Source organism: Bacillus sp. sid0103, assembly GCF_019219025.1.
Genome location: NZ_JAHUWN010000008.1, coordinates 115,344 through 173,014 on the forward strand (window position 1 = coordinate 115,344; position 57,671 = coordinate 173,014).

The window sequence follows — 57,671 nt, forward strand, 5'->3', positions numbered from 1 at the left end:
CCGCCAATAAACAATCAGATTGTGTCCTGTCCATTGATGCTGATTTACAGGATGATATAAGTGTGATTCGAACGTTTGTTGAGAAGTACTGGGAAGGGATTGATATCGTTTATGGTGTGAGGGGTAGCCGGGATACGGATACCTACTTCAAACGGACCACTGCTTTGGCATTTTACCGATTCATGGAGAAAATAGGAATTAAACTCGTTCCAAACCATGCTGATTTTCGGCTTATGAGTAAGCGGGCATTGGACGAAATGTTAAAATATAAGGAAAGAAATTTATTTTTACGGGGACTTGTTCCACTTGTCGGATTCGCTGCCACAAAAGTCTACTATGACCGGAAAGAACGGCTCGCGGGTGAATCAAAATATCCTTTGAAAAAAATGCTTGCCTTTGCTTTTGATGGGATAACTTCCTTTAGTGTTGCACCAATAAGGTTTGTTACATTTTTAGGTTTTCTTGCAGTGATATTAAGTGCATTGGCTGGCGGATATGCCTTAATCCAAGAGGCTTTAGGACATACGGAAACTGGCTGGACTTCGTTAATCATCTCCATCTGGTTTGTAGGCGGACTGCAATTAATGGGCATTGGGATCATCGGCGAGTATATTGGTAAAATATATTTTGAAGTTAAGCAGCGTCCTAGATATGCGATTGAAACTGATCTCTTTACTGTAAAGGTCATAGAAAAGCTGCAGGAGGAACCTGTTTTAAGCAGGGGAAGAATATGAAATTTACATTTGTCCGCTTTATTATGGTAGGGATGGTTAATACTATGGTTGGATTATCAGTGATGTATCTCCTGTTGCATGGTCCTGGCCTCTCCTATTGGATGTCTACCTTTCTTGGGAATTCTGTTGGCGCATGTGTAAGCTTCTTTTTGAACCGTCGTTTTACCTTTAGAAGTGATGTTTCAGTCTTAAATGGATTGCTTCGGTTTGTTATGGTCATTCTAATCTGCTATTTCATCTCCTATACTATGGGGGAGAATTTAGTTCAATGGCTCCTCGTCAATAATGATACGATCACATCGAGGGTAAAAACCGACCTGGCTGTTTTAATAAGTACCTTTTTATATACAATGCTAAATTATTTATCTCAAAAACTGATAGTTTTTCACAAAAGAGGGACTTTACTTTAAAATAGAGGGATGTGTTAAGGGGTACTGTTGATTTTAAGCAAGTTGATTGGAGCGGAAATCACCAGTCAAGTATAACACAGCCAAATAGAAAATAAATAAGTTCAAAATAAGAGAAAGGAAGAGCCGATACGGTTCTTCTTTTTTGTCATAATTCAGCGAATCAAACATAAAATCTAAAAGTTATTTGCTGCTTAAAAGAGTGTAGGGAGGGGAATTCATGTTCTATGCTATGTGGCTTGAAGGTCAATTGTTGTGGAATATGCCATTACTAGCCTGCCTAATCTGTCTTGTTGCCATTTATGTCTATGTGGTAGTAATCTATACCAACATCAAGCTTTATCAAAAACAACCCCTGCTATATTTCCTCAGTTTAGTTATCATGTACGTAACCTTTGGCAGTCCGTTTGAAACCATCAGTCATCTGTCGTTTAGCTTGCACATGCTTCAAATGAGTATTTTATATTTTATTATCTCACCACTTTTTGTACTAGGCATTCCATATCCGTTAATCGAAACCATTCGAAAGCAATCCCTTTCGAAGCAAGTCAATAAGTTCGTCTTACCTTCGAAAGTTGCATTATTTGCGTTCGGGGCCTTGTTCTTAATATACCATTTCCCAATAGTATTAACTTTCCTTTCTCAAACCGCCTTTGTCCATAATGGGTACTTATTTGTGCTGTTGGTCCTTTCTTTTAGGATGTGGCAGCCGATAACCGTCCCTGACCCGAAGAACGATCATACACAAGAGCAAAAGAAACGGTATTTATTTCTAAGCGGGCTCGTCATTATGCCAGCCTGTCTGCTATTTATTGTTACTGCTTTGATAGGTGGAATGAATAATCCTCTTCTTTCACAACTCACCGCAAATCTTTGTATCTCACCTTCACAACTAAGTCAATTAAGTTCCCTCGATCTTCTACCTTCTCCCTTTAATACAAGACTTGACCAAATGTTTGCGGGCATCCTTATGTTAGGCATGCATAAATTTGGATTGATCCTGACTGTTCGTCTTGAAAAAAACCTGAAAAGCGGGGCTGTGGCGGGCGTTGTGGACTGACCAACATAGCCCTCATTTTATTGTGACCAGGCGGAAGATACATTCATCAGTTGTTCACTATATTCTGCAATAAATTTGGGAATGTTATCTAAGAGATATATATGATATGGATTTAGCTAAGTAATCAGGGGGGATTTTTATTTACAAAAAACAAGAACGGAAGCTCATTTGGCTGGCCTTTATTGTGGCATCCATTATGGGGCTGTCAATCATTGGACGGCTGTTTTCAGGATAAGAAGGGTGGTAAGTGAAATGGGTAATGAAGAAGCCGTATTTTATAGCCGTGTGCTGACAGAATTGACCTTGTCCTTTCATATCATTTACGCAACCATTGGCGTCGGAATTCCGCTGATGATTATGATTGCTCAATGGGTTGGAATCAAGAAACAGGACGAACATTATATTTTATTAGCTCGGAGATGGACGAGGGGATTTGTGATTACGGTAGCAGTTGGTGTTGTAACTGGGACCGCCATCGGGTTGCAACTCTCACTCCTATGGCCGAACTTTATGCAGTTAGCAGGGAATGTGATAGCCCTGCCGTTATTTATGGAGACATTTGCATTTTTCTTTGAAGCGATATTTTTAGGGATATACATATATACTTGGGACCGGTTTGAAAATCAGAAAAAGCATTTACTCCTGCTGATTCCAGTTGCTTTAGGGGCCTCATTTTCAGCCGTCTTTATAACAATCGTTAATGCATTTATGAATGCGCCACAGGGCTTTGATGTAGTCAATGGCCAGCTCGTAGATGTGAGTCCCATTTTAGCGATGTTTAATCCCGCGATGCCTACAAAAGTTGCACATGTGGTTGTCACGGCCTATATGACTTCCGCCTTTGTCCTAGCTGCCATTGGTGCCTTTCGGCTGTTAAAAGGGTCAAATCATACATACCATAAAAAGGCCTTGTTTTTAACCATGAAACTTGGATTCGTCTTTTCAGTAGCCACTGCCCTATTAGGAGACTTCTCAGGAAAGTATTTAGCCGAATACCAGCCAGAAAAATTAGCTGCGGCGGAGTGGCATTTTGAAACAGGGAAAGGTGTTCCGCTCATCCTTTACGGTGTTCTTGATGATGGGGAAGTGAAATATGCCCTCAAAATTCCTTTTGCCCTCAGCATTTTAGCTCATGAGGTTCCAAATGCCGAAGTGATCGGATTGGATCAATTTCCGAAAGATGAAGTGCCGCCGCTTTATATACACTATCTATTTGATACGATGGTCACCATCGGGATGTGGATGACTGTTCTTTCGTTGGTGTATGTAGTAGGTAGTTGGCGTAAATGGCGTTTTGTTTTATCCAAATGGTTTCGATGGCTGGTTGTTCTAGGCGGTCCTCTTTCAATCCTGGCGATTGAGGCAGGGTGGTGGCTGGACGAGGTCGGCCGTCAGCCTTGGATCTTACGGGGGATTTTGCGGACCAAAAAGGCAGCAACTACCAGTGATCAAGTGGATCTGATGTTGATATTATTTGCGGGGCTTTATTTGGTCCTCGGGATCGGGAGTGTTGTTGTACTGTGGAGGATGTTCCGGAAGAATCCAGTCGAGCAGGAACTGGCCGACCGGGCTTCTGAGAAAGCAGGTGATATATTATGACACTTGAAATCATCGGTATTTCAGCATTAGGGCTGTTTCTTTTTGGATACATTATCATTGCTTCCATTGATTTCGGAGCAGGATTTTTTAACGCATTTAGTTCTGTAACGGGCAAACAGCATATTTTGACAAAGATTATTCAACGCTATTTATCGCCCGTATGGGAAGTCACGAATGTGTTCTTGGTGTTTTTCTTCGTTGGAATGGTAGGTTTTTTCCCTAAAACAGCCTATTACTTCGGGACTACACTCCTTGTGCCAGCAAGTATTGCAATTATTCTGCTGGCGATTCGGGGGGCATATTATGCGTTTACCACGTACGGAGGACTCCGGCACAAGCGGTACACGATTTTATACGGGTTAACGGGATTATTTATTCCCGCATCACTGTCGAGCGTTTTGTCGATTTCGGAGGGCGGTTTCGTGAAAATCGAAAATGCAGCCCCTGCTCTTGATTATTGGGCATTGTTTACCAGCCCGTTATCATGGAGTATAGTGGTCCTTAGTTTGACGGCGGTGTTATATATCTCAGCAGTATTTTTGACTTGGTATGCCCACCATGCAAAGGATGAGGCAGCAACAAACCTATTGCGTAAATATGCACTCATCTGGGCCGGCCCGGCGATTGTCACGGCTGGGGGGATTATTATTGAAATGAGGACGCACAATCCGGAACATTACCGGCGCTTGCTAGACCTTTGGTGGTTATTTGGGCTGTCGGTCGTGTTCTTTGCAGGAACCGTTTATTTGATCTGGAAGCGGCGTGCCTATGGTCTGGCCTTCTGGCTGTTGGTTGGGCAATTTGCACTTGCCTTTCTGGCCTACGGTGTATCTCATTATCCTTATTTACTTTATCCGTATCTCACTCTATACGACAGCTTTACCAATCAATCAATGGCGATTGCCTTGATTGTGGCTTTTATTGCAGGACTTGGGCTGCTCCTCCCATCTTTGTATCTGTTGTTAAAATTGTTTTTGTTCAACAAAGAATATGTCCAGGGGAATCGAAATGATGAACATGCATAGGGGGAATGGGACTTGTTAGATAATTTCTTGCTTTTTTATGCTCCATTTCTTGTGCTGATTGCGTCGATTGCCGCAGCGTTTTGGGTCGCTCTGAAAGATGATTCTATAACCAAGTAATTTTTTTATCTAGTAAAAAGGAGAAGAGCCAATAAGGTTCTTCTTTTTATATAGAAGTTAAAAAATTGTTAAATTTTGAGTTCGGGTGTTCCTGAAAGTTGTATAATTATCATGATGAAAATTGCCCCTTCGTAGATAATTGGAGGAATAGTGTTGTGTCTCAAAACTATGGTAAGTCACTGATTGAAATATTGTTAGTCTCGACTAAACTTGGTTTAACATCATTTGGCGGACCAGTCGCACATCTAGGTTACTTTTATGAAGAATATGTTCAAAACAGAAAATGGATCGATGAAAAAGGTTATGCGGATTTAGTTGCTTTGTGCCAATTTTTGCCGGGCCCTGCTAGCAGTCAGGTTGGAATTGGAATCGGAGTGATAAGAGGTGGCTTCCTGGGCGGGATTTTAGCGTTTATTGGTTTTACCACTCCCTCTGTCATTGCCTTGATTCTATTTGCAATGATTCTACATGGCTTGGAAATAAATGATAGCGGCTGGATCCATGGGTTGAAAATCGTTGCGGTAGCAGTCGTGGCCCATGCTGTTTTAGGCATGGCACAAAAACTAACCCCTGATATCGAGAGAAAAGCGATTGCTTTATTCACGTTGGTAGGTACGCTGTTATGTCAGACAGCCTACACTCAGGTCGGTCTGATTTTATTAGCGGGAGCGGCCGGTTTGCTTATTTATAAAAAACACGAGGTAGATAGGGATGCTACCACGATTGATTTTCCCATTTCTAAACGTTTTGCTGTCGTTTGTTTGATATTGTTTTTCGGGCTTCTAGTTCTTTTGCCTCTTTTAAGAGAAGTAACTTCAATTAAGTGGATTGCTTTGTTTGATAGCTTTTATCGGTCGGGCTCATTGGTTTTTGGCGGAGGTCACGTAGTGCTTCCATTACTTGAACGTGAATTTGTCCCATCTGGGTGGTTAAGTAAAGAAGAGTTCATTAGTGGATATGGCGTGGCTCAAGCCGTACCAGGACCGCTATTTACTTTTGCTGCTTATATTGGGACCGTCATAAATGGTTGGAAGGGGGGAATCCTAGCAACAATTGCTATTTTCTTACCAGCATTCCTGCTTGTTTTAGGAACACTGCCTTTTTGGAACCTGCTGCGACAGAATCCTAATATAAAAGGAGCATTGATGGGAGTAAATGCAGCTGTTGTGGGAATATTGATTGCAGCCTTCTATCATCCGATCTGGATGAGTTCCATTTTAGCCCCTATTGATTTTGCTTTTGCTGCGATCTTATTTGGTATGTTGGTATTTTGGAAACTTCCGCCGTGGGTTATTGTGTTTACTGGAGCTGTAGGTGGTGTAGTTATCTCCTTAATATAAACCAATCCCTCTTATTAAAGAGGGATTGGTTTAAGAATAATACTTTTTAAATAGTTTTCCCTTTTTTGGGGGAACGGGTTCTAAATCATTTTAAACTGCGTTTCAAGAAAGCCTTCGTGCGTTCATTCTGAGGATTCGTAAACAGCTCCTCAGGCGAACCGGATTCAACAATTTCCCCGTTATCCATGAAGATAACTCTATTTGCTACTTCCTTGGCAAAGCCCATCTCGTGTGTTACCACAATCATGGTCATGTGTTCTTCCGCCAGATCCTTCATAACTTGCAACACCTCGCCAGTTAATTCCGGATCCAAAGCAGATGTTGGCTCATCAAAGAGCAAAATTTCTGGATTTAACATAAGCGCCCGGGCGATAGCTACTCGTTGTTTCTGCCCGCCTGACAGTTTTGCAGGATAGGCTGCGGCCCGGTCAGCTAGCCCTATTTTCTCAAGAAGCTCACTGCTTCTTTGTTGAATTTTAGCAGCCGATTCCTTTTTCAACAATTTTGGAGCGATCTCCAAATTTTCTTTAACGGTCAGATGTGGAAAAAGGTTAAAATGCTGAAAAACCATCCCCATTTTAGCATTGATCTCTTTGATTTCCTGCGGCTTCGCATAGACGCCGTCCTTTACTAAATGATTACCGGAGACACAAATCGTGCCATCGTCTATTTTTTCTAGATGGACCAAACTCCGTAGCATCGTACTTTTTCCAGAGCCGGACGGACCAATGACAGCTACCACATCGTTTTTATTTACATCAAAGGTAATCCGTTTTAAGACTTCTAAATTACCGTACGATTTTTTGAGATTAGATATTTCAATGACAGCCATTTTCACCACTCCTTCCTATTCAAATTTGAACCGTTTTTCGAACCCTTTAAAGACCAGGGTTAACAGGAGCGTCATGATCAAGTAAATGATCCCTGCTACGAAGAAAGGCACAATGGTAAAGTCTCGATTGACCGCTGTTTGCGCAAAATGAAGCAATTCAGGCACAGCAACGGCATAAAGGAGTGCAGTATCTTTCACTAATGTTACGGATTCGTTCGCGACAGCCGGGAGGGCAATCCGGAACATTTGCGGCAGGATGACCCTTGTCAATGTCTGCCATCTATTCAGACCAAGGACTTGTGATGCCTCATATTGACCTTTATCAATCGCAAGAAGTCCACCGCGAAAGATTTCAGCAAAATAGGCGGCATAGTTTAAGATGAAACCGATACAGGCCGCAACAAAGCGGTCCAAGACTAAATATTCACCAATGACAGGCAGCATCGGCAGCCCGAAACAAATAAATAACAGTTGAAGTAAGAGCGGTGTGCCGCGCATCACGTAAATATATCCCTCGGCAAGCATGGAGAGAGGTTTAAAACGGCTGCCGACAGCTAGTGTTAAAACAAACCCGAGGGGAATGGATACGACAATTGCAATCAAAAACAAGAGGATGGTCATCTGAGCCCCTTCGAGCATGGGTTTTAGTATGGTAATAAGATAATCAAAAGACATGAAAGGTTTCCTCCAAAAACAAAACAGGGTTCCCAGAGGAAACCTGTTTTATCTTATATTCGGTATTACTTTAGTACTTTATTTTCGCCAAACCACTTTTTCGAAATTCCTTCGGCTGTGCCATCTTCGTTCATTTCATCAAGTGCTTTTTGCAGATTTTTAAGTAATTGATCATTTCCCTTTTTAACGCCAATTCCGTATTCTTCAGGGGCCAGTGATTCATCAAGGATTTTGAAGGCTTCTTTTTCTTTCGTCATGTAGTAATCAATGACAATCTCATCAATAACAACCGCATCTAACCGGCCGCTCTTTAAGTCAGTCAATGCTTGGACATTGTCAGCAAACTCGGTAACTGTCTTAATTTTTGCCTTAATTGGTGAAGCCTCTAATGCATCAGCTGCTGAAGATAGTGTTTGCAAGCCGACAACCTTACCAGTTAAATCATCTAATTTAGAAAGCTTTGAATCTGCCATCGTAACAACTACTTGAGCATTTTTTAAATATGGTTTCGTGAAAAGAACTTTCTTTTTACGTTCGTCGGTAATAGTGTATCCGTTCCAAATAAGGTCAATCCGTCCACTGCTAAGTTCCGCTTCCTTTGTGCTCCAATCGATTGGTTGAAACTTAACCTTTTTCCCCATTTTTTCGGCTGCTGCGCTGGCGTAGTCAATGTCAAAACCAACAATCTTGTTATTCTCATCGCGGAAGCCCATTGGTGCAAATTTATCATCGATTCCAATCACCAATGTGTTGTCCTTTGCTTCAGATGACTTAGAAGAGCATCCTGTAATAATGGTGAATGCCGCTGCTATTACTAAAAACATAGTAACCAACCGTTTCATATTCAATCTACCATCCTATCTATTCATTATTTTACTTTAGTACGTTACCGTATTATTACTCTAACATATTATAACGCTATAATATTAATTAAGACAATAGTCAAGCTAATAGTGGGAATATTGAAAATTTTAAGCAGGTACAGTTTTCATTAAACCACAAAAAAAGAGCGACTCTACTCAAAAAATCCTGTCACACAATAGGAACCATTTGAATGTTCTATAAAATAGGAAATACATCAATATTTTTAAGTAAAAAAAGTTCAATAATCATTGACATTCAAACCGTCATTTGAATATTATATATTCAAATGAACATTTGAATGAAGGTGATCAGGATGAAAGAGCGTGATATTTGCGAGGTTACCTGTGTGGATAATGAGAAAACCACTCGGGTCCAACAGCAGCTTGAAAAGGATACGAGTATCACTGAAGTGACCAAGCTATTTAAAGCATTGTCCGATGAGACACGCTTGAAAATCGCTTATTCCCTTACACTTGAAGAGGAGTTATGCGTCTGTGATGTCGCCAATATAGTTGGAGCGACCACAGCTACGGCTTCTCATCATTTGCGTCATTTAAAAAACCTGAGGCTCACGAAATATCGGAAAGAGGGTAAGCTTGTTTATTATTCCCTAGACGACGATCATGTTAAACAATTACTTCATATTGCAATTGCCCATCAGGAGGAGGTGGCCAGTCGTGAGTGAGACAGTTGAAAAACAAGTCTATCGAGTTCAAGGCCATTCTTGAACAGGTTGTGCGGCAAAGTTCGAAAAGAACGTACAACACCTGGATGGTGTCGTTGACGCAAAAGTTAATTTTGGAGCAGCAAAGCTCACAGTCTATGGAACTACTACCTTAAAAGAAATATTACATTATCATTAGTTGTTAATTTTTTAGCCCTTTTTCTGAGCTGGCTAACATTATGGATTGCTATTTTTGCCGATATGGGCGTGACGTTATTCGTTCCCTTTACTGGTTTACGGCTTTTAAGAGTAAAAGACTAGGCAAATCGGACGTGTGCTTAAGTGGCGTGTATCGAATAATAAAGATTAGAAAACACTAGCCTTAATCGTAATATTTTCGGTTTAGAAAGAGATAAATAAAAAAGCCGTTTGGAATTGGCTTTTGGGGGGATAAACATGGGTCATCACCATCACGGACATTCACATGGACATTCACATGGACATTCACATGGACATTCACATGGACATTCACATGGACATTCACATGGACATTCACATACGAGTAATAAAAAAGCATTATTGAGTTCCTTCCTATTAATATCGGCGTTTATGGTCGTCGAGGTAATCGGTGGTATCTTAACAAACAGTTTGGCGCTTTTGTCAGATGCAGGGCATATGCTGAGTGACGCGGCCGCATTAGGACTAAGCTTTTTTGCGATTAAGCTCGGTGAGAAACAGGTGTCGAAAGAAAAAACATATGGCTACAAACGGTTCGAAATTATCACTGCAGCCTTGAATGGAATTACACTAGTTGTTATTTCTATCTTTATCTTTTTTGAAGCTTTTCAACGCTTTTTCAATCCACCAGAGGTGCAAAGTACCGGAATGCTGATGATATCAATCACAGGCCTGCTGGTGAACATCGTTGCTGCTTGGATATTAATGAAGGGTGATAAGGAAGATAACCTAAATGTCAGGAGTGCCTTTTTACATGTTCTTGGTGATATGCTGGGATCGGTTGGCGCGATAGTTGCCGCCCTGTTGATTATGTTTTTCGGCTGGGGGATTGCTGACCCTATCGCAAGTGTTATTGTTGCCATCCTAATTCTCTTAAGTGGATACAGGGTCACAAAGGACACGTTCCATATCTTGATGGAGGGTGCACCAGCGCAGATTGATATCAATCATGTGAAAGACGAACTTAAAAAGATTCCATTGGTGAAGGAAGTCCATGACCTGCACATATGGACCATCACCTCGGGTTATTCTGTATTAAGCTGCCATATTACCATATTAGATAACGGAATTCACGATGACATCCTCTCACAATCCCAGCGGATCCTTCACGACGAATTCCACATCGAACACAGCACCATCCAAGTAGAAAAAGAAGCAAACGGCTGCCCTAGCCCGCATGGAACATGTAACTAAATGCTTGTATCTGTATTGGGGTACTGTTGGAGTAGTTATTGGAGCGGTTGTTGGTGCCTGACACCATTCGTGGACACTTGTCTGTTTTGGGAGGACGATAGTAGTGGGAGATATAGTGGCCACCAGAGGCGGACGAATCCCTAAATGTGTCTTTCTTTGGTGCCTGACACCATAATCACTAAACCTATCCGTGAAGAGGATAGGTTTTTTCTTTGCGCGTTTTTTCTTTTTCCGCTAGGATTAAATTGGTTATTTTTTCTTGAATGGTTAAAAATAACATGAATATGTTGGAGTGAGTTTGCACCTAGGAGGAGTACAATGAAGAATAGTCATTATCCGCGGGACAAGCGGTTCAAAATTGCGCATAGAGAAGCCGTGATTGGCATTATCCTTGTTTTGATTAATTTTATTTGGTGGTACGGCTTTGCCTATGGGCTCGGATCTGCCAAAGTAGATCATTACACCTACATATTAGGTTTACCCGCTTGGTTCTTTTACAGCTGTATTTTAGGATCGATTGTCATAATTATTCTTGTTATTTTTACGGTAAAGTTTTTATTCAAAGATGTTCCGTTTGAAGAGGAAGAGGGTGAGCGCAAGTGAATTGGGCGGTCATTACTCCTCTCTTGATTTTCTTAGTCATTATTTTTGCTGTGGGCATGTGGTCAAACAAATTCGTCATTAAATCTCATTCTTTCTTAGAGGAGTATTTTTTAGGGGAGCGTCAAATGGGCGGGTTTATTCTTGCCATGACAATGGTGGCAACGTATGGCAGTGCCAGCAGCTTTATCGGCGGACCCGGGATCGCATATACCCAAGGGTTGGGATGGGTCCTGCTTGCCGCGGCCCAGTTAGCCACCGGTTATTTCACCTTAATGGTGCTAGGGAAGAAATTTGCGATCATTTCCCGTCAGTATAAGGCTATTACCCTAATTGACTTTTTAAAAGAGCGATATAAAAGTAAAGCAGTCGTATTAATCTCAGCTGCAAGTATCATTATTTTTCTGTTTTCGTCCATGACCGCGCAATGGATTGGGGGAGCGCGTTTAGTAGAAAGTTTAACAGGCCTGCCCTATACAACAGCACTATTAATCTTTGCCTTTTCCGTCCTTATCTTTGTGATTGTCGGCGGCTTTCGTGCGGTTGCAATCACAGATACGATTCAAGGGGTGGTAATGTTTGGGGGGACCTTAATCCTATTAATCGCTACCATTAAAGCGGGTGGAGGAGTCCCAAAAATTATTTCAGATTTAGCAGCAGAAAATCCTAACTTAATCAGTCCCTTCGGTGCCGATCGTAGTTTAACGCCCGCATTTGTATCTTCTTTTTGGATTTTAGTAGGAATTGGTGTCGTTGGTCTGCCGCAAATTGCAGTCCGAGCAATGTCTTATAAAAATTCCAAGGCGATGCATAATGCAATCATCATAGGTACAATTGTGGTTGGGTTTATTATGCTGGGTATGCACCTTATTGGTGTATTTGCAAGACCTGTACTCCCAGGTGTGAAAATTGGGGATACTGTAATGCCGCTCTTATCAATGAAAGTACTCCCTCCCTATGCCGCGGGCATTGTTCTCGCTGCACCGATGGCAGCGATCATGTCGACAGTAGATGCCTTATTAATTTTAGTCAGTTCAGCATTGGTCAAGGATGTATATTTAAATTACATCAAGCCGGATGCAGAGAACGACCATATCAAAAAGGTTAGTTTTACAGTGACTGCGGTGATTGGGATTGTAGTGATTCTTCTTTCCTTGAGTCCACCAGATTTAATCGTATGGCTGAACCTGTTCTCATTTGGGGGATTAGAGTCCGTCTTTATCTGGCCGGTTATTTTAGGATTGTACTGGAGTAAGGGGAATAAGTATGGTGCTATCACTTCAATGATTTTAGGGCTGGGTTCCTATATTTTATTGGATCAATTTTATCCGAATCCATTTGGTTTACATACAGTAGTCATGCCCATTATCCTTTCCTTCTTAGGATTTGTGCTAGTAAGTGCAGTTACTCAACCCAAGGAAGGGATTATGAGTGTTAGGGCGGACAAATAAGGTGAGACATATGATAGGCAATTTTTCTATTATTTTTGTTGCAATTTGGTGAATTAATTTTTAGAATAAATTAACAGAAATTAATTGAATGAGGTGTACTTATTGGAAACCGTAATTCGATATATGTCAGCACTTATTCTTCCAGGGCTGCTCGTCTTGCTTTTTACACGGGTTACATACAACCGAGTCATCGGGCTTATCTTAACTGTAGCCCTGATTGCCACGTCCGTATATAAAGGATATACCAACTCTTTTATGGTTATTGTGGTCGATGCTTTCTCGTTAACTGCAGGTTTTTGGATTGCTGATAAAATGAAGCAAAGGGTATTGAAGAAGACCTAGACAATGAAACAATTATGTGAGTCTGTCAGAAAAATGGCAGGCTTTTTTGTTTTATTTCGCTAAAGTCGAATATTCGTTCGCATATTATTGGTTTGTTTTTAGGGGAATGTGGTAGAATGTTAATATGAATTTTAGAGGATACACTTTCCAGCAACCATCCCGGTCTATTATTGAAGTACATATGCTGAAAAGTGATTGATTTTACGGGAGGGAAAAATCGTGAAAGATCAATTTGAATTAGTGTCAAAGTACTCGCCCCAAGGGGATCAGCCTGAGGCGATTAGACAATTAGTTGAGGGGATTAGGAACAATAAAAAACAACAGACACTGCTTGGTGCCACAGGTACGGGTAAAACATTTACGATTTCCAATGTGATTAAAGAAGTAAATAAACCAACGCTTGTCATTGCACACAACAAGACCCTAGCAGGTCAACTCTACAGTGAGTTCAAAGAATTTTTTCCAAACAATGCCGTTGAGTATTTTGTCAGTTACTATGATTACTTTCAGCCGGAAGCTTACGTTCCACAGACAGATACCTTCATTGAAAAAGATTCAAGTATCAACGATGAGATAGATAAATTGCGTCACTCTGCGACTTCTTCGTTATTCGAACGCAAAGATGTGATTGTTATTGCTTCGGTTTCCTGTATTTATGGTTTGGGTTCTCCTGAAGAATATCGGGAAATGGTGTTATCCCTTAGAACAGGAATGGAAGTAGAGCGCAATCAGCTGCTGCGCCGTTTAGTCGATATCCAATATGACCGGAATGATATTGATTTCAAACGGGGAACTTTCCGGGTCCGTGGAGATGTTGTTGAGATTTTCCCTGTTTCTCGAGATGAGCATTGTCTTCGTGTCGAGTTTTTTGGCGATGAAATTGATCGGATCCGTGAGGTCGATGCGCTCACAGGAGAGATCATTGGCGAACGAGAACATGTGGCAATTTTTCCAGCCTCCCACTTCGTAACAAGGGAAGAAAAGCTGAGAATAGCAATTGCGAATATTGAAAAGGAACTAGAAGAACGCTTAGAAGAATTACGAGCGGACGATAAATTGCTCCAAGCACAAAGGCTAGAACAACGGACTCGCTATGATCTTGAAATGATGCGTGAAATGGGATTTTGCTCAGGAATTGAAAATTACTCACGCCATTTAACATTAAGAGAAGCTGGGTCAACGCCTTATACACTGCTTGATTATTTTCCAGAGGACTTTTTGATGGTAATTGACGAGTCGCATGTAACCTTGCCACAAGTAAGAGGAATGTTCAATGGGGATAAAGCACGGAAACAGGTGCTTGTCGATCATGGCTTTCGTCTGCCATCAGCGCTTGATAACCGGCCATTAATGTTTGATGAGTTTGAAAAGCATATTCACAATATCATCTATGTTTCGGCCACACCTGGTCCCTATGAACTCGAGCATACACCAGAAATGGTTTCGCAGATTATCCGCCCCACAGGACTCTTGGATCCAACCATTGAAGTCCGTCCAATTGAAGGGCAAATTGATGACTTGATTGGTGAAATTCACGAACGGGTTAGGAAAAATGAACGGGTGCTTGTGACTACGCTGACGAAAAAAATGTCTGAGGACTTAACAGATTATCTGAAGGAAATCGGCATTAAAGTTCAATATTTGCATTCAGAGGTTAAGACGCTCGAACGAATCGAAATTATTCGTGAACTTCGCCTAGGAAAATATGACGTTCTTATCGGAATTAACCTGCTACGGGAAGGGCTTGATATCCCAGAGGTTTCGCTGATTGCAATCCTTGATGCAGATAAAGAAGGCTTCCTCCGTTCTGAACGATCGTTAATCCAAACGATCGGGCGTGCCGCCCGGAATGCCCAAGGACATGTCATCATGTATGCAGACAAAATTACGAATTCAATGGAATTAGCGATAAGTGAAACGAAACGCCGTCGTTCCATCCAGGAAGAGTATAATCGCAAGCATGGCATCACACCAATGACGATTCAAAAGGATATCCGCGACATCATCCGTGCCACCCATGCAGCTGAAGAGCAGGAAGCGTATAAGCCAACTGCATCCTTCAGTAAAATGTCGAAGAAGGATAAAGAAAAACTGATTGCAACAATGGAAAAAGAAATGAAGGTCGAAGCCAAAGCGCTAAATTTCGAACGTGCGGCCGAACTTCGTGATTTAATTTTGGAACTAAAAGCGGAAGGATGACGGAACAATGGCAATGGAAAAACTGATTGTGAAAGGCGCCAGAGCCCACAATTTGAAAAATATAGATGTCACCATTCCGAGAGATAAGCTTGTTGTCTTAACGGGACTTTCCGGGTCTGGAAAGTCGTCGCTCGCCTTTGATACGATTTATGCCGAGGGACAAAGACGTTATGTTGAATCCCTTTCTGCCTACGCACGGCAATTCCTTGGCCAGATGGATAAACCGGATGTTGATGCCATTGAGGGTCTTTCCCCGGCCATCTCCATCGATCAAAAAACAACAAGCCGTAACCCCCGTTCGACGGTTGGTACGGTGACAGAGATTTATGATTATTTACGTTTATTATTTGCAAGGGTTGGGCATCCAACCTGTCCGATTCATGGAATTGAAATCTCCTCACAAACGATTGAGCAGATGGTCGACCGGATTTTGGAATTTCCAGAGCGGACAAAAATGCAAATCCTTGCCCCGGTGGTATCAGGCCGGAAGGGAACACACGTGAAGGTGCTTGAAGATATTAAAAAACAAGGATTTGTCCGTGTCCGTGTGGACGGGGAAATGCTCGACCTTGGTGATGAGATTGAGTTGGAAAAAAATAAAAAGCATTCCATTGAAGTAATTATTGACCGGATTGTCGTCAAGGAAGGGGTTGCAGCAAGGATTGCCGATTCCCTCGAGACAGCCTTAAAGCTAGGCGAAGGGAAGGTCATTGTTGATGTAATTGGCCAGGAGGAGTTGCTGTTCAGTGAAAATCATGCCTGTCCGCAATGTGGTTTTTCAATTGGAGAACTGGAACCACGGATGTTTTCTTTCAACAGTCCTTTTGGCGCTTGCCCAGAATGTGACGGTCTTGGTTCTAAGCTTGAGGTTGATGTTGACCTTGTCATCCCAAATCGCAATCTGACACTAAAGGAGCACGCAATAGCCCCGTGGGAACCAACAAGCTCACAGTACTACCCACAACTCCTTGAGGCAGTATGTGATCATTTCGGCGTCGATATGAATATACCAGTCAAGGATATCCCTGAACACTTGTTGGAAAAAGTACTCTATGGTGGGGGCCGTGAAAAAATCTATTTCCGCTATGAAAATGATTTTGGTCAGGTTCGTGAGGGCAATATTGAATTTGAAGGCGTCATCCGCAATGTCGAGCGCCGTTACAAAGAGACAAGTTCGGATTACATCCGTGAGCAAATGGAAAAATATATGGGTCAGAAGCCATGTCCAACCTGTAAAGGCTATCGGTTAAAAAAAGAAACCTTGGCCGTGTTAATTAATGGCCGCCATATTGCCCATGTCACCGACCTTTCGATTGAAGAAGCGCATCAATTTTTTGCAGAATTAAACCTGTCTGAAAAAGAGATGCAAATTGCCAAATTAATTTTCCGTGAAATTAGTGAAAGGCTTGGCTTTTTAATTAATGTCGGTCTCGATTATTTAACACTGAGCCGGACGGCTGGCACCCTTTCCGGTGGTGAGGCCCAACGGATCCGCTTAGCCACGCAAATCGGTTCGCGGTTAACCGGTGTTCTCTATATTTTGGATGAACCGTCCATTGGGTTACATCAGCGCGATAATGACCGCTTAATTGGGACGCTGCAAAACATGCGTGATATCGGCAACACCTTAATTGTCGTCGAGCATGATGAAGATACCATGATTGCTGCCGATTACTTGATTGATATTGGTCCGGGTGCTGGGGTTCATGGCGGGGAGGTTGTTTCAGCAGGAACACCTGCAGAAGTGATGGCTGACCCCAATTCTTTAACAGGCCAATACTTATCCGGGAAAAAGTTTATCCCTCTGCCGCTTGAACGGCGTAAACCGGATGGCCGCTTTATTGAAATTAAAGGAGCAACGGAAAACAATTTAAAAAATGTCAATGTGAAGCTGCCGCTTGGGATGTTTATTGCTATTACGGGTGTGTCTGGATCAGGGAAAAGTACCCTTATTAACGAAATCCTACATAAATCCTTGGCACAAAAGCTTCATCATGCAAAAACTAAGCCCGGTGAACATAAGAGTATTAAAGGTATCGATTATTTAGAGAAAGTCATCGATATCGATCAATCGCCAATTGGCAGAACACCGCGTTCGAATCCCGCTACGTATACAGGGGTTTTCGATGACGTTCGTGATGTGTTTGCGAACACAAACGAGGCGAAGGTCCGCGGTTATAAAAAGGGACGCTTCAGCTTTAATGTGAAAGGCGGACGCTGTGAGGCATGCCGTGGCGATGGGATTATTAAAATTGAAATGCACTTCTTACCGGATGTATATGTGCCATGCGAAATTTGTCATGGCAAGCGCTATAACCGTGAAACCCTTGAAGTAAAGTATAAAGGTAAAAACATTTCTGACATTCTGGATATGACTGTGGAAGCCGCTGTTGAATTTTTCGAAAACATACCAAAAATCAGCCGCAAGCTGCAAACCATCCTCGATGTCGGTCTTGGTTATATCACACTTGGCCAGCCGGCAACAACTCTATCTGGAGGGGAAGCCCAACGTGTCAAACTTGCTTCGGAACTGCACCGCCGTTCACAAGGGAAATCTTTCTATATACTAGATGAGCCAACAACAGGTCTTCATGTAGACGATATTTCGCGTTTGCTTGTTGTGTTGCAGCGCTTAGTTGAAAATGGCGACACGGTTCTGGTGATTGAGCATAACCTTGATGTCATAAAGGCAGCTGATTATCTTGTTGATCTAGGCCCTGAAGGCGGCGACAAAGGCGGAACAATCGTCGCAACCGGAACACCAGAAAAAGTGGCGGAAGTCCCTGAATCCTACACAGGAAAATACTTAAAGCCAATCCTTGATCGTGATCGACTCCGGATGAAAAAGCAAATTGAAGATAAGAGTGCCATAAAAGCATAAGAAGTATGGAAGAGCTGAAATTCATGAGAATTTCGGCTCTTTTTTTATGGAGTCTTTAGATTCGTAACTCCGTTGATTGTGGTGATTGGCGGAATAATTGGGTGAAACGGCGGAATAAATTCAGAGTTTGACGGAATAAAATCTAAGATTGGCGGAATTCCGTTTCATGTTGGCGGAATTCCGGCTCCAAATGGCGGATTCCGTATTACATGTGGGTATTTACGGCAGTGACCAACGGAGTGCATTTTTATTTATCAAAAATACGAAACTTTCTAGATTCGTTTTTCGTAAATAAGGGAATAAAGGAGTTGAGCGCAGAAATGGAGGCAAGAAAAGTTTTGTCAAGTTTGTGCTATTTTAGTATTTTTTTCGCAGGCTTTCTATTTCCACTAATCGTCTATTTTGTTTCGGGCGATGAAGTGACAAAAGCACATGCAAAAAAATCACTACTATCACATTTAATTCCATTAATCCCTACAGCATTAATGGTTTTTACAATTTTAAATGATATTTTTACAATGCCCGATAGAATCTCTGTAAGTACGATTATAAGTCTGGTCCTATTATTGCTCACGTGGTGTATTGTTGTCATTTGGAACATAATCAAAGGCGTAAAGGTATTAATTTCTGAATAAGCTTGAATGAGACAAATTTATGATTCTGAGGTGAGTAATGATGAAAGAGGAAAAAAAGCGGATTTTAAAAATGGTGGAAGAAGGAAAGTTAACCGTCGACGAAGCTGTCACATTGCTGGATGAATTAGAAAAGGCAAAACAAACGATGGAAGAGAAGCAAGCGGAGATTGTTCATGAGCTCTCCACAGCAGTAAATTTTGAAGAGGCCAAGAAGGAAGATCCTTTCCAGGCGAAATTCCAAACGACAAAGGAGAAGATTTTTGATTTTGTCGATTCAGCATTGAAAAAAATCAAAGATTTTGATTTTGATTTGAACTTTGGTCATTCCGTCGAGATCTCCCATATTTTCCACCAAGGTGATGTAGACCTGAAAGAGGTCGATATTGACGTGGCGAATGGTTCCGTTAAAATTGCCGCATGGGAGCAATCGGATGTAAGGATTGAGTGCCAAGCAAAGGTATTTCGGGTTGAAAACTCGGACCAAGCAAGACAGAACTTTTTAAGAGATACTATTTTTTCAGTTGATCAACAAAAATTACGTTTTATGACGCAGCAAAAATGGATGAAAGTAGATTCAACCATTTATGTGCCGAAAGCTCAATATGATCGGATGCGGATCAGAATATTTAACGGGGCTGTCACCGGAGAAGAAATGAATGTCGATGACCTAAGAGTAAAAACGGCGAATGGGAAAATAAATCTTGACCGTGTTTATGGAAAAAAAGCAGAGGTTGAAACGGCAAATGGAAAAATTAATATAACTAACAGTGTGATTGATGATCTCGAGGCAGAGACTATTAACGGGGCAATTAAACTCGATGGTGATTTCAAACGGGTTGAAACCCAGTCTTTTAATGGGAATATCAGCTATCATCTCAGCGGAAAGCGAACGGAGTCGATCCAAGTCAAAGCGACAACTGGTGGGATCGACCTCTTCATCCCAGATGGCCTGCCAGTAAATGGGGAATTGAAAACAAATCTTGGCGGATTTAATGTGGAACTCGTGGGTGTTCAAGTGCTTGAGGAGAAAAGTGAAATGATTCAAAAATCGCTTCGCTTTAAATCCATTAATCATCCTGATAAAATGATGAAGATTTATGTAGACACCAAAACGGGATCCGTTGCAATTCATAAATCACAAGAAAATTAACTAGGAGATGCCGAAAATGAGATGGCTGATTGGATGTTTGATTAATGCGGTGTTGTTTATGGCACTAGCGGGTTATTTTCACGAAAGTTTTCAACTAACAGGATTCATGGCCGCACTTCAGGCAAGCATTTTATTGTCCATCTTAAATCTTTTGGTACGCCCGCTCCTGATTCTGTTCACTTTGCCAGTGACAGTGTTAACGTTGGGGCTGTTCCTATTAGTAATAAATGCGATTACACTAGAGCTAACAGATTATTTGATGGGCGAAGCCTTTGAGATTTCTGGTTTTGGGATGGCCATCTTCTTTGCCATTCTGATGTCGCTCGTAAACTTGATTATTCAAAAAACACTGCTCCAGCCATCACGGAAATCAAAAGATTAATATTTTTAAGGAAGGGTGTTCACTTAAAAGAGTGTACACCCTTTTTTGTTGGTAAAAACACCCACGTGCAGCCTATCTAATTTTTTAGACATGAAAGTATGGTTATTCATTAAAAAATGCTAAAATAAGTGGAAATGGAATTAAACTATGTTTTTAAATTTTATTACTGTCTAGCTCCAGGCGCCATCGGCTCGATGGTCTACAGCCAATCCGTCATGAAGGTTAAAGGTCAACCTTCCTGCCGGCTCGTCTTATGCTTGTCGCCGATAAGCAGGCGCCTCACGCTTTTCTAGTTAAGGAGGATATTTCCTTGCCAAAAGTACGTACCAAAGATATAGTCGAGAAATTTAATCTTGAATTAGTTAGTGGTGAAGAGGGAATTAACCGTCCCATCACCATGAGTGATATCTCACGTCCTGGAATTGAAATGGCCGGATATTTTGAATTTTACCCAGCGGAACGAATTCAGTTATTAGGTAAAACAGAACTCTCTTTTTTTGAAATGCTGTCCGATGCTGAACGAGCATCTAGAATGGACCGTTTATGCACCGATATCACTCCAGCAATCATTGTCACTCGGGATATCGAGGTACCCATTGAGTTGATTGAAGCTTCCGAACGGGAATCAGTCCCAGTTCTACGAGTGGGCATGAAGACAACACGTTTTTCCAGCCGCCTTACGAATTACCTAGAAAGTAAGCTCGCACCAACGACTGCTGTCCATGGCGTATTGGTGGACGTGTATGGTATCGGGGTGTTGATTACCGGAAAAAGTGGTGTCGGTAAAAGTGAAACTGCTTTGGAATTGGTCAAGCGCGGCCACAGGCTCGTGGCAGACGATTGCGTTGAAATTCGCCAGGAAGATCAGGATACATTAGTCGGAACTTCTCCGGATTTAATCGAGCATTTACTTGAAATTCGCGGCTTAGGGATTATCAATGTAATGACCTTGTTCGGAGCTGGGGCAGTTCGCAGTAATAAACGCATTACCCTTGTTATGAATTTAGAAATTTGGGACTCGAAAAAACAATATGACCGTCTTGGTTTAGATGAAGAAACAATGAGAATCATTGACACGGATGTACCAAAACTGACCATCCCCGTTCGTCCAGGACGAAATCTCGCTGTTATTATAGAAGTAGCATCTATGAATTTCCGTCTGAAACGAATGGGTGTAAATGCAGCCCAGCAATTTACGGAACGCCTGTCTGATGTCATTGAAGACGGGGATCATGACGAGATTTAAAAGGAAGAGGAGATAGAGAGATGAACGAAACGATACAACCGCTGAATCCAATCGCCTTTACACTTGGACCGATCTCTGTGCATTGGTATGGAATAATTATTGGCTCAGGTCTGGCCCTTGCCTTGTACCTTGCTATAAGGGAAGGGAATCGAAGAGGATTAGAGAAAGACACCTTTGCAGATTTAATGCTATGGGCAATCCCGATTGCGATTATTTCTGCCCGGATTTATTACGTGATTTTTGAATGGAAATATTATGTCAATCATCCCGCGGATATCCCGCAAATATGGAATGGCGGCATTGCAATCCATGGCGCCCTGATTGGCTCCGTCCTCACCACCTATGTATTTGCCAAAAAGCGTGGACTCTCTTTCTGGAAAATTGCTGACATTGCGGCCCCGAGTATTATTCTTGGGCAAGCGATTGGCCGGTGGGGAAATTTCATGAACCAGGAAGCGCATGGTGGGGAAGTAACAAGAGCTTTCCTAGAAAACTTACATTTGCCAGAATTTATCATCAATCAAATGTATATTAATGGAGCGTATTATCATCCAACGTTCCTTTATGAATCGCTCTGGGACTTTGCTGGCTTTTTCCTATTACTTTTCCTTCGCCGGGTTAATTTCCGCCGTGGGGAATTGTTCCTTACGTATGTGATTTGGTATTCAGTAGGACGCTTTTTCATCGAAGGCTTACGAACCGATAGTTTAATGCTTGGCAGCCTTCGGATGGCGCAAACCATTTCAATTGCATTAGTGGTGGCTGCACTGATGATTCTGCTCTATCGTCGGACTAAACAGCTGACAGACAGGCGTTATTTAGATCAAGAAAACAGTTAATTGTCAGGTTTATTAAGAGGGTCTTGGTGCAATAGCCCTTTCGCTCATTCTACACCTAAAATTTTTCCTGACCCATTTGGAAACACTCGGGGCTCATTATGAAAGGAAGCTACCTATGTCTAATAAAATAACGACCATTCTTTTTGATTTAGATGGGACATTAATTGATACAAATGAATTAATTATTACAACCTATTTGCATACGCTAGAAAAGTATTTTCCAAGCAAGTACAAGCGTGAGGATGTCCTGCCGTTTCTCGGACCGACGCTGCACGAAGCGTTTGGCAGCATCGACCCTGATCTTGTTGAGGAACTGATTTTAGAATATCGAACCTTTAACATTGCCAACCATGATAAATTGGTACGGGAATTTGTTGGGGTCATTGAAACCGTACAGACCTTAAAAGAAAAGGGCTATAAGCTTGGTGTTGTCACTACCAAACGTCATGATGTGACTCTGAAGGGTCTACGCCTCATGAACCTTGAGGCATTTTTTGAAGTAGTTGTGACCTATGATCATGTCAGCAAGACAAAGCCAGATCCTGAGCCAATTTTTAAGGCGTTGGAACAACTGGACTCCACTCCTGAAGAGACGATGATGGTCGGCGATAATTACCACGATATTTTAGCAGGCAAGAATGCAGGGACGGTAACAGCCGGTTGTGCCTGGTCAATTAAAGGAAGAGACTATATTGCAAAATATGAACCAGATTATATTCTTGAGAATATGGCTGATTTATTAACTATCCTCGGAGAGTGAGAAAATGAGGAATACGACCCGCTACCCAGTTGAAGGAGCGAATTCTTTATGGCATGTCTACAAGACCGTGCCTTTTTGGAAGGTTGTCAAAAATTTTATAGTGATTCAATTGGCCCGCTACACGCCATTTTTGGGGTTGAAAAATTGGCTGTATCGGGTGTTCTTGGGGCTTAAGGTTGGCGACCAAACCTCCTTCGCATTAATGGTCATGCTGGATGTGATGTTTCCAGAAAAAATCAGTGTTGGCCGCAATACGGTGATTGGATATAACACGACCATCCTTGCCCACGAATATTTAATAAAAGAATACAGGCTCGGTCCTGTTGTGATTGGCAGTGAAGTGATGATTGGTGCAAACTCTACCATCCTTCCAGGGGTTACAATCGGGGATGGGGCCATCGTCTCTGCTGGGACTCTTGTCCATAAGGATGTTCCTCCAGGGGCGTTCGTTGGGGGCAATCCAATGCGGGTCATATATACAAAAGAAGAATTGGCTGAGCGCTGGGCCGATGATTCCATTTATGGTCGTAAAAAATAAAATATTGAAATTTTTTAAGTCTGGTTTTCGCAACCAGGCTTTTTTTATAGTAAACTAACTATTAAAATTGTCGTTTCGCGGAAAAATTCAGAAACTTGGCGGAATTCCTAACGTTGTTGGCGGATATACGCAGAGATTTGGCGGAATCTTCCCACAGTTTGGCGGAATTCCATCTTAATCTGGCGGAACCCACCCCGTGGTGGTTTGGTGAATCCATCCCGAGTTAGGCACAATCCCCTTAAATTTGAAGGAAAGCCATCTCAAAAGTTTTTCATTGACGAATACTATCACTAGGGGTAAACTAAAATTACTTTAATTCATTATCACATTAGCAGACTAAAGGATTTGAAAAATTTAAACTTAATAATAAAGTAATCTAACTATAAAGGATGAGCTTGATGAGTCGCTTGTTTATGTTTGAAAAGCCTCTGGGCATGAGAGACACGCTTCCGGAGTTATATGAGAAAAAACACCGTGTCCGCACTTTAATGGAAGACACCATCAAATTATGGGGGTGCCAATTTATTGAAACACCCACACTTGAATATTACGAAACAGTCGGATCGGCATCGGCCATTCAAGATGCCCAGCTGTTTCGATTGCTTGATAAACAAGGACATACATTGGTACTAAGGCCTGACATGACCGCGCCAATCGCCAGAGTAGCAGCCTCGAAACTTTTACAAGACGATATGCCGCTTCGGTTAGCCTACTCTGCCAATGTTTTCCGTGCACAGCAGCGTGAAGGAGGCCGGCCAGCTGAATTTGAACAAATCGGCGTGGAATGCTTAAATGACGAAACGGTTTCGTGCGATGGTGAGGCCATTGCCATGCTCATTTCTTCATTGAAAAAAACAGGACTGTCTGAGTTCCAAGTATCGATCGGACATATTGGCTTTGCCCAAGAATTATTTTTACAAATCCTTGGAACCGATGAGCGAGCTGATTCTTTAAGAAGATTTTTATATGAAAAAAATTATGTTGGCTACCGTGAGAATGTGAACTCTTTATCACTATCATCGATTGATAAACAAAGACTTCTTCAATTCCTTGATTTAAGGGGAGGGATTGAAGTCATCGGCAAGGCATTTGATTTGATTGAAAATGAGCAAGGAAAGCTGGCTCTTTTACAGCTTAAGGAATTATGGGAATGCCTTAACGACTATGGTGTTGAGGATGAGGTGAAGTTTGATTTTACAATCGTCAGTCATATGAGCTACTATTCAGGGATTTTATTTGAAGTATATGCAGGGAATGTCGGCTTTCCAATCGGAAATGGCGGACGGTACAGCTTATTAGAGAAGTTTGGAAAAAAAGCAAGTGCCACTGGGTTCGCGGTGCATCTCGATCGGCTTCTAGAGGCGCTAGGAAACGACGAAGTGGAAAATGCTGTAACCTGTATTATTTTCAGCCAGGAGCGCCGCAAGGAAGCCTTTCAACTAGCTGAAAAGCTGCATGAGGAAGGAAAGCGGACCGCGCTTCAGGATATCAACGGCGTCAAAAATATCGATGCGTATACAAAGAAATTTGCGGATACTACCTACTTACTCGGAGGGCGTGCCGATGAATAATATACTAACAATTGCCATGCCAAAGGGGCGGATTTTTGAAGAAGCGGCTGACCTGCTCAGGAAAGCCGGTTATCAACTTCCGCCGGAATTTGATGATTCACGAAAGTTAATTATTGAGGTTGAAAACGAGGGTCTTCGGTTTATTTTAGCAAAGCCGACAGATGTTCCTACCTATGTGGAGCATGGTGTTGCCGACATTGGCATTGCCGGCAAGGATGTCTTGCTAGAGGAGGAACGTGATGTTTACGAGCTCCTCGACTTACGAATCAGCGCTTGTTATTTAGCGGTAGCTGGTCTTCCTGGGACCAAGATGAATGATGTAGCCCCTAGAGTTGCAACGAAATATCCGAATGTGGCGGAAGCCTATTTTCGTGAACAGGGAGAACAGGTTGAAATTATTAAATTAAACGGTTCGATCGAACTTGCTCCGATTATCGGCTTATCGGACCGTATCGTCGATATTGTTTCCACGGGCCGGACGATGAGAGAAAATGGTCTTGTTGAGTATGAGCGGATTGTCGATGTCACTTCACGACTCATCGTTAATCCTGTCAGCTACCGCATCAAGGATACGAAGATTGATGAACTGGTCACCCGGCTTAGTAAAGTTGTCTCGATGGAGGTTAATGAAAAATGAAAATAGTAAAAGTAAATGACCTCGTCTCGATTAAGCGATCGATTGAGTCAGGTACCTCCAGACAGGTAGAGGTGGTAAAAGAGATAATTGCAGCGATTCGTACTCGCGGCGATGAAGCATTACGGGAATATACAGAGAAATTCGACCGCGTTAACTTAGCCCTCTTTTCCGTCACTGAAAAAGAAATAGAGGCTGCTTACGAGCAGATAGATGAGCGTTTTATAGCGATTGTTAGGGAAGCAGCTGACAATATTCGCACTTTCCATGAAAAACAGCTGCGGCCTTCATGGATGACGACCGAGGAAAATGGAACCGTCCTAGGTCAAAAAATCACTCCGCTCGATTCAGTCGGGGTATATGTGCCAGGCGGAACCGCCGCCTACCCATCCTCCGTTCTGATGAACGTACTTCCGGCGAAAGTAGCCGGTGTGAAACGGATTGTGATGGTATCACCACCGGATGACCAAGGTCAATTACCCGCTGCCGTCCTTGTTGCGGCGAAGGAAGCAGGCGTTGAAGAAATTTATAAGGTGGGAGGGGCCCAAGCGATTGCGGCACTTGCCTATGGAACCGAATCGATTCACTCTGTCGATAAAATTACTGGTCCCGGAAATATTTATGTTGCATTAGCAAAACGAGAAGTTTATGGGGATGTTGACATTGATATGATTGCCGGTCCAAGCGAGATTGCGATTTTGGCAGATGAAACGGCAAGACCAGATGAGGTTGCGGCCGACCTATTATCACAGGCTGAGCACGATCCACGCGCCTGCAGTGTTCTCGTTACACCATCGAGTGTCCTGGCCGAAGCGGTTGCCGTAGAAGTCGAAAAGCAACTAGAACAACTGCCGCGAAAAGACATCGCCGCCCGTTCGATTGCAGATTATGGTGCCATTTACCTAACGGAAACCATCGAGGAAGCGATTGACACCGTCAATCAATTAGCGCCAGAACATTTAGAGATCATCACTGAAAATGCGATTGAACTGCTTGGAAAAATTCGACACGCAGGTGCGATCTTTATCGGCCGTTATAGCTCTGAGCCGGTTGGTGACTACTTTGCGGGTCCTAATCACGTTCTTCCTACAAATGGAACGGCACGTTTTTCGAGTCCGTTGAATGTGGACGATTTTCAAAAGAAATCAAGCGTGATTATCTATAGCCAAAAAGCGATAGAAGAAAATGGTGCTAAAATTGCGGAGTTTGCTCGTAAGGAAGGGCTCGAGGCCCACGCACGGGCAGTTGAATACCGCTTAAAAAATGACGGAAAATTATCGTATTGACAATATATAGGGGGTCCCTTTCATGGAAAGAATCGCAAGTATTGAACGGAACACGAATGAAACACAAATTCAATTAACGTTAGATGTGGATGGAGACGGTCAGTCGAATTTAGAAACAGGTGTACCGTTCATGACCCATATGCTTGATTTATTCACCAAACATGGACAATTCAATCTGACAGTGAATGCAAATGGGGATACTGAAGTGGACGATCACCATACCACAGAGGATATCGGAATTTGTCTTGGACAGGCGCTGCGTGAAGCATTAGGTGACAAACGTGGTATTAAGCGCTACGGAAACGCATTTGTACCGATGGATGAAGCGCTGGCACAGGTGGTCGTGGACCTTAGTAATCGTCCGCATCTTGAAATGCGTGCAGAGTTCCCCGGACAAAAGGTGGGTACATTTGATACCGAACTCGTTCATGAATTCTTATGGAAACTTGCACTCGAGGCACGGATGAATCTTCATGTCATCGTACATTACGGCAAAAATACACACCATATGATCGAAGCCGTCTTTAAAGCGCTGGGACGTGCCCTTGACGAAGCCACAACCATCGACCCACGCATCAAAGGCGTTCCATCAACTAAGGGAATGCTCTAGAAGAAAATTAGTGGTGTCAGGCACCATGTGAAGAATATAACAATGGTTGTCAGGCACTATAATAGGCACTGTGAAAGGAATGGTAGGGATGATTGGCATTGTTGACTATGGAATGGGCAATCTGTATAGTGTTAGCAAGGCATTGGAACGGCTGGGTGCGGAGTATTTTATTTCTGCGGATAAGGGTGAGCTGCTAGCTGCAGATGCCTTGCTTCTTCCTGGTGTGGGCTCTTTTCGTGATGCGATGGAACGTTTGCCAGTGGAGACGATTAAGGAGTTTGCGGCAACGGGTAAACCGCTGCTTGGCATCTGCCTTGGGATGCAGCTGCTATTTGAAAATAGTGAAGAAAATGGCCCGACAGAAGGTTTGGGATTGTTACCCGGCAGTGTTCGCCGTTTTCCAGGGAAAACACCGGATGGACACACCTACAAAGTTCCGCACATGGGCTGGAACAAGCTTGAATTTGTTCAAGAATCGCCGCTGTTAAAAGGTCTCGAAGAGGATTATGTCTATTTCGTGCATTCCTATTATGTGGATGCGGAAAACTCAGACGTGTTACTGGCAAAGGCTAATTATCACGAACAGGTATCTGCTGTTGTTGGCAGAGATAATATATATGGAATGCAATTTCATCCGGAAAAAAGCAGCAAGCTGGGCATGTCCCTTTTAGCGAATTTTCTACAAATGGTGGAGGAAAGGAAGGCAATCCGATGAGTTTAACGATTTATCCAGCAATTGATATGCGCGGTGGCAAGTGCGTCCGACTTCTCCAAGGGGACTACGACCAAGAAACGATTTACGGCGACTCGCCATTTGATATGGCGAAGAGTTTTGCCGCTGATGGTTCCGAATGGATTCACATGGTGGACCTTGACGGGGCAAAGGATGGCAAACGGGTCAATGACCTGTTTGTGATTGAAGCAGCGCAAAAGTTACAGGTAAATATTCAGATTGGCGGCGGCATTCGTTCAGAGGAGGATATCCTCCACTATCTTGAAAATGGCGTGAACCGTGTCATCATTGGCAGTATCGCTGTTTCCAACCCTGAATTCGCCATTGATATGATCAAAAAATACGGCGGAAAAATTGCACTCGGCATTGATGCGAAAAACGGCTATGTGGCCACACATGGCTGGCTGGATACTTCCGAACTGAAGGCCCTCGACCTCGGAAAACGCTTTGCAGAAGCTGGAGCGGAGACGTTTATTTTTACCGATATTGCAACTGATGGGACTCTCGCTGGTCCGAATATTGCCGCTGTCTGTGAAATGGCCGAAGTGACCGGGAAAAATGTCATTGCCTCTGGCGGGGTAAGCAGTCTAGGCGACCTAAGAGCAATTGCTTCTAAGGGGATTCAAGGAGCGATTGTGGGAAAAGCCCTTTATGAAAACCGCTTCACTTTAAAAGAGGCCCTGAAAGAGGTGGGCACCCGATGACATTAACAAAAAGAATCATCCCCTGCCTCGATGTAAAGGACGGACGGGTAGTAAAAGGGATACAATTCGTCCAACTGCGCGATGCCGGAGATCCCGTGGAACTGGCGCGCTTTTATGATGAGCAGGGAGCCGACGAACTCGTTTTTCTAGATATCTCTGCATCCGTTGAAGGCCGGAAAACAATGGTTGAAGTCGTTAAAGCCGTCGCTTCAGAGCTGGCGATTCCGTTTACCGTTGGCGGGGGCATTAATGCTTTGGAGGATATGAAAAGAATCTTACGTGCTGGGGCAGATAAGGTATCGCTGAATACAGCAGCTGTCCTTAATCCGGCCCTTATTAAGGAAGGTGCCAGCTACTTTGGTTCACAATGCATCGTTGTCGCAATTGATGCCAAATACGATGAAGCAATTGGAACGTGGCGCGTATTTACGCACGGCGGCAGAACACCTACAGACAAACTGGTGATTGAATGGGCAGTAGAAGCGGCGCAGTTGGGTGCGGGGGAAATTTTACTAACGAGCATGGATAGTGATGGCGAAAAAAATGGGTTCGATCTTGAACTGACGAAGGCAGTAAGTGAAGCGGTAACCATTCCAGTCATTGCCTCAGGTGGGGCCGGAAATTCGGAACATTTTGAAGAAGCATTCTTAGCTGGAAAAGCAGATGCTGCTCTAGCTGCGTCTATTTTTCACTATAAAGAGACATCCGTTCATGAAGTAAAAAGCTATTTACGGGAAAAAGGAGTGACGGTTCGATGAATGTCCGGTTTGATGAAAAAGGGCTAGTGCCCGCAATTATTCAAGATGCAGGGACGAAAGAAGTATTAACACTCGCTTATATGAATGAGGAATCGCTCGCCAAAACGATTGAAACGGGGGAAACGTGGTTTTACAGCCGTTCCCGTCAGGAATTATGGCATAAAGGTGCAACGAGCGGTAATACACAGACTGTTGTCAGCATGAACTATGATTGCGACCAAGATGCGTTATTAGTTCTTGTTTATCCGAAAGGTCCTGCCTGCCATACCGGTGCGGTGAGTTGTTTTTCAGAACGGGGCTTTACGGGGACATCTAGTCTGGCAGACTATCAGATCCTGCAATCACTTGAAAAAGTCATTGTTGACCGCGAACGTGAGCGTCCAGAAGGGGCATACACAACCTATCTATTTGAAAAAGGCGTCGATAAGATTTTGAAAAAAATCGGGGAAGAAGCGTCTGAGGTGATCATCGCTGCCAAGAACCGTGATGCTGAGGAGCTCCGCTGGGAAGCTGCAGATTTGCTTTACCACTTGCAGGTATTGCTGGTTGAACAAGGCCTTCCATTTAAAGAAGTACTCAAAACTTTAGAAGAAAGACACAAGGACCGGTCGTAAATGACCGGTTTTATTTATTTAGAACTACATTAAAAAGGGAATTATACAAAATTGAAGGCTAATTATACAAATCAGGCTACAATTATACAAAACTAAGATGTTATTTTACAAAACACACCGATAATTTTACGAAAATTAGATTAAATCAACAAAATTTGTAAAAATATTACCATTTGACCATATCTCCCTAAATCAAACCGTAAATCCCCCTATACTAGCCCTTCTCGAACAACTCCCTAGTGTGGTATACTACCTTAGTTATGTTAAAAATGTGGAGGACTTCATGGGTAAAGACGCGAAAGCAAGAATGCATATGGGAAAATTACTTACATTTGTTCCTACGGGGGAATATTATTTCACGAAGGGTTTAAAGGCATTCCATCGACGTGATTTTATCAAAGCAAAAAAATATCTTGGGCGAGCGATGCAGCTTGAGCCGGGTGAACCGATGATAATATGCCAGTTGGCGATTGTGTCAACAGAACTTGGCGAGTTTGAAAATTCCAACCGACTCTTGCACCTCATCCTTGAAGAACTAGATCAAGAAATGGTCGAATGCCATTATTTTTTGGCCAATAATTACGCCCATTTGGGATTTTTTAAAGATGCTTATCACCACGCCAAACTGTATTTACAGCTGGACCCCGATGGTGACTTTTGCGATGACACAGAGGAATTACTAGATGTACTTTCATTTGAGTCGGAAGATCTTGAGGATGATCTATATCAGCAGGATGACTTAATCGTTAAACAAGAACAGGCTCGTGACCTGCTCGAGTCAGGTTATTTTCCAAAGGCAATTGAGCTGCTAAAAGATGTCGTAAAGGACTATCCAGAGTATTGGTCTGCGTATAACAACTTGGCACTCGCCTATTTTTATTTAGGAAAGACACAAAAGGCGGAATCCATTTTAGCGGACGTTTTAGAACGGAATCCAGGAAATCTGCATGCCTTATGTAACCGGCTTGTATTTGCTTATTATCAGGGACAGGCAAGAAATGTTGCAGGAATGATTGACACGTTGAAGAAAATTCAACCGCTTCTAAGTGAACAGCAATTTAAGCTTGGGGCCACGTTTGCTTTAGTAGGAGAATATGACCTAGCTTATTTATGGCTGAAAAAATTATATAAGTACGGCTTTGATGGAGATGGCCCGTTTTACTATTGGCTTTCCCATTCTGCCTATTTCACTGGTAATGAGAATTTTGCAAAAAGCGTCTGGAAAAAGGTGTTGGAACTGAATCCTGATAAAGAAGGCTCCGAACCTTGGAATAAAGAAACTGGGCAAGCAAACGGTTTTGAAGACCATTCTGGTTCCATTTTTCAAAAATTGGACAGCGACTATGTGGAAGAGCGCTTATTTGCTCTATTTCTTACGACCGTTTCGAGTAAAAAAGAAGAAATAATCACCTCCAAGCGGCTCTTACAAAATCAAAAATTTACGCGCTTGGAAAAAGAATATATCTCGTTGATTCGTTCAGGAAAACCTTCTAAGACTGCGGATGCACAAGAAGTTGCCGAACTTTTTTATGAAACTCATCAACCAATTGGTACGATTGAGGCTGGTTTATATCTCATGTGGTTTTCTGTGTTTGTCGAGGTATCCAAAGACAGCCTCCAATTGAAAAATAAACGTGCTTGGGCCGGAGCCGTGGAGTATGTGTGGCACAAACTTCGCAGTGAAAAAATTTCTCAGCAAGAGGTAGCTGACCGCTATGGGATTTCCTCAGCAACTATTGGTAAATATGTAAAAATAGTCAATAACTATTTGAATTAGGCTGTTTTCGCATAAATTGTTTTTCGTATAGGTTCATCAATCCGTATTCCTATTTGTTCGTGGCATCTTTTCGTAAGTAAATACGAAGTATCGCTGGTAATCTTAGTAAATGGCCCTAATTCAAAAGTAACAAAGTTTTCGAAAGAGCCTTAATTAAGCATATTGGTGGACGATAAAACATTTGTTATATACGATTAAGTAAGGGAACAATATACTTAATCGTATTTTTTTATATAGGGAGTGTTTTAACATGTCTGAAGAAAAAATTTATGACGTTATTATTGCCGGTGCTGGCCCTGCGGGGATGACGGCGGCTGTTTATACATCACGAGCAAACCTATCCACACTCATGATTGAGCGCGGGATGCCGGGCGGACAAATGGCCAATACGGAGGACGTTGAAAACTATCCAGGCTTTGAAAGTATTTTAGGTCCGGATTTATCTACAAAGATGTTCGAGCATGCCAAAAAATTTGGTGCAGAGTACGCTTATGGCGATATCAAAGAAATCATTGATCAAGGCGACTATAAAATCGTTGTCGCTGGCTCAAAACAATATAAAGCATATGCTGTCATCATCACAACGGGAGCAGAGTATAAGAAAATTGGCGTGCCAGGGGAAAAAGAACTTGGCGGCCGCGGCGTATCCTATTGTGCGGTTTGTGATGGAGCTTTCTTTAAGCAAAAAGAACTATTTGTGATCGGTGGAGGGGACTCGGCTGTTGAAGAGGGGGTGTACTTAACCCGCTTTGCTTCGAAAGTAACCATCGTCCATCGCCGTAATGAACTCCGTGCCCAAAAAATTCTGCAAGATCGTGCTTTTGCCAATGAGAAAGTTGATTTTATTTGGAATCACACGATCAAATCCATTAATGAAAAAGATGGCAAAGTAGGCAGTGTGACACTGGTTTCGACTGAAAATGGCGAAGAACAAGTATTGCCGGCTGACGGTGTCTTTATCTATATCGGAATGGTCCCTCTATCCAAACCATTCATGAACCTTGGAATTACCAATGAAAATGGCTATATTGAAACCAATGACAGGATGGAGACAAAGGTACCGGGGATTTATGCAGCTGGTGATATTCGTGAAAAAACACTGCGCCAGATTGTAACAGCAACTGGAGATGGCAGTATTGCTGCCCAAAGTGCCCAGCATTATATTGAAGAACTTAAAGAAGGGTTAAAACAAAAAAGCTAATCTTAGGAAAGTCTGATAGCTATTTTTAAAAACGTAACTCTGTTTTAATTCTCCTGTAACAATTGTGCAATAAAGTTACGGTATGATATAAACAGTAATTGACCCCCTTTAAAAATATATTTCTTTTATGCACAGGCCCGCAGCCTGTGCTATTTTTTTTTGGTTTGCACTATTTGTTACTGGTGTCAGGAGAAATTCTTAACAGAATATCAAATTTGTATTCATTGTGACTGCATCCAAAAAATAGTATAATACTAAGAATGAATGGAAAGTTATTGTAGGATATATAGCCAAGCCTAAGGAAGGACCTTGCCAAATTAAAAAAGGTTCGGACGAGAGCTGTTACATTGTAGATGCTTGATTAAGAGGGTGAAATGTTGTGCAACGAGTCACCAATTGTGTATTGATTAGAGACGAAAAAATATTGTTGCTTCAAAAGCCGCGCCGTGGCTGGTGGGTTGCTCCTGGTGGGAAAATGGAGCCAGGTGAATCGGTTCGCGACTCATGTATCAGAGAATACCGTGAGGAAACGGGAATCTATTTGAAAAACCCGCAATTAAAAGGGATTTTTACAATGATCATGAAAGAAAATGACCAACTTCTTTCCGAATGGATGATGTTTACATTTGTAGCGACCGATTCGGATGGAGTCGATTTAGACGAATCCGAGGAAGGTAAGCTGGAGTGGCAAATGATCGATCAATTGAAAAAGTTACCAATGGCTGCTGGTGATTATCATATTCTTGATTATATGATTCACGGAAAAGGAATTATTTACGGTACTTTTACTTATACAAAAGACTTTCAACTAATCAGTTACCGATTAGATCCAAGCTAACCTATAGGGGGAAATGAATAATGAGTACCGGTGCGGTAAATGACATACAAATGGTAATAATTACAGGAATGTCTGGTGCAGGAAAAACTGTGGCCATTCAAAGTTTTGAAGATTTAGGATTCTTTTGTGTCGATAATTTGCCTCCAACCTTGCTTCCAAAATTCCTTGAACTTATGAAGGAATCCGGGAATAAGATGAATAAAGTCGCCCTCGTTATGGACCTGCGCGGCAGAGAATTTTTTGATCATCTCTTTAAAGCATTAGATGAACTAGCAGAAACATCATGGGTGGCCCCGCGAATCTTATTTTTAGATGCAGATGATTCCACATTAGTCCGAAGATATAAAGAAACAAGGCGGTCACATCCGCTCGCACAAACAGGTCTGCCGCTAGAAGGAATCACGTTAGAGCGCGAACTCCTCGAAGAACTAAAAGGCAGGGCTCAATTGATTTACAATACTTCCCAGATGAAACCAAGGGAACTTCGTGAGAAAATATTAACGGAATTTACCGCGAATAAACAATCAATCTTCACTGTCAATGTCATGTCATTCGGCTTTAAGTATGGAATTCCCATTGATGCAGATTTAGTGTTTGATGTGCGCTTCTTGCCAAATCCCCATTATATCGAGCATATGAGACCAAAAACAGGTCTAGATGAAGATGTTTCCAGTTATGTATTAAAATGGAATGAAACGCATAAGTTCTTGGAAAAAGTAACCGACTTGCTATCTTTCATGCTTCCGCATTATAAGCGGGAAGGTAAAGCGCAGCTTGTTATTGCGATTGGCTGTACAGGTGGACAGCATCGTTCCGTAACACTAGCTGAGTATATCGGTAAGTTTTTCGAAAAGGACTATAAGACATGTATTTCTCATCGTGACATTGAGAGGAGAAAGGAAAAAACAACATGAGCATTTACGGACAGCCACGAATTGTCGTCATTGGCGGGGGAACAGGATTGCCAGTTTTATTGCGTGGATTAAAACAGTATCCTGTGGATATTACCGCCATTGTGACAGTCGCGGATGACGGCGGCAGCTCAGGACGTTTGCGTGAGGACTTGCATATTCCTCCTCCTGGTGACATCCGCAATGTGTTAGCATCATTATCGGATGTGGAACCGCTCGTTGAGGAAATGTTTCAGCATCGATTTAAAACATCGAATGAACTTTCCGGACATTCGCTTGGTAATTTAATCTTGGCGGCGATGACCTCCATCACGGGGAATTTTGTTCACGCCATTCAGGAAATGAGTAAAATTTTAAATGTTCACGGCAAAGTTCTCCCTGCAGCCAATCAGAGTGTCGTTCTCCATGCTGAAATGGAAGACGGGACGACTGTCTCAGGGGAATCAAAAATACCCTACTCTGGTAAAAGAATTAAAAAAGTGTTTATGACACCGGAAAATATTCGTCCCTTGCCTGAGACCCTTCAAGCCATCCGTCAGGCCGATTTAATCATCATCGGGCCAGGAAGCTTATATACAAGCATTTTACCTAATTTGCTCGTCCCTAAAATCGGGGATGAACTGTGTCAATCACAAGCCAAAAAGGTCTATATTTGTAATTTAATGACCCAGGCTGGGGAAACCCATGGGTTTTCAGCAAGTGATCATGTAAAGGCCTTATATGATCATATGAGCTGTGCATTTATCAATACAATCCTTGTAAACAATGAAGAAATTCCACAGGACATCCAGCTCCGCTATAATGAAGAGTTGGCAGACCCTGTTGTCTACGACTTGCCGCAACTGTTTGAATTAGGGCTCGAAGTGGTCCATGCGGATATTGCTTACCAAGAAAATGGGGCATTAAGGCATGACCCGAAAAAAGTTGCAAAAATATTATATAATTTGCTTTTAGATGAAACCAAAAAGCGTTATGAAACGTAATAATAGTAACTAATTAAAAGACGCTGTTTTTTTTTAGGGGGGTGAAGGGATGTCTTTCGCTTCGGAAACGAAAAAAGAATTAACTAACTTAGAAGTGAAAACGTGCTGCATTCAAGCAGAGCTTTCGGCTCTCATCCGGATGAATGGTTCCCTTTCATTCTCAAATCGTAAGTTAGTTGTTGATATTCAAACCGAAAATGCTGCGATTGCAAGAAGAATTTACACATTAATAAAAAAGAGTTACGAAGTCCAAGTAGAGCTGCTTGTCCGGAAAAAGATGCGTTTGAAAAAAAATAACGTCTATATTGTCCGTTTATCACAGCAGGCAAAGGAAATTCTAGAGGATACTAAAATTATTGGTGAGGGTTTTACCATCATTCATGATATTTCGCCGGAACTTGTAAAAAAGAAGTGTTGTAAGCGTTCTTATTTACGCGGCGCATTTCTAGCAGGAGGATCCGTTAATAATCCGGAAACTTCATCCTATCATTTAGAAATTTTTTCGCTCTATAAAGAACACAACGATTCTTTATGCGAATTGATGAATACATTTGGACTTAATAGTAAAACACTCGAACGCAAGAAAGGCTATATTACCTACTTAAAAGAAGCAGAGAAAATTACCGAGTTTCTAAATATTGTAGGTGCCCATAACGCTCTACTCCGCTTCGAAGATGTTCGAATTGTTCGCGATATGCGTAATTCAGTAAACCGTCTTGTTAACTGTGAAACCGCCAATCTTAATAAAACGATCGGTGCTTCGATTAGGCAGGTCGAGAATATCCGCTACATCAATCAAACGGTCGGTCTGCAAATTTTGCCTGATAAATTAAGAGAAATTGCAGAACTCCGCTTAAATTATACAGATGTGACCCTTAAAGAATTGGGTGAAATGGTTTCTGGTGGTGCCATCAGTAAATCTGGAATTAATCATCGTTTGAGAAAAATCGATACGATCGCAGAAAAACTCCGTGCAGGAGAGATGGTTGTAAAAGAGTAGCAAATTCTTTAGCAGTTAAATATGTGAAAGCCATAACATGTACTCTAGAAAATATTGTGAAACAAGTTCCAAGAAAAATAGACTATAAATCATGAGGAGGAATTGTGTAATGTTAGTGAAACAAGTCGAAGTAAAATTAAAAACAGGTCTTCAAGCACGGCCTGCAGCGCTTTTTGTTCAAGAAGCCAACCGATTCTCAGCGGAAATTTTTCTTGAGAAGGATGGGAAGAAAGTGAATGCGAAAAGCATTATGGGCTTAATGAGCCTTGCTGTTGGCTCTGGCGTTCTGATTGATATCGTTGCAGATGGTGAGGATGAAGCATCTGCCATTGAAGCATTAGCTGATTTTATCCAAAAAGAACAATAGTATGTGAGAGACCGGCTCCGTTGGGAACCGGTCTTTTAAATGTTTTTTTGAACAAAAAAAGCAACCGGTCTATACCGATTGCTTCTGTCCTGCTTATTTATTTTTCTTCTCGTCATCAATTAGGTTACGTGTGATGATATGGTCGATTAACCCATATTCTTTTGCACGTTCAGCTGTCATGAAGTTGTCGCGGTCTGTATCTTTGGCGATTACTTCAAGAGACTGTCCAGTCCGTTCTGCTAAAATTCCATTTAATTTTTCGCGAAGGAAGAGGATCCGCTTTGCAGCAATCTCGATTTCAGTTGCTTGTCCTTGGGCACCGCCTAGTGGCTGGTGAATCATGACCTCAGCATTTGGAAGGGCATAGCGCTTACCTTTTTCCCCAGCTGCAAGCAAGAATGCACCCATGGATGCAGCCATACCGATACAAATCGTTTGAACTTTTGGTTTGATGAATTGCATCGTATCATAGATCGCCATACCAGCAGTGATGCTGCCGCCTGGGCTGTTGATATATAAAGAAATATCTTTTTCAGGGTTATCCGCTTCAAGGAATAATAATTGTGCTACAATGCTGTTAGCGACATGATCATCGATAGCACTTCCCAGCATAATAATCCGGTCTTTTAACAGACGGGAGTAGATGTCATACGCACGCTCGCCCCGGTTTGTTTGTTCAATAACTGTAGGGATTAAATTCATTTTTCTTCCTCCTTTGATTGTAAAGGTAATAGTAATATGTATTGTTATCATACACTGATGGTCAATAAAGGTCAAACAAATTGCCTTTAAAAATGTTCGACAACTTTCCCTAATCCATCTTATCCATTCTTACTAATTTTAAACCAAATCAATGCTTGCAAAGTTAGAGAAACTGGCATATAATATGTAAGTCGCCAATATTTTGCCCTCGTGGTGCAACGGATAGCACGTAAGATTCCGGTTCTTGAGATGTGGGTTCGATTCCTGCCGAGGGCGTCATCAAAGCCTCCTGTTATTTTTAACAGGGGGTTTTTTTATTGGAAAAACAGTTTGGTTTTTTTTGGTAAATGTCTAATTGCACAAAACATATGGAAAATGGCACAAAATTCACTCGAAACTGCACAATACCTTGATAAAATGGCACTAAACAGAGTAGAAATGGCACAAAACCACCAAAAATGTACCTAAATAAATGTAAGACCTCCATGCTAAATGAATCAAAAAGGGTCACTTAGCTCCCTGATTATCATTTTTCATTCCCGAATTTGGTCCCATCGTGTAAAATAGAAAACAGGGGGGATCAGAATGAACTTGAAGGCCGGTTTATGGCAACAGCAAACATTAAAATTGGCGATGACGCAAGAGTTATCACAGGCTATTGCATTGTTGCAGTACTCTGCCCAGGAGTTAACTGCTTTTTTAGAAGATAAGGCACTTGAAAATCCCCTATTGCAGATTGAAAATAGCAATATTAAACCAATGAATCCACTTATTGACCGAAATCGTAGTAAGCACCAAAAAGCTGAAAAGGACTGGATTGAACAAATCGCTGACAAACCATTTTCGCTTGAAGATTATTTACTTTCTCAATTAAAACTAACGAGTTTATCGGGGGAACAATTAAGTGTGATTCGTTTTCTCATTCAATATTTGGATGAAAACGGTTACTTTGGTGGCGACCTTAATGAAATCGCCCAAAAACTACGAGTATCGGAAGAGGTAGCTGAAGAATGCCTAGCGATCATCCAAACACTGGAGCCAGCGGGGATTGGTGCAAGGGACCTTCAAGAGTGCCTATTGATGCAACTATATTATCAAGATCCTGCTAATGAATTAGCTCAAAAGATTATCTCTGATTATTTCATTCCATTCGCCGAAAAGAAGTGGAAACCAATTGCCAAGGAATTGAAGGTAACCCTTAAAGATATTCAAAATATCTTTGACCAAATTCAGTCCCTGAACCCCAAACCGGGAACTATTTTAGGAAAAGAGGTTACCACCTATATTATTCCGGACGCGATTGTCGAGCAAACGAGCGAGGGACTAACCGTCAGGATGTCAGATGAATCGCTGCCAAGGATAAGTCTTAATGAGCAGTATTATCATAAATTCAAAGACCAAGACCAACAAGTAAGCCGCTTCCTACAGGATAAACTGCAGGATTACCAGTGGATTCAAAAAAGTATAGAGCAGCGGAAAGAGACACTAACAAGGGTGATTGCAAAAATTATTGAAAAGCAGACTGCATTTTTTCAAAAAGGATCACAATATTTAGTACCAATGACCATGAAGGAAATCGCTGGAGAACTTAATATTCATGAATCTACCGTCAGCCGCGCTGTTCGCGAAAAATATGTGCAAACACCAAACGGGACGTTTCCATTAAAGTCTTTTTTTACAAGTACGATTCAAACCGTATCGGTGGATGAAAATACCTCATCCACACAAGTAAAAAAGAAAATTGCGACGTTAATTGAAAATGAGAATAAACAAAAACCGCTTTCTGATCAAGATATTGTTGAACAATTAAAAACAGAGGAAGGCATGGTGGTTTCCAGAAGGACCATTGCAAAGTACCGGGATCAATTGGGAATTCCATCCTCTGCGAAGAGAAAAAGGTTTGACTGAAAGGAACAAAATAATGGAGCAAACAATCATTACGTTATATACAAGGAAAAGTTGTCCGCTTTGTGACAAGGCAAAAGACACTTTACTCGAGCTCAAAAATGAATGGAATTTCAATTTAGAAGAAATTGATATTGAGTCCAGTGATGAATTAACCGAACAATACGGGTTAATGATTCCAGTCGTTTATATCGATGGAGTAGAGGCCGGTTTTGGCGTCATTAACAAATTTGACATAAGTAACCGTTTGCAAGAAAAAAAAGCCAACCTTAATAGTTGAAATAGATTTTCACTCCTGTTACAATGAAAAACGTAGCAAGGGTGATTTTTTTTTAATGTAGTGGGACACAATATGTCTATGGTGGACATTTTTAGACCAACTACATATAATAAAGGAGCATGTGATTCATGCAGTCATTTATCGATATCCAGAAAAGACTACTGCCCGACCTCCTTCAGGTTCTGCAAAAGAGATATTCTATCCTAAGATATATAGGTTTTATGCAGCCGGTAGGGAGAAGGAGTGTAGCGGTCAGCCTGGGATATACGGAAAGAGTCCTTCGCGGCGAAGTAGAATTCTTAAGGGAGCAAGATTTAATTTACACAAATAATGTGGGAATGAGCTTAACTCCTGAAGGGAAAAATTTGCTAGAAGACTTAGAAGGTTTTATGCGTGAGTTAAAAGGTATCGATGTGATGGAGTTGGAATTAAAACACCGGCTCGGCATTAAAAAAGTCATCATTGTGCCTGGAGATAGTGATGAATCGCCGATGGTTAAAGGTGAACTGGGCAAAGCAAGTGCTGTGTGCATGAAAAAGTTACTCGGCGGAAAAAATATCATTGCTGTAACTGGCGGTTCAACGATGGCTGCTGTCGCAGAAAGACTTTCACCAGAGCTTTCCCAAAAGGAAATACTTTTTGTCCCGGCTAGGGGCGGAGTAGGCGAGGATGTTCACAATCAAGCAAATACGATTTGCTCGATCATGTCGAAAAACACCCATACGAACCATCGAGTGTTTTACGTACCTGACCAGGTAAGTACCGATATTTATGAATCGCTTATCAAAGAACCTGGCATTTATGAAGTTTTAAAACTAATAAAATCAGCAAGCATGGTTATTCATGGGATTGGGGATGCTATCACAATGGCTGAGCGACGCAAAACGGACCCTGAAGTTTTGCATAAGCTGGAAAATGAAAAAGCTGTGGGTGAAGCATTTGGCTATTATTTTAACGAACAAGGAGAAATCCTTCATAAAGTCTTAACGATTGGGCTGCAGTTAGAAGATCTAGTCAACATTCCGAATGTCATCGCTGTTGCAGGCGGGGGCTCGAAGGCAAAAGCCATCAAAGCATATTTAAAACAAGCGCCGACATCAACGATATTAATTACAGATGAAGGTGCAGCAAGAACGTTATTAAAAGGGTAAATCCTTTTTAAAATAAAAAACATCCTTACCCAATTTAAAGGAGGAAATTTATCATGTCAGTAAAAGTTGGTATTAACGGATTTGGACGTATTGGTCGTAACGTATTTCGTGCGGCTTTAAACAACAGCAATGTGGAAATCGTAGCAATTAATGACTTAACAGATGCAAATATGCTTGCACATCTTTTAAAATATGATACTGTTCACGGAACTCTTGCAGAAGACGTTACAGTTGATGGAGAATACTTAGTAGTAGGCGGACATAAAGTAAAAGTTATCGCAGAGCGCGATCCTGCACAATTAGGCTGGGGAGATCTTGGTGTTGATGTTGTAGTTGAATCAACAGGCCGTTTCACAAAGCGTGAAGATGCTGCAAAACACCTTGAAGCAGGTGCTAAAAAAGTTATTATCTCTGCTCCAGCAGACAATGAAGATATCACAATTGTTATGGGTGTAAACGAAGATAAATACGATCCAAATAACCACCACGTATTATCTAACGCTTCTTGTACAACAAACTGCCTGGCTCCATTTGCAAAAGTATTAAATGATACATTCGGAATCAAGCGCGGTATGATGACAACTGTTCACTCATACACAAATGACCAACAAATCCTTGACTTACCACACAAAGACTACCGCCGTGCTCGTGCAGCAGCTGAAAACATAATCCCAACTTCAACTGGTGCTGCTAAGGCAGTTGCTCTTGTTTTACCTGAACTTAAAGGTAAATTAAACGGTATGGCTATGCGTGTTCCAACTCCAAACGTTTCTGTTGTTGACTTAGTAGCAGAATTAGAAAGAGATGTTACAGCTGAAGAAGTAAACCAAGCATTAAAAACTGCTGCTGAAGGCCCATTAAAAGGCATCTTAGCTTACAGCGACCTGCCATTAGTATCTACTGACTATAACGGCGCTACAGTTTCTTCAACAATCGATGCATTATCTACAATGGTTCTTGAAGGCAACATGGTAAAAGTATTATCTTGGTACGATAACGAAGTTGGTTACTCTAACCGCGTTGTTGACCTTGTAGATTACCTAGCAAAAAAAGGACTTTAATATCTAAACAGACAATGATTGGCGTTCAATCATAAGACGTTACGAATACAAAGGTTTTCCAAAGGGGAGCGGGGAGTATATGCCCCCTTCCCCTTTTTAGTTATAATAAGATTACTGCCTAGCTTCTGCGCCGCTAACAAGGCGCTTACGCTTTAATACTTTAGGAGGTCCTTTATGAATAAGAAAACGCTTAAAGATGTCGATGTAAAAGGTAAACGCGTATTTTGCCGGGTTGATTTTAACGTTCCAATGCAAGAGGGGAAAATTACCGATGAAACGCGGATTCGTGCAGCACTTCCAACGATTCAATATCTAGTAGATCAAGGCGCTAAAGTCATTCTAGCCAGCCATTTCGGCCGTCCAAAAGGAAAAGTAGTCGAAGACATGCGCTTAACTCCAGTCGGTGTCAGACTGTCTGAACTGCTTGGTAAAGACGTGAAAAAAGCAGATGAAGCTTATGGTGATTCGGTCAAAGCATTGATTGAAACTATGTCCGAAGGCGATGTTCTGCTGCTTGAAAATGTTCGTTTCTATCCTGGCGAAGAGAAGAATGATCCAGAGTTGGCAAAAGCTTTTGCTGAACTCGCGGATGTTTATGTAAATGATGCCTTTGGTGCAGCACACCGTGCCCATGCATCAACTGAAGGGATTGCACATATTTTACCGGCCGTTTCCGGACTGTTAATGGAAAAAGAATTGGATGTACTTGGAAAAGCACTTTCCAATCCTGAGCGTCCATTTACAGCGATTATCGGTGGAGCTAAGGTAAAGGACAAGATCGGTGTAATTGAAAACCTATTAGAATTAGTCGATAACTTAATCATCGGCGGTGGACTTGCTTATACATTCGTGAAAGCACAAGGTCACGAAGTAGGGAAATCCCTTCTAGAGGCAGACAAGATTGATCTTGCAAACTCATTTATTGAAAAAGCAAAGGCTAAGGGTGTTAATTTCTATATGCCTGTTGATGTTGTAGTGGCGGATGATTTCTCTGCAGACGCTAATTCAAAAGTAGTGGGTATTGAAGAAATTCCAGCGGATTGGGAAGCACTTGATATTGGACCAAAAACAGCTGAAATCTACCGTGATGTGATCCGAAAATCAAAACTAGTGATTTGGAATGGACCAATGGGCGTGTTTGAGATCGACAAATTCGCTGGCGGCACAAAAGCAGTCGCAGAAGCACTTGCTGAAGCAGAAGGTACATATTCAGTTATTGGCGGCGGAGATTCTGCAGCAGCCGTTGAAAAATTCAATTTAGCAGATAAAATGAGCCACATCTCCACAGGCGGCGGCGCTTCACTTGAATTTATGGAAGGCAAAGCACTACCAGGAGTCGTGGCATTGAACGATAAATAATTTTTGTTGACCTTGGCACTCTGTAGATTGGAGCGGAAGGCACGAAGACTCCTGCAGGAGTACGGGGCAGGGGAGACCCTGCTGGAGCTGAAAGCGCCGAGGAGGCTCCCCGGCACGTCCGTGGAAAGCGAAGTGCCTGGAGCGGAAATCAACAGACATGTTTAAGAGTTTTTAAAAGGAAGAACTATGAAAGGATGTGCCAGTATGCGTAAACCAATTATTGCAGGTAACTGGAAAATGAACAAAACACTTTCTGAAGCAAAAAGCTTTACTGAGGAAGTAAAAGGACTTGTACCTGTCCCAGAAAAAATGGATTCTGTAATCTGCGCACCAGCTTTATTTTTACAAAGTCTCGTCGAAGTAACAGAAGGAACGAATGTGAAAATTGGTGCTCAAAATATGCACTTTGAAGAAAGCGGAGCATTTACAGGCGAAATCAGCCCGAAAGCACTTGCTGACCTTGCAGTTCAATATGTGATCATCGGACACTCAGAACGCCGTGAAATGTTCAATGAAACAGATGAAACAGTAAACAAGAAAGCAATTGCAGCCTTTAAATACAATTTAACTCCGATCGTATGCTGTGGTGAAACATTAGAGCAGCGTGAAAATGGTGAAACCAACAAATTAGTTGGCGATCAAGTGGCAAAAGCCCTAAAAGGCTTATCTGCTGATCAAGTAAAACAAACTGTCATCGCGTACGAACCAATTTGGGCGATTGGTACAGGGAAATCCTCTACTTCAGCCGATGCGAATGAAGTGTGTGCGCATATCCGTCAGGTCGTAGCACAGCAATTTTCTCAAGATGTGGCCGATGCGGTACGAATTCAGTATGGCGGCAGTGTGAAACCAGAAAATATTAAGGAATACATGGCACAACCAGATATCGATGGTGCATTAGTAGGCGGAGCAAGCCTTGAAGCACAATCTTTCTTACAACTACTGGAGGCAGGCATCTATGAGTAGATCTCCAGTTGCTCTTATCATCCTTGACGGCTTTGGATGCAGGGGTGAAACAAAAGGAAATGCGGTTGCACAGGCGAAAAAACCTAATTTTGACCGCTTTTGGAGCGAGTATCCTAACTCTCATTTAACAGCTTCTGGTGAGGCAGTAGGCCTTCCAGAAGGACAAATGGGTAACTCAGAAGTAGGGCACTTGAATATCGGTGCTGGTCGTATTGTTTACCAAAGCTTAACACGAGTGAACATAGCGATTCGAGAAGGTGAATTTGAAAAAAATGAAACCTTTACGGGCGCGATGGAGCACGTTAAGAAAAATGGCACTGCCCTTCATTTGTTCGGATTATTGTCAGATGGTGGTGTACATAGCCATATTCAACATATGTTTGCTTTGCTGAAATTGGCAAAAGAAGAAGGCGTGGAAAAGGTATATGTACATGCTTTCCTTGACGGCCGTGATGTGGGTCCGAAAACAGCAAGGAAATATATTCAAGAGACATTAGAAAAAATGAAGGAATACGGTGTAGGTGAATTTGCAACGATTTCAGGGAGATACTACTCTATGGACCGTGATAAACGCTGGGAGCGTGTCGAAAAATCGTACCGCTCTATGGTTTATGGCGAGGGCCCTGCCTACACAAACCCTTTAGACGTGGTTGAAGATTCTTATTCACATGGAATCTTTGATGAATTCGTGATCCCATCTGTGATTACAAAAGAAGATGGACAGCCGGTTGCAACAATTAAGGACAATGATGCGGTTATTTTCTATAACTTCCGTCCAGACCGGGCCATTCAGATTTCCAATACGTTTACGAATGATGACTTCCGTTCTTTTGACCGGGGACCCAAGCATCCGAAGAAATTATTCTTCGTGTGCTTAACCCACTTCAGTGAATCAGTGGATGGATATGTTGCCTTCAAACCATCGAACTTAGATAACACAATAGGTGAAGTATTAGCTCAAAACAACATGAAGCAATTAAGAATTGCTGAAACAGAAAAATATCCACATGTTACGTTCTTTATGAGCGGCGGCCGTGAAGAAAAGTTCCCTGGCGAAGAGCGGATCTTAATCAACTCTCCGAAGGTAGCAACATACGATCTTCAGCCGGAAATGAGTGCATACGAAGTCACTGACGCACTCATCAAAGAAATTCAAGCAGATAAATTTGATGCGATTTTACTAAACTTCGCGAACCCTGACATGGTGGGCCATTCAGGTATGCTGGAGCCCACAATTAAAGCGATTGAAACAGTCGATGAATGCTTAGGAAAAATCGTTGATTTAATTCTAGAAAAAGGCGGTTCTGCCATTATTACTGCTGACCATGGGAATGCCGATGAAGTAATTACACCTGAAGGCGAACCAATGACTGCACATACAACGAATCCTGTGCCAGTAATTGTGACAAAACAAGGAATTCAACTGCGTGATGGCGGAATCCTTGGGGATTTAGCGCCAACTATGTTAGACTTATTAGGTCTTGAAAAGCCAGCTGAAATGACGGGAAGTTCGTTAATCAAGTAGACCAAAACATCATTTAATTTTAAGGAGAGATTTTATCATGCCATTTATTGCAGACGTATACGCTCGTGAAGTATTAGATTCCCGCGGGAACCCTACTGTTGAAGTTGAAGTATTTACTGAATCAGGTGCATTTGGCCGCGCTATGGTTCCAAGTGGTGCTTCCACTGGTGAATATGAAGCTGTCGAACTACGTGACGGCGACAAAGAACGTTACCTTGGCAAAGGTGTTCAAAAAGCGGTTGACAATGTAAATGAAATTATCGCACCTCACCTTATTGGTGAAGAATTCAGCGTATTAGACCAAGTTTCTGTTGACCAAGCTTTAATCGAGCTTGATGGAACTGAAAACAAAGGTAAATTAGGTGCAAACGCAATCCTTGGTGTATCTATGGCGGTTGCTCATGCGGCAGCAAATTACTTAGATATTCCTTTATACCAGTACCTTGGCGGTTTCAATTCCAAGCAACTTCCTGTTCCAATGATGAATATCGTTAACGGCGGGGAACACGCAGATAACAACGTAGATATTCAAGAATTCATGATTATGCCTGTTGGTGCACCAAACTTTAAAGAAGCTCTTCGTATGGGTGCAGAAATTTTCCATACGTTAAAATCTGTTCTTAAAGGCAAAGGCCTTAACACTGCTGTTGGTGACGAAGGCGGTTTTGCTCCAAACTTAGGATCAAACGAAGAAGCACTTCAAACAATTGTAGAAGCAATCGAAAAAGCTGGCTATAAACCAGGTGAAGAAGTTATGCTTGCTATGGATGCTGCATCTTCTGAGTTTTACAACAAGGAAGATGGAAAATACCATCTTGCTGGCGAAGGTGTTGTGAAGACTTCTGCTGAAATGGTTGATTGGTACGAAGAACTTTCTTCTAAATACCCAATTATCTCAATCGAAGACGGTTTAGATGAAAATGATTGGGAAGGTCACAAGCTTTTAACTGAACGCCTTGGCAAAAAAGTTCAATTAGTTGGTGATGATTTATTTGTTACCAATACACGTAAACTTGCTGAAGGTATTGAAAAAGGGATTGGGAACTCCATCCTTATCAAAGTGAACCAAATCGGTACCCTTACTGAAACATTTGACGCGATTGAAATGGCAAAACGCGCTGGTTACACAGCTGTCATCTCTCACCGCTCTGGTGAAACAGAAGACAACACCATTGCTGACATTGCTGTTGCAACGAATGCAGGTCAAATCAAGACTGGTGCACCTTCTCGTACAGACCGTGTTGCAAAATACAACCAATTGCTTCGCATTGAAGATCAATTAGGTGAAACTGCACAATACCTAGGGAAGAAGACATTCTATAACTTAAGCAAATAATGTTACTCAAAAGGCGCACATTTTCGGATGTGTGCCTTTTTTTATTCGCTCTATAAAGATACCTGTTGATTTCCACGGAAGGTCAGGGGAGCCTCCTCTGCGCTTAGCACCTGCGGGGTCTCCTCTGCCGCGTCCTCCCGCAGGAGTCTTCGCGCCTTCCGCTTCCGCTCCAATCAACAATCAACTTAAATTAATAGGAATAAGGACTATTGTCTTAAGTGACAAAATATGATAAATTTAATATACTGTGAATTGTACGACTACAGGAGGTGGCCTACATGCATACGTTTTTAGTAATTTTATTAGTGATCGTAAGTATCGGACTAATTGGTGTTGTTATCCTTCAATCTGGTAAAAGTGCTGGATTATCTGGTGCCATTTCTGGTGGTGCAGAATCTCTATTTGGTAAGCAAAAAGCACGCGGACTTGACTTGATTCTACAACGTATTACGATTGTTTTAGCAATCTTGTTTATTCTGCTGTCTATTGCAGTGACTTACTTTAAAATCTAATCCTTCACACACAAACCTGGCCAGAGTGGTCAGGTTTTTTGTTTGATTGAAAAAAATATTACCTGAAGCGTAAGCCATTTTTCTGGAATGTTCACCATTGCTTTGCTAAAACTATACTAAGTGAATTGAAATTAAGGGAGTTTTTATCATGAAAGTTGCTTTACCTAAACCATTTACTTTTGAAGGAGGAAATAGGGCCGTTCTTCTCTTGCATGGCTTTACCGGAAACTCAGCAGATGTACGGATGCTGGGGCGCTTTTTAGAAAAAAAGGGTTATACCTGTCATGCCCCGCACTACAAAGGCCACGGAGTACCACCTGAAGAGCTTGTTCATACCGGTCCTGAAGATTGGTGGCAGGATGTCATCAATGGCTATGAATTTTTGAAAAATAAAGGCCACTCAGAAATCGCCGTAGCAGGATTATCCCTAGGTGGCGTATTTTCCTTGAAATTGGGATACACTGTACCTATAAAAGCCATTATACCGATGTGTGCGCCGATGCATATAAAAAGCGAAGAGATTATGTACGAAGGAATTCTTGAATACGCTCGTGAATTTAAAAATCGTGAAGGAAAATCTACAGAGCAAATCGAATTGGAAATGAACGAGTTTAAGAAAACACCAATGAAAACATTAAAGGCCTTACAGGCATTGATCGCCGATGTGCGTGAAAATGTGGATATGATTTATGCGCCCACATTTGTCGTTCAGGCACGTCATGACAAAATGATTAACACCGAAAGTGCTAACATTATTTATAACGAAATCGAATCAGTCGTAAAGGAATTGAAATGGTACGAAGAATCCGGTCACGTCATTACCCTTGACAAAGAACGGGAGCAATTACATGAGGATGTTTATACATTCTTAGAAAAGCTAGACTGGCGCGATTAACAAAGCAACTACAAAGGAGGATTAGTTTGGAAGATAATATACAAAAGCATATTGATAAGGTTTTACAATATATGAAAGATGAGGCTTACAAGCCATTAACTGTTCAAGAACTTGAAACAGCCTTTGGCATCCAGGACTCTAGTGATTTTAAGGAGTTTGTAAAAGCACTGGTGCAAATGGAGGAAAAGGGCTTAGTCGTTAGAACACGCAGTAACCGCTATGGACTTCCAGAGAAAATGAACTTAATTCGTGGAAAACTTATCGGTCATGCAAAAGGCTTTGCGTTTGTCGCACCAGATGAACCTGGGATGGATGATATTTTTATTCCGCCTAATGAAACAAACACCGCCATGCATGGAGATATTGTCCTAGCACGTGTGTCTACTGAAAGCACGGGTCAGCGCCGGGAAGGAAGCGTTATCCGCATCATTGAACGCGGAGTCCAGCAAATTGTCGGAACGTATGTGGAAAGCAAAAGCTTTGGCTTTGTCATTCCAGATGATAAAAAGTTTGCCAGTGATATTTTTATTCCAAAGGCAGCTTCCAAAGGAGCGGTTGAAGGCCATAAGGTGGTTGTTAAGCTGACCACCTATCCAGAAGGGCGGAAGAGTGCTGAGGGCGAAGTGATTACGATTCTTGGCCATAAAAACGATCCGGGCGTAGACATCCTTTCAGTCATACATAAGCACGGTTTACCAATGGCCTTTCCTGACGAAGTGTTAAAACAGGCAAACGAGGTGCCTGACACCATTGCTGAAAGTGAATTAGCCAATCGCCGCGACCTTCGGAACGAAACGATTGTAACGATTGACGGGGCTGACGCCAAAGACCTTGATGATGCGGTAACAGTAACCAAACTTGAAAACGGCAACTATAAGCTGGGTGTCCATATCGCTGACGTAAGCTATTATGTCAAAGAAGGAACACCGATTGACCTTGAAGCTGAGGATCGAGCAACTAGTGTTTATTTAGTAGACAGAGTTATCCCGATGATTCCGCATCGTTTATCGAATGGAATTTGCTCTTTAAATCCTAAAGTGGACCGCTTGGTTCTATCATGTGAAATGGAAATTACATCAGAAGGCGCTGTCGTCTCTCATGAAATTTTTCAAGCAGTAATAAAAACAACCGAGCGGATGACCTATCATGATGTAAATCTAATTCTGGCAGAAAATGATGAAGAAACGCGTGCTCGTTATGAACCTCTTGTGCCGATGTTTGAAATGATGGAAGAATTGGCTGCTATCTTACGAAACAAACGGATGAAGCGGGGAGCAATCGACTTTGATTTTAAGGAATCGAAGGTTCTCGTGGATGAGGAAGGCAAGCCAACCGATGTTGTTCTTCGCGAGCGGTCGGTAGCAGAAAGATTAATTGAAGAGTTCATGCTTGCTGCTAATGAAACGGTGGCAGAGCACTTTCATTGGATGGAAGTTCCGTTTATTTACCGAATTCACGAGGATCCAAAGGAAGATAAATTGCGGAGATTTTTTGAGTTTATCACTAACTTTGGCTATATTGTGAAAGGGACGGCCAATGATGTCCATCCAAAGGCCCTTCAGGAAATTATTGAAGAGGTTCAAGGAAAGCCAGAGGAAATGGTTGTATCGAAGGTCATGCTGCGCTCGATGCAGCAGGCAAAATATGACCCGGAAAGCCTAGGACATTTCGGGTTATCAACGGAGTTCTATACCCATTTCACCTCGCCGATTCGCCGTTATCCTGATACCATCGTTCATCGTTTAATCCGGACCTACTTAGTCGAAGGAAAGCTGGATTCAACAACACAGGAAAAATGGAATGCGCGATTACCTGAAATTGCGGATCATTCTTCAAAAATGGAGCGACGCTCGGTGGATGCCGAGCGAGAAACTGACGATTTGAAGAAAGCAGAGTACATGGAAGACAAGATTGGCGAAGAATACGATGGAATCATCAGCTCCGTCACCAATTTTGGAATGTTTGTTGAGCTTCCCAATACGATTGAAGGTCTTGTCCATGTCAGCTATATGACCGATGATTATTATCGTTATGATGAGCGCCATCTCGCCATGATTGGCGAGCGAACAGGAATTGTCTTCCGAATTGGTGATGAAATTACCGTTAGGGTGGTTAAGGTTAATAAAGATGAACGCTCTATCGATTTTGAAATTGTCGGCATGAAAGGGACACGCCGTGAACGTGTCGAGACGCCAAAGGTATTCAAAACAGGCAGTGATACGAAGAAACCACGAAGAAATAAACAGCAAGGCGACCGTACTCAAGACCGCAATCAAAAGTCTGAAACGGGTGGCGGTCAGGGTAACAAAGCGAAAAAGAAAAGAAAGTTTTATGATAATGTCCCTAAAAATAAAAGCACTAAACGAAAAAACCGATAAGCTATTACGTTTGAACTCGTTGTTGATACGAAAAAGAAAAACACACGATAAATCTCGTGTGTTTTTCTTTTAATTCGATTCCCACTATTAGATAAACCATTTTTTTTTATAATAACCTGTTCATTGGGGGCCTTAATAAAATCCTCTTCTGGACAGGTTTCTATGTTTTTTTAATTTTTTGCTGTTATTTTACTGAGGATTCTTTTTCGAATTATATCTACGCTTAATAAGGAAAGCGGTAAAATGAACCCAATTGTTAGTAAGAGAGGTATCCATATCTCAATGCTTTCTGACCGTGAATAAGTAACATTTGGGTATGTGATTAAAGAAAGAACAACCAAAATCATGCCCAAGGGTAATGTCAGTGGTCTGTAATCTTTTATATTTAAAATTTGTGCTATTCCAACTGCGGATCCAAAAAAATAAACGGTTATTTTGAAATAAAGTGAAATGAACCATATTATGGCGAGCATTGCTTCTAAACGTTGTACAAATCCCCCTACATTAATTTTTCTTGCTAAAGCATAACTTGGATACAATTGCCTTTCAGAATTGTCAACTCCAAGAACTAAAATGCTTAAAAGTGTAATAGATAATAGTAAAATCCCTCCAATTAAATTCCCAACAAGAAAGCCTTTTAAAGCCCGTTTAGGTTGATTAATATAGGCTGGAAAAACCATAAGCAGACAGATTAGCGACAGGGAAGAAAATTCTAGATACAATAGGGTAGCTAAACTTATTGGTTTTATACCCGTCTCTAATACAGGCAGCATATTTTGAACCTCTACTTTAGGAGAAAGAAAAAGGAAAAAAATAATAAAAAACATAATAAACCAAGGAAATAGTATTTCTCCAGCTCGTGCGATTGTTTCTATTCCAAGACGTACACCTTGAATAATAATTAATATGAAGAGAATATGAATCACTTCAATAGGTGTCTCGGGTATAAATTGTGCGGTCAAAAACTCTCCTAAAAAAAATAGTAAGGTTGCTGCAGCAAGGAACAAACTACAACAAAAAAATAGAGAAATGACTTTGCCTAACCATTTACCTAATAGCTTTTCATTTATTTCGACCAGCGTCATATTGGGGAAACGAATTCCAAGAGTGTTATACAACCACATCACCAATAATCCAATCAAGATTCCAATAATGACGGAAATCCACGCATCTTGTCTTGCATAAGAAATTAGACCCAAAGGTGCACTTAGGATCGTACTCCCGACTGTAAATAATATTACTAATTTTGTAAATTGAGCTACTGATATTTTCTCGTCTTTCAGCATAGTTTTTTCCTTTTCATTTATTTAATCTAAATGCTAGAGAGAATTATTCTGATTAAAATAAGTCAATATATATTTTCTTCGGGTTATGGAGATATTATTCTTTGATAGGAAAAATAGGAAGCTGTTGAGAAAATCGTCCTTTATAATGTTCCATTCAAGTATAGCTATGTATTTAATTAATTGGAAAGGGCCGTATTCCATGACACAGAGAATTCCAATTTTTATTTTATTGATTGCAATTCTATTACTCACAACAGGCTGCTGGAATCGTCGTGAATTAAATGAACTTGCCATAACTCTAGCCATGGGAATCGATCGTACCATAGATGGTAAATATCTTGTAACGGCCCAAGTGGTAATTCCAGGCGAAATAACCGAAAAAGCAAGAGGGAGTTCACCAGTAATCATCTTTCAGGCAAAGGGGGATACCGTCCTTGAGGCAATACGAAAAATGACCAAAGAGGCACCTAGGAAAATTTATCCTTCACATCTCAGAATCCTAGTGATTGGAGAGGCATTGGCGAAAGAGGGGATCGGGAAACCATTAGATGTACTGTCAAGAGATTGGGAAGTGAGATCGGATTTTTATATTGCTGTAGCTAAGGGAAGGAAGGCAGAAGACATACTAAAGGTGCAAACCTCTTTAGTAAAAATACCTGCCAATGAATTGTTTAACACACTTGAAGTCTCTGCAAAAGCATGGTCAGCAACTAGATATGTGACGTTAGATGAACTGATTGCCAATATGGTAAGTGAAGGGAAAGAGCCTGTGTTAACTGGTATTCATTTAAAGGTAGAAGGCGATAAAGAAACTTCCTTCAGCAAACAAAATGTAGAAATAATCAGTCCACCAGCTAGGTTGTATTTTCAAGATTTAGCGGTTTTTGATGGAGACAAATTAATTGGCTGGTTAAATGAACTTCAAAGTAAAACTTATTCGATTGTGACAAATAATGAATTTGGTTCTGTTGGGAATATTCCATGTCCAAAGCGCGGAAAATTCGTTTATCAGATAACGAATTCAGAAACAAAGGTGAAAGGGAAAATACGACATGGAAGACCTGAAATTGATGTGGATGTCCGTGTAAGTGGCAAGGTTGCAGAAGTAGAATGCGATATCAATTTGAAAAGTTCAAAATCGATTCATCAGATTGAGAAAATCTATGAAAATGAAACGAAAAAAATGATCCAACAGGCAATAAAACAAGTGCAGGAAAATAATAAAGTTGACATTTTTGGCTTTGGCGAGGCGATTCATAGGGCGGATCCTAAAGCGTGGAAAAAATTAAAAATAGATTGGGATGAAAAATTTCAGGACTTGAAGGTAAATATTACAATAGATGGGGAAATCCATGGTATCGGAACTGTCGGTAATTCATTTCTCGATAAAATAAATTAAATCATCATTGTTTCGATACTGAGGGGGATCAATTGATGGGTTTTTTTAAGAAACAGAGAAGTAAAAACAGAATTAAACTGTTGAAATTAGAGATAGATGACCAAGGTATTAACGAAGCCAGTGACTTATTAAAACTTAGCCTTGAAGAAAACAAACATTATGTACTTCGAATGCTTGGAAATAGTCGGGATATCGTGTATAGAGAAATACAAATCGGCAAATCAGTTAAAGCAGGCATTTTCTATGCGGATGGATTAGTGGATACGAATTCGATTCAAAACTTTATCCTAGAACCACTCATGTTAGATATCCATTTCCATGACGATCAGACCATTTCTTCAACGCGTAATGTATTAAAAGTATTAAAAGATCAAATTCTTACGGTCGGATCGATAAAGGATGTTACGGAATTCAGCTCTCTTTTCGATTCATTATTATCTGGCGATGTCATTCTCTTGTTGGATGGCTATAGTCAAGGGTTCATCATCAGTATGCGTGGCTGGAAAGACCGCGGTGTAAATGAATCCACATCTGAAACAGTCGTTCGGGGACCTAAGGAAGGTTTCACTGAATCCATAGGTACTAATACGGCTTTAATTCGCAGAAAAATAAAATCCCCGAATTTATGGATAGAAACCAAAAACATTGGTAGAGTGACTAAAACAGATGTAGCAATCATGTATATCAATGGAATAGCAAATAGAAAAGTTGTCCAAGAAGTTCATGATAGACTTGACCGGATTGAAATTGATGGAATATTGGAAAGTGGTTATATTGAGGAATTAATTCAGGATACAACCTACAGCCCGTTTCCAACTATCTATAACTCAGAGCGGCCAGATGTGATTTCTGCAGAGCTCCTTGAAGGAAAGGTTGCCATATTAGTAGATGGTTCACCAAATGTTTTGATTGTTCCAGCACTATTCGTTTCGTTTTTACATGTTGCAGAAGACTATTATCAGCGTGCAGATATTAGTACGCTCATTCGTATGCTTCGTTTTTTTAGCATTATCATTGCACTTTTGGCACCCTCACTTTATATTGCTATTACTACCTATCATCAGGAAATGATACCCACTGAACTGTTAATCAATCTTGCTGCCCAACGGGAAGGTGTTCCCTTTCCAGCCTTTATTGAAGCTCTAATGATGGAGGTAGCATTTGAAATTTTGCGGGAAGCGGGCTTACGAATGCCTAGGGCTATAGGCTCTGCAATATCAATCGTTGGGACTTTAGTAATTGGTACTGCAGCAGTTCAGGCTGGAATCGTTTCGGCTGCCATGGTAATCGTTGTGGCAATCACGGCAATATCCAGCTTTATCCTTCCTTCCGTAGCCATGTCCATGTCGCTCCGTATGCTTCGTTTTCCAATGATGGGGCTTGCTGCTTCATTTGGTTTATTCGGTATAATAGTCGGTTTAATTTCACTTATCCTTCATATGAGCAGTTTGCGTTCTTTTGGGGTTCCATATATGAGTCCTTTTGGACCTTTAATTCCTCAAGATTTAAAGGATACGGTTGTACGGGTACCATGGTGGGGGATGTTTTCCCGCCCGCGTCTTATCAGTCAAAAAAACATAAGCCGCGAACAGAATTCGGCGCCAAAACCCTCTCAAAATAAAATATAGCGTCTTTAAAAATCTATAATGGAGTAAGGAGTTGCCGACATAGTGGCTGTTGCAGGAATCTTAGTCATTTCCGCTGTAATTATTGTGATAGATGTACCTCCTTTGTTGAGAAAAAAATTAGTAAAAGAGCTATGGATATTTTCCATTCTCCTGCTATTTGGAACCATGTTAAGTATTGCACAAGCCCTGGGTATTAGTATTCCTAATCCACTAGATTGGTTAACAGTCCTTTATAAACCATTTTCCGACATGATGAAGAATTTATTAAAGTGACCGATTTGTGCGTGATTTTTTTAGGTATTACACTTTTCTTTTGGTTTTAATCTTTGAGAAATTTTCACAGAGTATAATTGTGATGGAATATGATTTCTGCTACAATTAATTCCATAAGAAGAGGTGAATCTTATGCCAAAAGGTGAAGGAAAAGTTGTTGCGCAAAACAAAAAGGCTTACCATGACTATTTTATCGAAGAAACCTATGAAGCTGGAATTGTCTTGCAGGGAACAGAAATCAAATCAATTCGGGCTGGAAAAGTAAATCTAAAGGATTCCTATGCACGGATTCAAAATGGGGAAGCGATTTTATTCGGTATGCATGTCAGCCCCTATGAGCAAGGAAATCGTTTTAACCACGACCCATTAAGAACACGAACACTTCTATTACATAAACGTGAAATTAGTAAGTTAATTGGCGAAACGAAAGAAGCTGGGTATGCGCTGGTTCCATTAAAACTCTATTTGAAAAATGGATTTTGCAAAGTATTAATTGGACTTGCCAAAGGTAAAAAGAATTACGATAAGCGTGAATCCTTAAAACAAAAAGAAGCAAAGCGTGAAATCGAACGGGCTTTCCGCGACCGTCAAAAAATGTAATCAGGTAAACTGGAAATTATTTTACAAATACTTGTAATTGAAAAATGCATCAAGTATGGTATAATAAGTTTGTCGCCAAGAGCGACGGAAACTTTTGCTCAAGGACATTTGCCTGAGCATCCTAACGTCTACAGCTTTAATCTTTCATTAGATTGCAGCTCCTTTTATTATGGGGACGCTACGGATTCGACAGGGGTAGTTTGAGCTTAGGTCGCGAGTCGAGGGGATCGGCCTCGTTAAAACGTCAAAGCCATAACTGGCAAAACTAACAACAACCTCGCTTTCGCAGCTTAATACTGCATAGCGGTTCCTCCCTCCATTGCCCATGTGGTAGGGTAAGGGACTCACTCTAAGTGGGCTACGCCAGATTCCACCGCCTGAGGATGAAGGAAGAGAACAACCAGGCTAGCTGACCGGACGCCGGTCGATAGGCAAAAGGCTCAGCGAAACACCAATATATCGACTACACTCGTAGAAGCTTAAGTGGCGATATCTTTGGACGTGGGTTCGACTCCCACCGTCTCCACTACATAGTGGAAAAGAAAGACCAGCAGATTATAAAATAAAGCATAAGTTGTCCTAAATAGACAATTTATGCTTTATTTTTTTTCTGGACATTTTATGGTTTATTATGAAATTATAATAACCGTTAAAAAA

56 protein-coding genes, 1 tRNA gene, 1 other RNA gene and 1 pseudogene (1 of these 59 only partly in view) are annotated in these 57,671 nt (G+C 41.5%); 54 read left to right on the forward strand and 5 right to left on the reverse strand.

Going from position 1 to position 57,671, the window contains the following annotated elements; translation table 11 throughout:
• From KW850_RS10935 to chrA, 7 genes are all read left to right on the forward strand, one after another.
• A protein-coding gene (locus KW850_RS10935) for a glycosyltransferase family 2 protein (protein WP_218347606.1) crosses the window boundary here: on the forward strand, positions 1 to 734 show its 3' portion. Its footprint begins 271 nt before the window's first position; only the last 734 of its 1,005 coding nucleotides appear in the window; its start codon lies beyond the left edge, outside the window; its stop codon occupies positions 732 to 734.
• Complete coding sequence (locus KW850_RS10940) at positions 731 to 1,144, forward strand: GtrA family protein (protein WP_218347607.1); 414 nt, start codon at positions 731 to 733, stop codon at positions 1,142 to 1,144. Before KW850_RS10935 ends, KW850_RS10940 begins: the two co-directional genes overlap by 4 nt.
• Positions 1,145 to 1,361: 217 nt before the next feature.
• Positions 1,362 to 2,201 carry a cytochrome c oxidase assembly protein gene (locus KW850_RS10945; protein WP_218347608.1) on the forward strand — a complete coding sequence of 280 codons (840 nt, stop codon included), beginning with the start codon at positions 1,362 to 1,364 and terminating at the stop codon, positions 2,199 to 2,201.
• A gap of 252 nt (positions 2,202 to 2,453) precedes the next feature.
• On the forward strand, positions 2,454 to 3,800 hold the full coding sequence (locus KW850_RS10950; RefSeq protein WP_218347609.1) for a cytochrome ubiquinol oxidase subunit I: 1,347 nt from the start codon (positions 2,454 to 2,456) through the stop codon (positions 3,798 to 3,800).
• Positions 3,797 to 4,825, forward strand: a complete 1,029-nt coding sequence (locus KW850_RS10955; RefSeq protein WP_218347610.1) for a cytochrome d ubiquinol oxidase subunit II — start codon at positions 3,797 to 3,799, stop codon at positions 4,823 to 4,825. The genes KW850_RS10950 and KW850_RS10955 overlap by 4 nt, the downstream gene beginning before the upstream one ends.
• A gap of 12 nt (positions 4,826 to 4,837) precedes the next feature.
• Positions 4,838 to 4,942 (forward strand): cytochrome bd oxidase small subunit CydS family protein, encoded by a 105-nt coding sequence (gene cydS, locus KW850_RS34260; protein WP_420490078.1) that lies wholly within the window; start codon positions 4,838 to 4,840, stop codon positions 4,940 to 4,942.
• Positions 4,943 to 5,097: 155 nt separating this feature from the next.
• A complete protein-coding gene (chrA, locus tag KW850_RS10960; protein WP_218347611.1) occupies positions 5,098 to 6,282 on the forward strand; it encodes a chromate efflux transporter in 1,185 nt (394 codons plus the stop codon).
• A gap of 85 nt (positions 6,283 to 6,367) precedes the next feature.
• Here chrA and KW850_RS10965 read toward each other — a convergent pair whose 3' ends face one another.
• From KW850_RS10965 to KW850_RS10975, 3 genes are all read right to left on the reverse strand, one after another.
• Complete coding sequence (locus KW850_RS10965) at positions 6,368 to 7,114, reverse strand: amino acid ABC transporter ATP-binding protein (RefSeq protein WP_218347612.1); 747 nt, start codon at positions 7,112 to 7,114, stop codon at positions 6,368 to 6,370.
• 15 nt (positions 7,115 to 7,129) lie between these two features.
• Positions 7,130 to 7,789 carry an amino acid ABC transporter permease gene (locus KW850_RS10970; RefSeq protein WP_218347613.1) on the reverse strand — a complete coding sequence of 220 codons (660 nt, stop codon included), beginning with the start codon at positions 7,787 to 7,789 and terminating at the stop codon, positions 7,130 to 7,132.
• Positions 7,790 to 7,854: 65 nt separating this feature from the next.
• Positions 7,855 to 8,631: an amino acid ABC transporter substrate-binding protein gene (locus KW850_RS10975; protein WP_218347614.1), complete on the reverse strand. Its 777-nt coding sequence runs from the start codon at positions 8,629 to 8,631 to the stop codon at positions 7,855 to 7,857.
• A gap of 335 nt (positions 8,632 to 8,966) precedes the next feature.
• Here KW850_RS10975 and KW850_RS10980 point away from each other — a divergent pair, with 335 nt between their 5' ends.
• From KW850_RS10980 to KW850_RS11125, 30 genes and pseudogenes are all read left to right on the forward strand, one after another.
• Positions 8,967 to 9,338 (forward strand): ArsR/SmtB family transcription factor, encoded by a 372-nt coding sequence (locus KW850_RS10980; protein WP_218347615.1) that lies wholly within the window; start codon positions 8,967 to 8,969, stop codon positions 9,336 to 9,338.
• Positions 9,277 to 9,501, forward strand: a pseudogene (locus tag KW850_RS10985) (cation transporter); the annotation flags it as partial. The gene KW850_RS10980 and the pseudogene KW850_RS10985, both read left to right, overlap by 62 nt.
• Positions 9,502 to 9,773: 272 nt before the next feature.
• A complete protein-coding gene (locus KW850_RS10990; RefSeq protein WP_218347617.1) occupies positions 9,774 to 10,748 on the forward strand; it encodes a cation diffusion facilitator family transporter in 975 nt (324 codons plus the stop codon).
• 318 nt (positions 10,749 to 11,066) lie between these two features.
• Complete coding sequence (locus KW850_RS10995) at positions 11,067 to 11,351, forward strand: YhdT family protein (protein WP_218347618.1); 285 nt, start codon at positions 11,067 to 11,069, stop codon at positions 11,349 to 11,351.
• Entirely contained in the window at positions 11,348 to 12,799 is a 1,452-nt protein-coding gene (gene panF / locus KW850_RS11000; protein ID WP_218347619.1) for a sodium/pantothenate symporter, read from the forward strand. Before KW850_RS10995 ends, panF begins: the two co-directional genes overlap by 4 nt.
• Before the next feature lie 123 nt (positions 12,800 to 12,922).
• Complete coding sequence (locus tag KW850_RS11005; protein ID WP_218347720.1) at positions 12,923 to 13,141, forward strand: DUF2198 family protein; 219 nt, start codon at positions 12,923 to 12,925, stop codon at positions 13,139 to 13,141.
• A gap of 219 nt (positions 13,142 to 13,360) precedes the next feature.
• Positions 13,361 to 15,340 (forward strand): excinuclease ABC subunit UvrB, encoded by a 1,980-nt coding sequence (uvrB, locus tag KW850_RS11010; RefSeq protein ID WP_218347620.1) that lies wholly within the window; start codon positions 13,361 to 13,363, stop codon positions 15,338 to 15,340.
• Between the two features lie 7 nt (positions 15,341 to 15,347).
• Positions 15,348 to 18,221: an excinuclease ABC subunit UvrA gene (gene uvrA / locus KW850_RS11015; RefSeq protein ID WP_218347621.1), complete on the forward strand. Its 2,874-nt coding sequence runs from the start codon at positions 15,348 to 15,350 to the stop codon at positions 18,219 to 18,221.
• 320 nt (positions 18,222 to 18,541) lie between these two features.
• Entirely contained in the window at positions 18,542 to 18,856 is a 315-nt protein-coding gene (locus KW850_RS11020; RefSeq protein WP_218347622.1) for a magnetosome magnetite crystal formation protein family, read from the forward strand.
• 40 nt (positions 18,857 to 18,896) lie between these two features.
• Entirely contained in the window at positions 18,897 to 20,006 is a 1,110-nt protein-coding gene (locus KW850_RS11025; RefSeq protein ID WP_218347623.1) for a DUF4097 family beta strand repeat-containing protein, read from the forward strand.
• 16 nt (positions 20,007 to 20,022) lie between these two features.
• Positions 20,023 to 20,388, forward strand: a complete 366-nt coding sequence (locus tag KW850_RS11030) for a phage holin family protein (protein ID WP_218347624.1) — start codon at positions 20,023 to 20,025, stop codon at positions 20,386 to 20,388.
• 310 nt (positions 20,389 to 20,698) lie between these two features.
• Positions 20,699 to 21,634, forward strand: a complete 936-nt coding sequence (gene hprK, locus KW850_RS11035) for an HPr(Ser) kinase/phosphatase (protein ID WP_218347625.1) — start codon at positions 20,699 to 20,701, stop codon at positions 21,632 to 21,634.
• Positions 21,635 to 21,654: 20 nt separating this feature from the next.
• Positions 21,655 to 22,473: a prolipoprotein diacylglyceryl transferase gene (lgt, locus tag KW850_RS11040; RefSeq protein WP_218347626.1), complete on the forward strand. Its 819-nt coding sequence runs from the start codon at positions 21,655 to 21,657 to the stop codon at positions 22,471 to 22,473.
• A 115-nt stretch (positions 22,474 to 22,588) separates the two neighbouring features.
• The gene (ppaX, locus tag KW850_RS11045; protein WP_218347627.1) at positions 22,589 to 23,233 is read left to right on the forward strand and encodes a pyrophosphatase PpaX; all 645 of its coding nucleotides are present in this window, start codon (positions 22,589 to 22,591) and stop codon (positions 23,231 to 23,233) included.
• A 4-nt stretch (positions 23,234 to 23,237) separates the two neighbouring features.
• Positions 23,238 to 23,771 carry an acyltransferase gene (locus KW850_RS11050; RefSeq protein ID WP_218347628.1) on the forward strand — a complete coding sequence of 178 codons (534 nt, stop codon included), beginning with the start codon at positions 23,238 to 23,240 and terminating at the stop codon, positions 23,769 to 23,771.
• A 398-nt stretch (positions 23,772 to 24,169) separates the two neighbouring features.
• A complete protein-coding gene (locus KW850_RS11055; RefSeq protein ID WP_218347629.1) occupies positions 24,170 to 25,342 on the forward strand; it encodes an ATP phosphoribosyltransferase regulatory subunit in 1,173 nt (390 codons plus the stop codon).
• A complete protein-coding gene (gene hisG, locus KW850_RS11060; RefSeq protein ID WP_218347630.1) occupies positions 25,335 to 25,979 on the forward strand; it encodes an ATP phosphoribosyltransferase in 645 nt (214 codons plus the stop codon). Before KW850_RS11055 ends, hisG begins: the two co-directional genes overlap by 8 nt.
• A complete protein-coding gene (gene hisD / locus KW850_RS11065) occupies positions 25,976 to 27,262 on the forward strand; it encodes a histidinol dehydrogenase (RefSeq protein ID WP_218347631.1) in 1,287 nt (428 codons plus the stop codon). Before hisG ends, hisD begins: the two co-directional genes overlap by 4 nt.
• A gap of 22 nt (positions 27,263 to 27,284) precedes the next feature.
• The gene (gene hisB, locus KW850_RS11070) at positions 27,285 to 27,872 is read left to right on the forward strand and encodes an imidazoleglycerol-phosphate dehydratase HisB (RefSeq protein WP_218347632.1); all 588 of its coding nucleotides are present in this window, start codon (positions 27,285 to 27,287) and stop codon (positions 27,870 to 27,872) included.
• Between the two features lie 88 nt (positions 27,873 to 27,960).
• On the forward strand, positions 27,961 to 28,587 hold the full coding sequence (gene hisH / locus KW850_RS11075) for an imidazole glycerol phosphate synthase subunit HisH (RefSeq protein WP_218347633.1): 627 nt from the start codon (positions 27,961 to 27,963) through the stop codon (positions 28,585 to 28,587).
• The gene (gene hisA, locus KW850_RS11080; RefSeq protein WP_218347634.1) at positions 28,584 to 29,309 is read left to right on the forward strand and encodes a 1-(5-phosphoribosyl)-5-[(5-phosphoribosylamino)methylideneamino]imidazole-4-carboxamide isomerase; all 726 of its coding nucleotides are present in this window, start codon (positions 28,584 to 28,586) and stop codon (positions 29,307 to 29,309) included. The genes hisH and hisA overlap by 4 nt, the downstream gene beginning before the upstream one ends.
• The gene (gene hisF / locus KW850_RS11085; RefSeq protein WP_218347635.1) at positions 29,306 to 30,067 is read left to right on the forward strand and encodes an imidazole glycerol phosphate synthase subunit HisF; all 762 of its coding nucleotides are present in this window, start codon (positions 29,306 to 29,308) and stop codon (positions 30,065 to 30,067) included. The genes hisA and hisF overlap by 4 nt, the downstream gene beginning before the upstream one ends.
• Entirely contained in the window at positions 30,064 to 30,681 is a 618-nt protein-coding gene (gene hisIE, locus KW850_RS11090; RefSeq protein WP_218347636.1) for a bifunctional phosphoribosyl-AMP cyclohydrolase/phosphoribosyl-ATP diphosphatase HisIE, read from the forward strand. The genes hisF and hisIE overlap by 4 nt, the downstream gene beginning before the upstream one ends.
• Before the next feature lie 283 nt (positions 30,682 to 30,964).
• Positions 30,965 to 32,458, forward strand: a complete 1,494-nt coding sequence (locus KW850_RS11095) for a tetratricopeptide repeat protein (protein WP_218347637.1) — start codon at positions 30,965 to 30,967, stop codon at positions 32,456 to 32,458.
• 250 nt (positions 32,459 to 32,708) lie between these two features.
• Positions 32,709 to 33,659, forward strand: coding sequence for a thioredoxin-disulfide reductase (gene trxB / locus KW850_RS11100; protein WP_218347638.1), 951 nt, complete (start codon positions 32,709 to 32,711; stop codon positions 33,657 to 33,659).
• A 379-nt stretch (positions 33,660 to 34,038) separates the two neighbouring features.
• Entirely contained in the window at positions 34,039 to 34,497 is a 459-nt protein-coding gene (locus tag KW850_RS11105; RefSeq protein ID WP_218347639.1) for an 8-oxo-dGTP diphosphatase, read from the forward strand.
• Between the two features lie 20 nt (positions 34,498 to 34,517).
• A complete protein-coding gene (rapZ, locus tag KW850_RS11110) occupies positions 34,518 to 35,411 on the forward strand; it encodes an RNase adapter RapZ (protein ID WP_218347640.1) in 894 nt (297 codons plus the stop codon).
• A complete protein-coding gene (locus tag KW850_RS11115) occupies positions 35,408 to 36,391 on the forward strand; it encodes a gluconeogenesis factor YvcK family protein (RefSeq protein ID WP_218347641.1) in 984 nt (327 codons plus the stop codon). Before rapZ ends, KW850_RS11115 begins: the two co-directional genes overlap by 4 nt.
• 49 nt (positions 36,392 to 36,440) lie before the next feature.
• A complete protein-coding gene (gene whiA / locus KW850_RS11120; protein ID WP_218347642.1) occupies positions 36,441 to 37,391 on the forward strand; it encodes a DNA-binding protein WhiA in 951 nt (316 codons plus the stop codon).
• A 109-nt stretch (positions 37,392 to 37,500) separates the two neighbouring features.
• Positions 37,501 to 37,758 carry an HPr family phosphocarrier protein gene (locus KW850_RS11125; protein WP_218347643.1) on the forward strand — a complete coding sequence of 86 codons (258 nt, stop codon included), beginning with the start codon at positions 37,501 to 37,503 and terminating at the stop codon, positions 37,756 to 37,758.
• A 93-nt stretch (positions 37,759 to 37,851) separates the two neighbouring features.
• Here the strand turns inward: KW850_RS11125 and clpP are convergent, their stop codons facing one another.
• Positions 37,852 to 38,460 (reverse strand): ATP-dependent Clp endopeptidase proteolytic subunit ClpP, encoded by a 609-nt coding sequence (gene clpP, locus KW850_RS11130; protein ID WP_218347644.1) that lies wholly within the window; start codon positions 38,458 to 38,460, stop codon positions 37,852 to 37,854.
• A gap of 204 nt (positions 38,461 to 38,664) precedes the next feature.
• Here clpP and KW850_RS11135 point away from each other — a divergent pair.
• From KW850_RS11135 to rnr, 12 genes are all read left to right on the forward strand, one after another.
• Positions 38,665 to 38,736: transfer RNA gene (locus KW850_RS11135), tRNA-Arg, on the forward strand.
• A 309-nt stretch (positions 38,737 to 39,045) separates the two neighbouring features.
• Positions 39,046 to 40,368 (forward strand): RNA polymerase factor sigma-54, encoded by a 1,323-nt coding sequence (gene rpoN, locus KW850_RS11140; RefSeq protein ID WP_218347645.1) that lies wholly within the window; start codon positions 39,046 to 39,048, stop codon positions 40,366 to 40,368.
• Positions 40,361 to 40,645 (forward strand): glutaredoxin family protein, encoded by a 285-nt coding sequence (locus tag KW850_RS11145; RefSeq protein ID WP_374226315.1) that lies wholly within the window; start codon positions 40,361 to 40,363, stop codon positions 40,643 to 40,645. Before rpoN ends, KW850_RS11145 begins: the two co-directional genes overlap by 8 nt.
• A gap of 128 nt (positions 40,646 to 40,773) precedes the next feature.
• Positions 40,774 to 41,796 (forward strand): sugar-binding transcriptional regulator, encoded by a 1,023-nt coding sequence (locus tag KW850_RS11150; RefSeq protein ID WP_218347646.1) that lies wholly within the window; start codon positions 40,774 to 40,776, stop codon positions 41,794 to 41,796.
• A 53-nt stretch (positions 41,797 to 41,849) separates the two neighbouring features.
• Entirely contained in the window at positions 41,850 to 42,857 is a 1,008-nt protein-coding gene (gene gap, locus KW850_RS11155; protein ID WP_218347647.1) for a type I glyceraldehyde-3-phosphate dehydrogenase, read from the forward strand.
• A gap of 174 nt (positions 42,858 to 43,031) precedes the next feature.
• Positions 43,032 to 44,216, forward strand: coding sequence for a phosphoglycerate kinase (locus KW850_RS11160; protein ID WP_218347648.1), 1,185 nt, complete (start codon positions 43,032 to 43,034; stop codon positions 44,214 to 44,216).
• Between the two features lie 204 nt (positions 44,217 to 44,420).
• Positions 44,421 to 45,182, forward strand: coding sequence for a triose-phosphate isomerase (gene tpiA, locus KW850_RS11165; RefSeq protein WP_218347649.1), 762 nt, complete (start codon positions 44,421 to 44,423; stop codon positions 45,180 to 45,182).
• Positions 45,175 to 46,707, forward strand: a complete 1,533-nt coding sequence (gene gpmI, locus KW850_RS11170; protein WP_218347650.1) for a 2,3-bisphosphoglycerate-independent phosphoglycerate mutase — start codon at positions 45,175 to 45,177, stop codon at positions 46,705 to 46,707. Before tpiA ends, gpmI begins: the two co-directional genes overlap by 8 nt.
• A 37-nt stretch (positions 46,708 to 46,744) precedes the next feature.
• Positions 46,745 to 48,043 carry a phosphopyruvate hydratase gene (gene eno, locus KW850_RS11175; RefSeq protein ID WP_218347651.1) on the forward strand — a complete coding sequence of 433 codons (1,299 nt, stop codon included), beginning with the start codon at positions 46,745 to 46,747 and terminating at the stop codon, positions 48,041 to 48,043.
• A 278-nt stretch (positions 48,044 to 48,321) separates the two neighbouring features.
• Complete coding sequence (gene secG / locus KW850_RS11180; RefSeq protein ID WP_218347652.1) at positions 48,322 to 48,555, forward strand: preprotein translocase subunit SecG; 234 nt, start codon at positions 48,322 to 48,324, stop codon at positions 48,553 to 48,555.
• Between the two features lie 148 nt (positions 48,556 to 48,703).
• A complete protein-coding gene (locus KW850_RS11185; protein ID WP_218347653.1) occupies positions 48,704 to 49,450 on the forward strand; it encodes an alpha/beta hydrolase in 747 nt (248 codons plus the stop codon).
• A 26-nt stretch (positions 49,451 to 49,476) separates the two neighbouring features.
• Positions 49,477 to 51,828 carry a ribonuclease R gene (gene rnr, locus KW850_RS11190; RefSeq protein ID WP_218347654.1) on the forward strand — a complete coding sequence of 784 codons (2,352 nt, stop codon included), beginning with the start codon at positions 49,477 to 49,479 and terminating at the stop codon, positions 51,826 to 51,828.
• A 170-nt stretch (positions 51,829 to 51,998) separates the two neighbouring features.
• Here rnr and KW850_RS11195 read toward each other — a convergent pair whose 3' ends face one another.
• On the reverse strand, positions 51,999 to 53,114 hold the full coding sequence (locus tag KW850_RS11195) for a GerAB/ArcD/ProY family transporter (RefSeq protein ID WP_218347655.1): 1,116 nt from the start codon (positions 53,112 to 53,114) through the stop codon (positions 51,999 to 52,001).
• Between the two features lie 199 nt (positions 53,115 to 53,313).
• Here KW850_RS11195 and KW850_RS11200 point away from each other — a divergent pair, with 199 nt between their 5' ends.
• The 5 genes from KW850_RS11200 (at position 53,314) to ssrA (ending at position 57,543) form a co-directional block, all read left to right on the forward strand.
• Entirely contained in the window at positions 53,314 to 54,513 is a 1,200-nt protein-coding gene (locus tag KW850_RS11200; protein WP_218347656.1) for a Ger(x)C family spore germination protein, read from the forward strand.
• Between the two features lie 35 nt (positions 54,514 to 54,548).
• A complete protein-coding gene (locus KW850_RS11205) occupies positions 54,549 to 56,141 on the forward strand; it encodes a spore germination protein (RefSeq protein WP_218347657.1) in 1,593 nt (530 codons plus the stop codon).
• 42 nt (positions 56,142 to 56,183) lie between these two features.
• Entirely contained in the window at positions 56,184 to 56,414 is a 231-nt protein-coding gene (locus KW850_RS11210; protein ID WP_256358213.1) for a hypothetical protein, read from the forward strand.
• Positions 56,415 to 56,546: 132 nt separating this feature from the next.
• Entirely contained in the window at positions 56,547 to 57,014 is a 468-nt protein-coding gene (smpB, locus tag KW850_RS11215; protein ID WP_168245642.1) for an SsrA-binding protein SmpB, read from the forward strand.
• Between the two features lie 171 nt (positions 57,015 to 57,185).
• Positions 57,186 to 57,543, forward strand: a transfer-messenger RNA (tmRNA) gene (gene ssrA, locus KW850_RS11220).
• Positions 57,544 to 57,671 lie beyond the last annotated feature (128 nt).

Coding starts and splice junctions, on each gene's coding strand:
- hisB (WP_218347632.1), top strand. CDS start 27,285: ATGGAAAGAATCGCAAGTATTGAACGGAACACGAATGAAACACAAATT.
- gpmI (WP_218347650.1), top strand. CDS start 45,175: ATGAGTAGATCTCCAGTTGCTCTTATCATCCTTGACGGCTTTGGATGC.
- lgt (WP_218347626.1), top strand. CDS start 21,655: ATGAACGAAACGATACAACCGCTGAATCCAATCGCCTTTACACTTGGA.
- KW850_RS10945 (WP_218347608.1), top strand. CDS start 1,362: ATGTTCTATGCTATGTGGCTTGAAGGTCAATTGTTGTGGAATATGCCA.
- KW850_RS10950 (WP_218347609.1), top strand. CDS start 2,454: ATGGGTAATGAAGAAGCCGTATTTTATAGCCGTGTGCTGACAGAATTG.
- hisA (WP_218347634.1), top strand. CDS start 28,584: ATGAGTTTAACGATTTATCCAGCAATTGATATGCGCGGTGGCAAGTGC.
- KW850_RS11205 (WP_218347657.1), top strand. CDS start 54,549: ATGGGTTTTTTTAAGAAACAGAGAAGTAAAAACAGAATTAAACTGTTG.
- tpiA (WP_218347649.1), top strand. CDS start 44,421: ATGCGTAAACCAATTATTGCAGGTAACTGGAAAATGAACAAAACACTT.
- KW850_RS11200 (WP_218347656.1), top strand. CDS start 53,314: ATGACACAGAGAATTCCAATTTTTATTTTATTGATTGCAATTCTATTA.
- whiA (WP_218347642.1), top strand. CDS start 36,441: ATGTCTTTCGCTTCGGAAACGAAAAAAGAATTAACTAACTTAGAAGTG.
- KW850_RS10955 (WP_218347610.1), top strand. CDS start 3,797: ATGACACTTGAAATCATCGGTATTTCAGCATTAGGGCTGTTTCTTTTT.
- KW850_RS11195 (WP_218347655.1), bottom strand. CDS start 53,114: ATGCTGAAAGACGAGAAAATATCAGTAGCTCAATTTACAAAATTAGTA.
- KW850_RS11125 (WP_218347643.1), top strand. CDS start 37,501: ATGTTAGTGAAACAAGTCGAAGTAAAATTAAAAACAGGTCTTCAAGCA.
- trxB (WP_218347638.1), top strand. CDS start 32,709: ATGTCTGAAGAAAAAATTTATGACGTTATTATTGCCGGTGCTGGCCCT.
- KW850_RS10940 (WP_218347607.1), top strand. CDS start 731: ATGAAATTTACATTTGTCCGCTTTATTATGGTAGGGATGGTTAATACT.
- clpP (WP_218347644.1), bottom strand. CDS start 38,460: ATGAATTTAATCCCTACAGTTATTGAACAAACAAACCGGGGCGAGCGT.
- ppaX (WP_218347627.1), top strand. CDS start 22,589: ATGTCTAATAAAATAACGACCATTCTTTTTGATTTAGATGGGACATTA.
- KW850_RS10975 (WP_218347614.1), bottom strand. CDS start 8,631: ATGAAACGGTTGGTTACTATGTTTTTAGTAATAGCAGCGGCATTCACC.
- KW850_RS11025 (WP_218347623.1), top strand. CDS start 18,897: ATGAAAGAGGAAAAAAAGCGGATTTTAAAAATGGTGGAAGAAGGAAAG.
- KW850_RS11115 (WP_218347641.1), top strand. CDS start 35,408: ATGAGCATTTACGGACAGCCACGAATTGTCGTCATTGGCGGGGGAACA.
- KW850_RS11185 (WP_218347653.1), top strand. CDS start 48,704: ATGAAAGTTGCTTTACCTAAACCATTTACTTTTGAAGGAGGAAATAGG.
- rapZ (WP_218347640.1), top strand. CDS start 34,518: ATGAGTACCGGTGCGGTAAATGACATACAAATGGTAATAATTACAGGA.
- KW850_RS10965 (WP_218347612.1), bottom strand. CDS start 7,114: ATGGCTGTCATTGAAATATCTAATCTCAAAAAATCGTACGGTAATTTA.
- KW850_RS11150 (WP_218347646.1), top strand. CDS start 40,774: ATGCAGTCATTTATCGATATCCAGAAAAGACTACTGCCCGACCTCCTT.
- KW850_RS10980 (WP_218347615.1), top strand. CDS start 8,967: ATGAAAGAGCGTGATATTTGCGAGGTTACCTGTGTGGATAATGAGAAA.
- smpB (WP_168245642.1), top strand. CDS start 56,547: ATGCCAAAAGGTGAAGGAAAAGTTGTTGCGCAAAACAAAAAGGCTTAC.
- secG (WP_218347652.1), top strand. CDS start 48,322: ATGCATACGTTTTTAGTAATTTTATTAGTGATCGTAAGTATCGGACTA.
- KW850_RS11160 (WP_218347648.1), top strand. CDS start 43,032: ATGAATAAGAAAACGCTTAAAGATGTCGATGTAAAAGGTAAACGCGTA.
- eno (WP_218347651.1), top strand. CDS start 46,745: ATGCCATTTATTGCAGACGTATACGCTCGTGAAGTATTAGATTCCCGC.
- hisG (WP_218347630.1), top strand. CDS start 25,335: ATGAATAATATACTAACAATTGCCATGCCAAAGGGGCGGATTTTTGAA.
- KW850_RS10995 (WP_218347618.1), top strand. CDS start 11,067: ATGAAGAATAGTCATTATCCGCGGGACAAGCGGTTCAAAATTGCGCAT.
- KW850_RS11005 (WP_218347720.1), top strand. CDS start 12,923: ATGTCAGCACTTATTCTTCCAGGGCTGCTCGTCTTGCTTTTTACACGG.
- KW850_RS10990 (WP_218347617.1), top strand. CDS start 9,774: ATGGGTCATCACCATCACGGACATTCACATGGACATTCACATGGACAT.
- KW850_RS11055 (WP_218347629.1), top strand. CDS start 24,170: ATGAGTCGCTTGTTTATGTTTGAAAAGCCTCTGGGCATGAGAGACACG.
- KW850_RS11050 (WP_218347628.1), top strand. CDS start 23,238: ATGAGGAATACGACCCGCTACCCAGTTGAAGGAGCGAATTCTTTATGG.
- KW850_RS10970 (WP_218347613.1), bottom strand. CDS start 7,789: ATGTCTTTTGATTATCTTATTACCATACTAAAACCCATGCTCGAAGGG.
- hisIE (WP_218347636.1), top strand. CDS start 30,064: ATGAATGTCCGGTTTGATGAAAAAGGGCTAGTGCCCGCAATTATTCAA.
- rpoN (WP_218347645.1), top strand. CDS start 39,046: ATGAACTTGAAGGCCGGTTTATGGCAACAGCAAACATTAAAATTGGCG.
- KW850_RS11020 (WP_218347622.1), top strand. CDS start 18,542: ATGGAGGCAAGAAAAGTTTTGTCAAGTTTGTGCTATTTTAGTATTTTT.
- hisD (WP_218347631.1), top strand. CDS start 25,976: ATGAAAATAGTAAAAGTAAATGACCTCGTCTCGATTAAGCGATCGATT.
- uvrA (WP_218347621.1), top strand. CDS start 15,348: ATGGCAATGGAAAAACTGATTGTGAAAGGCGCCAGAGCCCACAATTTG.
- gap (WP_218347647.1), top strand. CDS start 41,850: ATGTCAGTAAAAGTTGGTATTAACGGATTTGGACGTATTGGTCGTAAC.
- hisH (WP_218347633.1), top strand. CDS start 27,961: ATGATTGGCATTGTTGACTATGGAATGGGCAATCTGTATAGTGTTAGC.
- KW850_RS11030 (WP_218347624.1), top strand. CDS start 20,023: ATGAGATGGCTGATTGGATGTTTGATTAATGCGGTGTTGTTTATGGCA.
- hisF (WP_218347635.1), top strand. CDS start 29,306: ATGACATTAACAAAAAGAATCATCCCCTGCCTCGATGTAAAGGACGGA.
- KW850_RS11095 (WP_218347637.1), top strand. CDS start 30,965: ATGGGTAAAGACGCGAAAGCAAGAATGCATATGGGAAAATTACTTACA.